This is a genomic window from Janthinobacterium sp. PSPC3-1 (assembly GCF_049896105.1).
Classification (GTDB): Bacteria; Pseudomonadota; Gammaproteobacteria; order Burkholderiales; family Burkholderiaceae_D; genus Janthinobacterium.
The window spans coordinates 1-44,788 of record NZ_JAFCTQ010000041.1 but is presented as its reverse complement, the minus strand read 5'-3'; the positions used below and the strand labels follow the sequence as shown (position 1 = coordinate 44,788).

General features: G+C 60.6%; 47 protein-coding genes and 2 pseudogenes. 22 read left to right on the top strand and 27 right to left on the bottom strand.

The annotated features are described in order from the left end of the window. The first annotated feature begins 99 nt into the window (after window positions 1-99). Window positions 100-1,593, top strand: a complete 1,494-nt coding sequence (locus ACP7B7_RS27140; RefSeq protein ID WP_426078786.1) for an ABC transporter ATP-binding protein/permease — start codon at window positions 100-102, stop codon at window positions 1,591-1,593. A gap of 475 nt (window positions 1,594-2,068) precedes the next feature. Here ACP7B7_RS27140 and ACP7B7_RS27135 read toward each other — a convergent pair whose 3' ends face one another. The 10 genes from ACP7B7_RS27135 to ACP7B7_RS27090 all read right to left on the bottom strand — a co-directional run bounded on the left by ACP7B7_RS27135 (window position 2,069) and on the right by ACP7B7_RS27090 (window position 7,720). Continuing rightward, window positions 2,069-2,437: a hypothetical protein gene (locus tag ACP7B7_RS27135; RefSeq protein ID WP_426078785.1), complete on the bottom strand. Its 369-nt coding sequence runs from the start codon at window positions 2,435-2,437 to the stop codon at window positions 2,069-2,071. Window positions 2,438-2,446: 9 nt separating this feature from the next. Then, entirely contained in the window at window positions 2,447-2,644 is a 198-nt protein-coding gene (locus ACP7B7_RS27130) for a hypothetical protein (RefSeq protein ID WP_426078784.1), read from the bottom strand. Window positions 2,645-2,659: 15 nt separating this feature from the next. Beyond that, window positions 2,660-2,986 carry a hypothetical protein gene (locus tag ACP7B7_RS27125; RefSeq protein WP_426078783.1) on the bottom strand — a complete coding sequence of 109 codons (327 nt, stop codon included), beginning with the start codon at window positions 2,984-2,986 and terminating at the stop codon, window positions 2,660-2,662. Between the two features lie 248 nt (window positions 2,987-3,234). Further along, window positions 3,235-3,507, bottom strand: a complete 273-nt coding sequence (locus tag ACP7B7_RS27120; RefSeq protein ID WP_426078782.1) for a hypothetical protein — start codon at window positions 3,505-3,507, stop codon at window positions 3,235-3,237. A gap of 125 nt (window positions 3,508-3,632) precedes the next feature. After that, window positions 3,633-4,187 carry a hypothetical protein gene (locus ACP7B7_RS27115; protein WP_426078781.1) on the bottom strand — a complete coding sequence of 185 codons (555 nt, stop codon included), beginning with the start codon at window positions 4,185-4,187 and terminating at the stop codon, window positions 3,633-3,635. An 11-nt stretch (window positions 4,188-4,198) separates the two neighbouring features. After that, the gene (locus tag ACP7B7_RS27110; protein ID WP_426078780.1) at window positions 4,199-4,804 is read right to left on the bottom strand and encodes a hypothetical protein; all 606 of its coding nucleotides are present in this window, start codon (window positions 4,802-4,804) and stop codon (window positions 4,199-4,201) included. A gap of 153 nt (window positions 4,805-4,957) precedes the next feature. After that, the gene (locus ACP7B7_RS27105) at window positions 4,958-5,593 is read right to left on the bottom strand and encodes an NYN domain-containing protein (RefSeq protein WP_426078779.1); all 636 of its coding nucleotides are present in this window, start codon (window positions 5,591-5,593) and stop codon (window positions 4,958-4,960) included. Between the two features lie 88 nt (window positions 5,594-5,681). After that, window positions 5,682-5,984, bottom strand: a complete 303-nt coding sequence (locus ACP7B7_RS27100) for a hypothetical protein (protein WP_426078778.1) — start codon at window positions 5,982-5,984, stop codon at window positions 5,682-5,684. A gap of 495 nt (window positions 5,985-6,479) precedes the next feature. Beyond that, on the bottom strand, window positions 6,480-6,701 hold the full coding sequence (locus tag ACP7B7_RS27095; RefSeq protein WP_426078777.1) for a hypothetical protein: 222 nt from the start codon (window positions 6,699-6,701) through the stop codon (window positions 6,480-6,482). Window positions 6,702-7,048: 347 nt separating this feature from the next. After that, window positions 7,049-7,720, bottom strand: coding sequence for a tyrosine-type recombinase/integrase (locus ACP7B7_RS27090; RefSeq protein ID WP_426078776.1), 672 nt, complete (start codon window positions 7,718-7,720; stop codon window positions 7,049-7,051). Between the two features lie 491 nt (window positions 7,721-8,211). On the opposite strand from ACP7B7_RS27090, the pseudogene ACP7B7_RS27085 reads away from it, so the two are divergent. The 14 genes and pseudogenes from ACP7B7_RS27085 to ACP7B7_RS27020 all read left to right on the top strand — a co-directional run. Continuing rightward, a pseudogene (locus ACP7B7_RS27085) lies at window positions 8,212-8,776 on the top strand (IS5 family transposase); the annotation flags it as partial. 236 nt (window positions 8,777-9,012) lie between these two features. Then, window positions 9,013-9,390 (top strand): transcriptional regulator, encoded by a 378-nt coding sequence (locus ACP7B7_RS27080; protein ID WP_426078775.1) that lies wholly within the window; start codon window positions 9,013-9,015, stop codon window positions 9,388-9,390. Between the two features lie 203 nt (window positions 9,391-9,593). Next, window positions 9,594-10,553: a P-type conjugative transfer ATPase TrbB gene (gene trbB, locus ACP7B7_RS27075; RefSeq protein ID WP_426078774.1), complete on the top strand. Its 960-nt coding sequence runs from the start codon at window positions 9,594-9,596 to the stop codon at window positions 10,551-10,553. Window positions 10,554-10,563: 10 nt separating this feature from the next. Then, window positions 10,564-10,992, top strand: a complete 429-nt coding sequence (gene trbC, locus ACP7B7_RS27070) for a conjugal transfer system pilin TrbC (protein ID WP_426078773.1) — start codon at window positions 10,564-10,566, stop codon at window positions 10,990-10,992. Window positions 10,993-10,994: 2 nt separating this feature from the next. After that, window positions 10,995-11,306 carry a conjugal transfer protein TrbD gene (locus tag ACP7B7_RS27065; protein ID WP_426078772.1) on the top strand — a complete coding sequence of 104 codons (312 nt, stop codon included), beginning with the start codon at window positions 10,995-10,997 and terminating at the stop codon, window positions 11,304-11,306. After that, a complete protein-coding gene (locus ACP7B7_RS27060) occupies window positions 11,303-13,840 on the top strand; it encodes a VirB4 family type IV secretion/conjugal transfer ATPase (RefSeq protein WP_426078771.1) in 2,538 nt (845 codons plus the stop codon). Before ACP7B7_RS27065 ends, ACP7B7_RS27060 begins: the two co-directional genes overlap by 4 nt. After that, window positions 13,837-14,601: a VirB8/TrbF family protein gene (locus ACP7B7_RS27055; RefSeq protein WP_426078770.1), complete on the top strand. Its 765-nt coding sequence runs from the start codon at window positions 13,837-13,839 to the stop codon at window positions 14,599-14,601. The genes ACP7B7_RS27060 and ACP7B7_RS27055 overlap by 4 nt, the downstream gene beginning before the upstream one ends. Window positions 14,602-14,612: 11 nt before the next feature. Further along, complete coding sequence (gene trbG, locus ACP7B7_RS27050; RefSeq protein ID WP_426078769.1) at window positions 14,613-15,512, top strand: P-type conjugative transfer protein TrbG; 900 nt, start codon at window positions 14,613-14,615, stop codon at window positions 15,510-15,512. A gap of 28 nt (window positions 15,513-15,540) precedes the next feature. After that, complete coding sequence (locus tag ACP7B7_RS27045; protein ID WP_426078768.1) at window positions 15,541-16,005, top strand: conjugal transfer protein TrbH; 465 nt, start codon at window positions 15,541-15,543, stop codon at window positions 16,003-16,005. Further along, complete coding sequence (locus tag ACP7B7_RS27040) at window positions 16,002-17,360, top strand: TrbI/VirB10 family protein (RefSeq protein WP_426078767.1); 1,359 nt, start codon at window positions 16,002-16,004, stop codon at window positions 17,358-17,360. Before ACP7B7_RS27045 ends, ACP7B7_RS27040 begins: the two co-directional genes overlap by 4 nt. Before the next feature lie 18 nt (window positions 17,361-17,378). Then, complete coding sequence (gene trbJ, locus ACP7B7_RS27035) at window positions 17,379-18,140, top strand: P-type conjugative transfer protein TrbJ (RefSeq protein WP_426078766.1); 762 nt, start codon at window positions 17,379-17,381, stop codon at window positions 18,138-18,140. 10 nt (window positions 18,141-18,150) lie between these two features. Continuing rightward, window positions 18,151-18,360, top strand: a complete 210-nt coding sequence (gene trbK / locus ACP7B7_RS27030) for an entry exclusion lipoprotein TrbK (protein ID WP_426078765.1) — start codon at window positions 18,151-18,153, stop codon at window positions 18,358-18,360. Window positions 18,361-18,368: 8 nt separating this feature from the next. Further along, a complete protein-coding gene (gene trbL / locus ACP7B7_RS27025; RefSeq protein WP_426078764.1) occupies window positions 18,369-20,018 on the top strand; it encodes a P-type conjugative transfer protein TrbL in 1,650 nt (549 codons plus the stop codon). Between the two features lie 35 nt (window positions 20,019-20,053). Then, a complete protein-coding gene (locus ACP7B7_RS27020; protein WP_426078763.1) occupies window positions 20,054-20,449 on the top strand; it encodes a conjugal transfer protein TrbN in 396 nt (131 codons plus the stop codon). A 21-nt stretch (window positions 20,450-20,470) separates the two neighbouring features. Here ACP7B7_RS27020 and ACP7B7_RS27015 read toward each other — a convergent pair whose 3' ends face one another. Next, on the bottom strand, window positions 20,471-20,893 hold the full coding sequence (locus ACP7B7_RS27015) for a hypothetical protein (protein WP_426078762.1): 423 nt from the start codon (window positions 20,891-20,893) through the stop codon (window positions 20,471-20,473). 9 nt (window positions 20,894-20,902) lie between these two features. Between ACP7B7_RS27015 and tnpC the strand changes: the two are divergent. The 3 genes and pseudogenes from tnpC to ACP7B7_RS27000 all read left to right on the top strand — a co-directional run bounded on the left by tnpC (window position 20,903) and on the right by ACP7B7_RS27000 (window position 22,811). Next, a pseudogene (gene tnpC, locus ACP7B7_RS27010) lies at window positions 20,903-21,800 on the top strand (IS66 family transposase). Window positions 21,801-21,948: 148 nt separating this feature from the next. Then, window positions 21,949-22,503: a hypothetical protein gene (locus ACP7B7_RS27005; RefSeq protein ID WP_426078761.1), complete on the top strand. Its 555-nt coding sequence runs from the start codon at window positions 21,949-21,951 to the stop codon at window positions 22,501-22,503. A 74-nt stretch (window positions 22,504-22,577) separates the two neighbouring features. After that, the gene (locus tag ACP7B7_RS27000; RefSeq protein WP_426078760.1) at window positions 22,578-22,811 is read left to right on the top strand and encodes a hypothetical protein; all 234 of its coding nucleotides are present in this window, start codon (window positions 22,578-22,580) and stop codon (window positions 22,809-22,811) included. An 88-nt stretch (window positions 22,812-22,899) separates the two neighbouring features. On the opposite strand, the gene ACP7B7_RS26995 is transcribed toward ACP7B7_RS27000, so the two are convergent. From ACP7B7_RS26995 to ACP7B7_RS26985, 3 genes are read right to left on the bottom strand one after another with little or no spacing between them, the layout of a single operon-like run. Next, window positions 22,900-23,883: an IS5 family transposase gene (locus ACP7B7_RS26995; protein WP_426078759.1), complete on the bottom strand. Its 984-nt coding sequence runs from the start codon at window positions 23,881-23,883 to the stop codon at window positions 22,900-22,902. Between the two features lie 27 nt (window positions 23,884-23,910). Continuing rightward, the gene (locus ACP7B7_RS26990) at window positions 23,911-24,426 is read right to left on the bottom strand and encodes an AAA family ATPase (protein WP_426078758.1); all 516 of its coding nucleotides are present in this window, start codon (window positions 24,424-24,426) and stop codon (window positions 23,911-23,913) included. 34 nt (window positions 24,427-24,460) lie between these two features. Further along, window positions 24,461-24,913 carry a Fis family transcriptional regulator gene (locus tag ACP7B7_RS26985; protein WP_426078757.1) on the bottom strand — a complete coding sequence of 151 codons (453 nt, stop codon included), beginning with the start codon at window positions 24,911-24,913 and terminating at the stop codon, window positions 24,461-24,463. 35 nt (window positions 24,914-24,948) lie between these two features. Between ACP7B7_RS26985 and ACP7B7_RS26980 the strand changes: the two genes are divergently transcribed. The 3 genes from ACP7B7_RS26980 to ACP7B7_RS26970 all read left to right on the top strand — a co-directional run bounded on the left by ACP7B7_RS26980 (window position 24,949) and on the right by ACP7B7_RS26970 (window position 28,387). Then, a complete protein-coding gene (locus ACP7B7_RS26980; RefSeq protein ID WP_426078756.1) occupies window positions 24,949-25,173 on the top strand; it encodes a hypothetical protein in 225 nt (74 codons plus the stop codon). A gap of 143 nt (window positions 25,174-25,316) precedes the next feature. Beyond that, window positions 25,317-27,008, top strand: a complete 1,692-nt coding sequence (locus ACP7B7_RS26975) for an aminotransferase class V-fold PLP-dependent enzyme (RefSeq protein ID WP_426078755.1) — start codon at window positions 25,317-25,319, stop codon at window positions 27,006-27,008. After that, window positions 27,005-28,387: an L-serine ammonia-lyase gene (locus tag ACP7B7_RS26970; protein ID WP_426078754.1), complete on the top strand. Its 1,383-nt coding sequence runs from the start codon at window positions 27,005-27,007 to the stop codon at window positions 28,385-28,387. The genes ACP7B7_RS26975 and ACP7B7_RS26970 overlap by 4 nt, the downstream gene beginning before the upstream one ends. An 88-nt stretch (window positions 28,388-28,475) precedes the next feature. On the opposite strand, the gene ACP7B7_RS26965 is transcribed toward ACP7B7_RS26970, so the two are convergent. The 8 genes from ACP7B7_RS26965 to ACP7B7_RS26930 form a co-directional block, all read right to left on the bottom strand. After that, window positions 28,476-29,039, bottom strand: a complete 564-nt coding sequence (locus ACP7B7_RS26965) for an FAD-dependent oxidoreductase (protein ID WP_426078753.1) — start codon at window positions 29,037-29,039, stop codon at window positions 28,476-28,478. A 143-nt stretch (window positions 29,040-29,182) separates the two neighbouring features. Beyond that, on the bottom strand, window positions 29,183-30,784 hold the full coding sequence (locus ACP7B7_RS26960; RefSeq protein ID WP_426078752.1) for a methyl-accepting chemotaxis protein: 1,602 nt from the start codon (window positions 30,782-30,784) through the stop codon (window positions 29,183-29,185). A gap of 48 nt (window positions 30,785-30,832) precedes the next feature. After that, window positions 30,833-31,819: a xylose isomerase gene (locus ACP7B7_RS26955; RefSeq protein ID WP_426078751.1), complete on the bottom strand. Its 987-nt coding sequence runs from the start codon at window positions 31,817-31,819 to the stop codon at window positions 30,833-30,835. Then, a complete protein-coding gene (locus tag ACP7B7_RS26950; RefSeq protein WP_426078750.1) occupies window positions 31,816-33,090 on the bottom strand; it encodes an NAD(P)/FAD-dependent oxidoreductase in 1,275 nt (424 codons plus the stop codon). The genes ACP7B7_RS26955 and ACP7B7_RS26950 overlap by 4 nt, the downstream gene beginning before the upstream one ends. Before the next feature lie 2 nt (window positions 33,091-33,092). After that, window positions 33,093-34,115: an ABC transporter permease gene (locus tag ACP7B7_RS26945; RefSeq protein WP_426078749.1), complete on the bottom strand. Its 1,023-nt coding sequence runs from the start codon at window positions 34,113-34,115 to the stop codon at window positions 33,093-33,095. Between the two features lie 30 nt (window positions 34,116-34,145). Then, complete coding sequence (locus tag ACP7B7_RS26940) at window positions 34,146-35,711, bottom strand: sugar ABC transporter ATP-binding protein (RefSeq protein WP_426078748.1); 1,566 nt, start codon at window positions 35,709-35,711, stop codon at window positions 34,146-34,148. 77 nt (window positions 35,712-35,788) lie between these two features. Further along, window positions 35,789-36,715, bottom strand: coding sequence for a sugar ABC transporter substrate-binding protein (locus tag ACP7B7_RS26935; protein ID WP_426078747.1), 927 nt, complete (start codon window positions 36,713-36,715; stop codon window positions 35,789-35,791). A 223-nt stretch (window positions 36,716-36,938) separates the two neighbouring features. Continuing rightward, complete coding sequence (locus tag ACP7B7_RS26930) at window positions 36,939-37,970, bottom strand: LacI family DNA-binding transcriptional regulator (RefSeq protein ID WP_426078746.1); 1,032 nt, start codon at window positions 37,968-37,970, stop codon at window positions 36,939-36,941. A 168-nt stretch (window positions 37,971-38,138) separates the two neighbouring features. Between ACP7B7_RS26930 and ACP7B7_RS26925 the strand changes: the two genes are divergently transcribed. Then, the gene (locus tag ACP7B7_RS26925) at window positions 38,139-39,005 is read left to right on the top strand and encodes a MurR/RpiR family transcriptional regulator (protein ID WP_426078745.1); all 867 of its coding nucleotides are present in this window, start codon (window positions 38,139-38,141) and stop codon (window positions 39,003-39,005) included. Window positions 39,006-39,025: 20 nt separating this feature from the next. On the opposite strand, the gene ACP7B7_RS26920 is transcribed toward ACP7B7_RS26925, so the two are convergent. From ACP7B7_RS26920 to iolE, 5 genes are all read right to left on the bottom strand, one after another. Continuing rightward, window positions 39,026-39,949 carry an SHOCT domain-containing protein gene (locus ACP7B7_RS26920; RefSeq protein ID WP_426078744.1) on the bottom strand — a complete coding sequence of 308 codons (924 nt, stop codon included), beginning with the start codon at window positions 39,947-39,949 and terminating at the stop codon, window positions 39,026-39,028. Between the two features lie 21 nt (window positions 39,950-39,970). Continuing rightward, complete coding sequence (locus ACP7B7_RS26915) at window positions 39,971-41,284, bottom strand: maltoporin (protein ID WP_426078743.1); 1,314 nt, start codon at window positions 41,282-41,284, stop codon at window positions 39,971-39,973. A 222-nt stretch (window positions 41,285-41,506) separates the two neighbouring features. Then, window positions 41,507-43,006 carry a CoA-acylating methylmalonate-semialdehyde dehydrogenase gene (locus ACP7B7_RS26910; protein WP_426078742.1) on the bottom strand — a complete coding sequence of 500 codons (1,500 nt, stop codon included), beginning with the start codon at window positions 43,004-43,006 and terminating at the stop codon, window positions 41,507-41,509. A gap of 13 nt (window positions 43,007-43,019) precedes the next feature. After that, a complete protein-coding gene (gene iolB, locus ACP7B7_RS26905) occupies window positions 43,020-43,814 on the bottom strand; it encodes a 5-deoxy-glucuronate isomerase (protein ID WP_426078741.1) in 795 nt (264 codons plus the stop codon). Continuing rightward, window positions 43,811-44,725, bottom strand: a complete 915-nt coding sequence (gene iolE, locus ACP7B7_RS26900) for a myo-inosose-2 dehydratase (protein WP_426078740.1) — start codon at window positions 44,723-44,725, stop codon at window positions 43,811-43,813. Before iolE ends, iolB begins: the two co-directional genes overlap by 4 nt. Between the last annotated feature and the right edge of the window lie 63 nt (window positions 44,726-44,788).

Sequence of the window (44,788 nt, the reverse complement as noted above, 5' to 3'; positions counted from 1 at the left end):
GTGAAGGATTTGCATACCCCCGATTTAACCAGCGATCTGCCTAGCTGAACAGGCTGGGGTTCGTGGAGCGCTTACGATGTGCTGAAAAAGGTGGTCTGGATGACGATCGGCGTCGGCTTGCTGGTGGGCGCGCTGGGCGTGGTGCGGACCGCCATCATCGACCTGATCGACCTGGACTGGCGCACATGGCTGAGCAATCACTACCTGGAACAGTGGTTCAGCTCGCACGCTTACTACGCCATGGATCCCGATGGCGCGCTTTCCAATGCGGACCAGCACATCGCCGAAGACGTCAGGATGTTTGCCAACAGCAGCGTGGTCAACATTTCCAACATGATCAACGTAGTGGTCAACATCGTGGCCTTCACGGCGGTCTTGTGGGCGCTGTCCGGCACCCTGACCATTCCCATCGGCGACCTGCGCCTGCAGATTCCCGGCTATATGGTCTACGTCGCGCTGGTCTACAACCTGGCGTATCTGCTGCTGGTCCACTGGGTCGGCAAGCGCCTGATCGTGCTGGGCATGAAAAGGCAGACCGTCGAGGCGGACTACCGTTACGGCGCCATGCAGGTGCGCGAAAACGCCGTGCAGATCGCCTTTTATGGCGGCGCCGCGAACGAGCTGCGGCGCTTGCGCCGCCGCTTCGAGAAAATCCGCGACAACGTCCTGGCCACGGTGGTGCGCAACGCCAAGCTCGAGATGACCAGGACGGTCTACGGCCACCTGTTCGCCGTGCTGCCGACGCTGACCGCCCTGCCGCGCTATTTCGCCGGCGAGATCACGATGGGAGGCGTGACGCAGGCTGTCGGCGCCTTCGGCCAGCTTAGCGCGTCGCTGGGCTACTTCCAGGAGTCGTACAAGAGTTTCGCGATGTGGCTGGCACTGGCAAACCGGCTGCGCGATTTTTCCTGGGCCATCAACAAGGCGCATGCGCGGCCGAACGGTTTTACCGTGGCGCGCGCCAGCCAGGACGGCATCCGCAGCAGCGTGCTGGCCCTGCGCACCCCAGAAGGCGACCCGCTGGCTGATGTGGCGCCACTGCAATTGGCGGCAGGCAGCCGCACGCTGGTGCGCGGCCCGTCAGGCACCGGCAAGAGCACGCTGCTGCGCACCCTGGCCGGTTTATGGCTGCATGGCGCGGGCACCGTCACGCTGCCGGCCAAGGCCCGCATCATGTTTCTGCCGCAGCGCAGCTACCTGCCGACCGGCACTTTCAAGGCCGCCATGTGCTACCCATTGATGCCCGATCAGTTCGACGACGCCACCTGCCGGCGCGTGCTGGACGCCTGTGGCCTGGGCAACCGGATCACGTCGCTGAAAACCCGCGATAACTGGCAGCAATTGCTGTCCGGCGGCGAACAGCAGCGCGTCGCCTTCGCCAGGGTGCTGTTGCAACGGCCCGACTTCGTGTTTCTCGACGAAGCGACCAGCGCGCTCGACCCGGCCACCGAGGCCAGCCTGTACCAGGCCCTGATCAGAGAACTGCCCGGCAGCGCCATCATCAGCGTGGCGCACCGCACCGCCGTGGCCGACTACCACGATGACATCATCGAACTGGTGCCGAGCACCGTGCCGGCGGCGCAACCTGGCTGACCCGGCAAAATGAACCAAGCCCGCGATAAGCGGGCCTGGCATGGTTCAATTCACTTCAGTTCCGGTCACGCCGGATGGGAAATCACTCCCACTCGATTATCAATGAGAAGGCCAAGTGACTGATTTTTCAAGGATTTTCTTAACTATATATGTTCGATACCATCGAAAATACCATCATAAAAAAACACGTCTTGACCATCTTCGCACCATCTTCATTATCTTACACTCTTGCAGTACCGATTACAAATTTCGGGCCTGCGCGCCCTGCAGTGTGAATGACGGGAACCTAAACCTGCATGGATGTCACTGGACTATCCCATCATAGGCGCGCGCATCATTTTCGTCTTCCAGCATCCGCCGAAATGTGCTACTGTTTTTCGGTTGCGCTTCGATGACATTAACGTTTTCCTCGATTAGACCAACTTATTTCGAATGGGCGTGCTGTTGGGTGTTTCGCTTTAAAAGTGTAGCTCAATTACTTTTTGGCATCTCGCCAAGTAAATTTTCGGTACGTGTCCACCGTGCAGAGCACAATTGCAACTTGTTTGGTTTGAGTAACTATATGCACAACAGAATCGTTCGGTTCGTTGTATTTGGTTGTAATAAAAAACTGGACGGTATCCTTGAATTCTCCAGCGTCTTCGTCACGATTTATTTTGATGTCGCCTGGGTCTGTCCCCCCACTCGTAAAATATGGCGGAAGAAAACTTGTATGGATATATAAAGTATCGCCGACCCTTGGCACTGTTTGCAAATCCAATTCAAATTGGCTTCCTTCTGGAGGAGGAACAAGCTCCATGCTACCGTGGGCGGTTTGCTTCAATACAACTCTTACCTTGACCATCGTATTTTCCTATTTGTTGATTGCGTCACATTCTGCCATCGTTTTCCAACCAAATTTGCCCCGATCACCGCACTCGTATTCGGTCTTGCCGGTCCAGCGATCACTACGAATTCCAGCGTGTGCTGAGAATTCGTACCGAAACGTCGTTGCGATAACAACAGCCGCAATCACGATGGCGCCAGCCAGATACCTCATGTCTCTATCCATGGATTTTCCTTGGTCTCAGGGGATATTTGGGTATGCACCGTATTGGTAGAAGAAATCTACGACGTTCTGATATGCCGAGTGAGCATGGCTCGGATCGGCAACCGTTGCCGCAGTGATTTCTACAACGGTGACGCGGTGCGCTTCGGCTTTTGGGCGAAAGCCTTTAGTGCACAGTTCCTTAACGCCCGCAGCATCTCTGACAGAGCTAAGGGCGCACAAGACCGAAATACCGGCGTGATCCGTAGCAATAGCGCCGATGTCTGTCACGTTGGCAAAGAAGCGGCTTTTGTTCATTTTGCTCGCAGCGCCGTCGAGTCGAACCTCGTAAAGATATCGATTCATTGATGTTTTCCTCGGATGCTACAAGTTGTTATTTTGAATGCGTTGCACCGCGACCTTCATTGCCTGTTCGTTGGCAAGGCTTTCGTCAAGACCGCATGCCGGTGGAAGTGCCACATTTGTTAGGGCGGTCAGGTGTCCACCCGAAACTACCACTAGGGGGAACCAGTGGCCCGGCATATCGGAGTCCTGGTAACTAGACGGCGTAAGTGTGTACCCGTTGTACGAAACTGGCTTCATATTTTCAGCTCTCAGCAGCCGTAGATCCAGCCGGGCATTGTTTTGCTATCATCCCGCAGGTTCTCCAGCATCCAGCCACAGAATTCCAGCGCTGCTTCAAAAGGAGTGAGGCTTTCGGGAATCTTCTCACTGGCTGCGAGTGCGGCGCGTACAGCGTTGGAAACGCCCGTGAACGAGACGATGTGACGTTTCGATTCATCGAAGCTGGGGTGGCTCGTGACGTTGATCGAATTCGTCAGCACCAGCGTTTGAACTGCCCACAAAAATTGTTCTTGCTTCGTCATCGTATGCTTTCCATTTTGGGCCACGGCACCGTGCCAGCCCTTTCAACACCAAGCCCCGCTCTAGGCGGGGCAATGGGTGTAGCTGAGGCGTTTTCCCTATTCGCCCGTGATGGACGACACTTTGCTCATTCCTTTGTCAACATCCTTGGCTTGCCGTCCCCAACGGTAACATCCATACCGCTGGCCATTCGCTCCACGAAGCCCGGCAAGCTTGCTGCTGCAGCCTTGAGCAACACTGCCGGGCGCGTGGGCGTGGTGAGGTCAACCAGCGGTTGTCCTGTTGCTGCCCGTACCGCTTCGTGGCCGATCGCAATTTGCTCCTTTTGCTGGAAGGACGTTATCAACTCAAGCGTGCGTTGCAATTCATCGAAGGCTTTTTGAGCCGACTGCGCATAGGTGTCTTGCTTGCCCTGGTAGACAGCATGTAGGTACCGTGCTTCATCGAAGACCAGGTCTCCTGCGTCTGTCTGCATCACGCCTCGTGCCCAGTGTGCCTTAGGATCGCGCTGCGCTGCTTGAGTGACGACATTCACCACCCGCGTCCTGATCTCGCTTCCTATCGGTGCCAAGTTGTGGATTTCGAGCAGAAAGTTCACTGAGACCTCGGTTTTGGCCTGGGCGAGCGGCGTATTGCCATTCGACGACCTCGCTAGGGCGAGATTCAAATCACCGATCGACATCTTTTCTCCTATTAATTACCCTTGCGCGCGACTCTCGTGAACGGCGCAGCATTCGAGGCCAACTTCAAAATCCTTTGATCTGATTCGTCAAGAGGCTCCCCGTGTAAAATCTTTTCGCAAACATCAAATAATTCCGACACAAGGCCGAATTGTCCCCCGGCGTCTCGCAGGGTCATGACGTGAGAAACATCCTCATCGGATAGCTTCATTGCATGCCGATCGACCGGTACCGCCTGGAGAGATTGTCCGATGCCACGCTGAAGGTCAGGAAGGAAGGCAGCGGTATCCGAATCCAACCCTGTGTTGGGGACTGCCAGCTCCATCAAAACGTCAAGCGATGTCTTGAACCAGTCGGCGCCTCGCCATGGGCCATCATGGATTACGGCAAGGTACTCGATGGCGCGGCTAACAATTTCCCAGTCACCGTACATCTCGTCCGCGAACCCTGCATAGTCTTCGGCGATACTTGCAAGTTGCTCCGTCAGCGTTTCAACCCAGTCGCTAGAGACGCCTGGCTGATGCCATAGTACGTTCCGAATAAAACGGCGACAGGCGAACCTCAGTCCGCGCTTCCACTGCTCTTCAACGGCTGTTGCTTTATCTTGCGGCTCATTCACTTTACTTCTTCCTTTTGCCAGCGACCGGCTGGTTATCGGGCGCCACCAACGCGCTGGTTTCCTCGTTGGCCAGGCAAAGCGCGTGACCCTCTCATCAGCAAAGCCACCTCGTGGGTGGCTTTGCTAAGACCTGGTGCGTTTTCCTATGCGAAATTACTTTTTCAATGCTGACTTCAGCTTCGTTGCCAAATCGGCACCGATGACCGCATTGGCCGCCTTAGGAACTGACCGGCCGACATTCCTGCCGCCTGCGATAAAAGTAACATCTTCATAATGTTTTTCCAACGCTATGAATCGGCCCTTGTGCTCCGCAAATGATTTCAGGCTTCGGCCACAAGCATGTGTCCAGCTCACTACACGTACTTGCCACCCTTCATTGACGAAACCTTCAAGGTCATATAAAAAACCCTCTTCATCATCGTACCCCTTGCCGTCCCCTGTGCAGACAACCATCGTGCCCGGCGAGGCTCTGTACTTTTTTGCATGCCGATACATCTGCAACTGAATTTTGTGATCGACCGTTTCGTTCTCGCCAGAGGAGGCACGAGGGATTAGCGTCGGCTTTATGCCATGCGACTCGATGCGAGACCAAACTTCATCGGTTGAGGGAGGTGTACTGCCGCCCCAAACAAATTCTGAAGTCGATTCTTTTTTCGTTATGAGGTCAATGAATCGTGGAAAGTGAATTCGAAAAGCAAATCGGTCCTCACCTTTGTGCTCGTCCGCATACCGCTGGCCCTCGTGAAAGATGTTGGAGTTATCAACGTACACGCAGATTGGGTTCTTCATTTTTCTCCTCATTAGCCAGCACCCCGCTGGGCTTTTCAATGCATCAAGCCGCGTCATGCGCGGCCGACGTGTCGGTATGGCTATTTCCCTATGCGATTTTCTCGGGCGTATACAACTCATCAAATACATGGTCCGGCATCCACGTCTCATATTCGTCTCGCGTTCCAAGCTTGCGTACAACCAGATAGCCAGGAAAGATTCGATGGTGGCTCGGCGGCGGTTTCATTTTCGAAGTACCCGAAATTTTTTTGTAGCGCACATCGTACTCGGCATTGCTCATTTCCATGGCCCGAACTTTCAAGCCAAAGTCGGACGCTACGTATGCGTCTATTGCGACAAACAAGGGCAGACTCGAAGAGTCTGTGAGTGCCCTGTTGAAATCGTAGGTCATGCCTCTTTCCTCTTTCAAAATTCGCCCTAGTCGGGGTTCTACGCTTTGACAACCTGCCGATCGTCTAGAAAGAAGCGGCGAGGGGTTGATCCTGTCTTGCTCGCACTCACGGCCGCGTCCCGCTTGCTCGTATCGGGTTCCTGTCGCAGAACCCCGATCAGGGCGTTTTTACTGGTTATTAAATTTTTGCCACGTACCACTCGCCGACGAAAAAATAGGCTACGAGTTCTTCCGCCTTTAATGCCTCACGTACGGTATCGCTTACATCCCCGGAGAGCACAGCTATCGTCCCATCCACATCGTCACAGAGCAAGAATAGCTCAGCCTTGGATATCTGAACCGAGCCGGTCGTACTAATGCGGTGCTTTAGTTCCCTTAAACCCCATAGCATTTCGATTTCCTCGTGGCCGGTACCGCACTGACCTTCTCATGGCCACTGCCCGGTCAGGCCGGGCGCGGGGGCTGTAGTAAGTAAGCCGCTAGGGCGAGTTTTCCTTAGTCCGGCTCAAATGCGACGTAGCTGCGGCCCGCGCGATCCAACTCGGCTTTCCAGCGAAGATAAAGATCTTTGTGAAAAGTCCCAAAGGTCACCTGGTCGTCGTCGGCCCCGCTAACTCCGCTTACCATGTAGCCGGTAGTTCTGGTGATCGGCACAGTGAGCAGGTCTCGGTCGCCAAAGCGAATCGCAACGCCGTATGCAATGATTTTTTCTGCCATGATTTTTTCCCTTTGTCAAAGTTCGCCCATTGGCTTAGGATGGTAAATAGATTCGCCAAACGCGTTTGGAGACTCAGAAACCTCACTTCCGATACTCGCCACCATGCTAGAGAAGTAAGTTCCCTTTAACATCGCATAACTGCTGGGGTTTAATCCCGTCGCACCGATTTGGTCCAAAATTTTGTCGATCTGTACGATGCTCAACCCGCCAAGCACCCCGGCGTAAATAATTGATCGCTCAGCAGTAGTGCGTCTTCTTCGTGACATAATTTTCCTTCGCTCCACCAACTGTTTCCAAATTGTAAAATATTGTAGTCTACTTGCAACGGATGAAACCTCTCCAATTATCACAACACCTCGGCGAATGCTTGACGAAGCCGAGCACGAGAAATCTCTAAAAATGGATCGACGTGGTCTAGTTCGGCGTGCCCGAGCATCAATTGCACCGTACTAAGTTCGACGCCGTTCGCCAAGAGCCGGCTTGCCATAGTTCTCCGACCGCTGTGAGAACTGCCGCCCTTGATTCCGGCATCCCGGTACAACTTCGTAACGTGTGCTTGCAGCGCGTCACAGGCTACGTAATCGACCTGCTGGCCAGCCTCGTTGATACGCCGCTTGGTGTTCATGGAGTAGCGATAACCCTTAAATGTCAGCACAAGCATGCTGTCCGGACGAAGCCCACGGTATCGCTTTGGGTCCTCGCTCATACGCCAGCGTCTCTCGACCCGCAGTGTGAGGTAGTCATCAATCGCGGCGATCAGATCACGGTTAGCCGGGTAGATGCAGGGCTGTCGCAGGCCTTTCGTGATCGCGGCCCGCAGCGATACCTCCGGCCGGATCGCGCCGGAAGGGAACAACACATCGCGGACCTCGATCTGCGCGATTTCTGACACCCGCATCCCTGTGTGGATACCGAGCAGCAGGACAAGAACATCGCGCTCTGGATCGCGGCTGGTGGCTCTGGTGACGCGGAGAAGGTGACGGTACTGGCCCGGCTTTAAGACAGCAGCTTGTGGCATGGTGATCCTCTGAATGGGATTGGAAACAGGCGTTATTCAGAGTGAGAACCTTCCAGGCTCTTTTTCTAGTCTATCACCGCATGAACCATCATGTCCTCGGAAAAGCCCGTCGCAGTTATTCCAAACCATCGCAGTAATTTCAGAAAGTCACACGTGGTACCACCATGGCGCGGTCGATGCAGTGGACGGGCGATCGCCGGCACTGACCTGGGCGCGCTCTCGCGCGACTGGCCGACACCGACAGCGTGGTGCTGCAGCAGCTGGCCACCGGCGAGGGTCTGGTTTATCAAAGCGCACCAGCTGGCGGCCTTCGTGCTGGACCTGTTGATCGCCGGCGCTCCCCTAGGCGCCATCCGCAGGTCCGCTCAGACGTACGGATTTGGCAGCCGCAAACCGACAAATACGAGATGCGTGGCATGGCTTTGGAAAATGTTTGAAACTAGGGAACTACTAATTTATTCATCAAACGCCGCCCCCCCTGCGGCGGACCTACCATCATCGACGCCACGCTGAGCGCCGCGCCGCCGTCGACCAAGAACAAGGACGACAAGCGTTCTCCAGAGATGCAGCAGTCGAAGAAAGGCAATGACTGGCTTCGGCCTGAAGGCCCACGTCGGCGTCGATGCCGCTTCGGGCCTGGTGCATACGATCATCAGCACGGCCGTCAATGTCGCCGACGTGACCAGGCGCACGCGCCGCTGCACGGTGACGAGACTGCCGCGCTCGGCGACGCCAGCTACCGCAGAGTGGAAAAGCAGTCCGAAAACATCGGCAAATCGGTGACGTGGTAATGTGACCATGAAGCGCTCCAAACGCAAGGCACTGCCCAAGAATAAATTGGGATGCTTGACGGAACAGCTGGTGCATTTGAATGCTAGCGTTCGGGCGAAAGTCGAGCATCCGTTCCATGTCGTCAAGAACCTGTTTCGTCATCGAAAAACGCGTTATCGCGGTCTAGCCAAGAGCACCGCAGAGCTCTTACGCTGTTCACCTTTGCCAATCTGCTACTGGCCGGCAGGCGCTTTACGATAACCGAATCCCCGTAGTCCATCCTGATGACAGAAAGACGCGAAACATCCCGTCGAATGGAGTGAAAAACGGGCTTGAACGACTAGCCAGTCGACTATTTGGCGCGCCAATGTCGCTAAGGAATCAGGATGGGCGACATTAGTCCGACGTTTGCAAGGAAATACATGAAATCTGAGCGAGCTGGATACGCTTGCGCAGGTGATCTAAAATATATAGACCGGTTTAAGTTAATATGACAGCACCGATTTAAGGCGGACTCCACCTTGTACAACCAAATCTTCTTCACCAATGTCCTGCGCGTGCTCGACGAACTGGGCATCTCCAAGAACGAACTGTCCGACCGTGCGGGCATGTCGGTGTCGTTCCTGTCCGACCTGACCAACGGCAAGGCCAACCCCTCGCTCAAGATCATGGAGTCGATCGCCAAGGCCCTCGACGTCGCGCTACCTGCCCTGCTGGAAATTACCGATCTCGACCAGGAGTCGCTGGACATGCTCGCCGGCGGCAAGGCGCCAAATAGCCTGCCGCCGGGCTACGTGCGCGTGGCATCGGTACTGACCGAATACCAGGCTTTCCAAGTGCGCCAGTGGAACGAGGCGAATCGCAAGCAGATCGCGGCCGGCAAGCCTGAGGACAGCTGACGGGTGGAAACACTAGCAGCGCCGGCAACATATTTTCCATAACGCCATATCCTTCGTGAAATAGTCAAGCGGATTCGTCACTAAACAACGAACTCATCAACAGCCTTACGGCTGACCTTTGCGCTAGGTCTAAACCCGTCGTTTTCACCGGTATATCCTTTGTATATCTGACATTGCTTTGATGCAGCAGAAGGATACCGATCATGGCCGATACGGAAGATTTCTCGACGCTGAAGGACCGTGCGCGGCGCAAGCTGGAGCGCGACATGGGTCCTCTGCTGGTGGAGGCGCTGAACGATCCGCGCACCGTAGAAGTGATGCTCAACGCCGACGGCAGGCTGTGGCAGGAGCGGCTCGGGGAACGGATGCGCTGCATCGGCACCTTGCGCGCGGCGCAGGCTGAAGCCATCGTCAAGACCGTCGCGGGCTACCACGGCAAGGAGGTTACGCGCGGCAAGCCGCTGCTGGAAGGCGAGCTGCCGCTCGATGGCTCGCGCTTCGCGGGCCAGCTGCCGCCGGTCGTCCCCTCCCCCACTTTTTCCATCCGCAAGAAAGCCATCGCGATCTACACGCTGGACGAGTACGTCGCTGCTGGATCCATGACGGCGCGCCAGTGCAGCATCCTGCGGCAGGCGGTGGCTGGCCACCGCAATATCCTCGTTACTGGCGGCACCGGCTCCGGCAAGACCACCCTGGTCAACGCCATCATCAACGACATGGTGGCCTGCGATCCCGGCGAGCGCGTCTTCATTATCGAGGACACCGGAGAAATCCAGTGCGCCGCCGAGAACTTCGTGCAGTACCACACTTCCTTCGACGTCTCCATGACGGCGCTGCTGAAAGCCGCGCTGCGCATGCGGCCTGACCGCATCCTGGTTGGCGAGGTGCGCGGCCCCGAGGCGCTGGACCTGCTTGATGCCTGGAACACGGGCCACGAAGGCGGCGCGGCCACGCTGCACGCGAACAATCCGGCGGCAGGCCTGGTGCGCCTCAGGTCGCTTATCAGCCGCAACCCTTCGGCGCCTGCCGATATCGAGACGCTGATCGGCGAGGTAGTGCATATCGTCGTGCACATTGCCCGTACGGCAGCTGGCCGCCGCGTGCAGGAAATCCTCGAAGTGGCCGGCTATGCGGACGGCCGCTATCTCACCCACGTACTGTAAGGAGCTGACCATGAACATTTTCCTGCCTGGCCCGCCGGGCCATGACCACCGCAAGGCGCAGTTCTGGCTGTGCGCGGCCATCGTCCTGCTGTTGTTTCTGTCGCTGCCGCACCAAGCGCATGCGGCCGCCGGCACCGGCGGTTCGCTGCCCTATGAAAGCTGGCTGGAAAACCTGCGCAATTCCGTCACCGGCCCGGTGGCCTTCGCCCTGTCCATCATCGGCATCGTCATCGCCGGGGGCGTGCTTATTTTCGGCGGCGACCTGAATGGGTTCTTCCGCACCCTGATCTTCATCGTGCTGGTGATGGCGCTGCTGGTGGGCGCGCAGAACGTGATGAGCACTTTCTTCGGTCGCGGCGCGGAAATCGCGGCATCTAGCGATACGCTGTACGGCGCCATCCGCCATATCGCTGCGTGCAGCGGCGCACGGATGGCATAGCCATGGCAATGCGTGCCATCCCCATCCGCCGCGCGGGCAACCGCCACAACCTGTTCATGGGTGGCGACCGCGAGCTGGTCATGTTTGCCGGCCTGCTGGCCTTCGCGCTCATTTTCAGCGCGCAGGAACTGCGCGCGACGGTGGTGGGGCTGCTGCTGTGGACAGGCGCGCTGTTTGCCTGCCGCCTGATGGCGGCGCATGATCCGATGCTGCGCCAGGTGTACCTGCGCCACCGCCGCTACCGGCGCTACTACGCCGCGCGCAGCACGCCCTTCCGCGTCAACCCGGACAGCCAGGGGAGGCAATACAAATGACCGAAGCGATCTCTATCTCCATGGCGGCATGCGGCGCCCTGATGCTGGCCATGCTGTACGCGCGCATCCGCACGGCCAGCGCCGGCATGCGGCTGGACAAACACCGCTCGCGCGACGCCGGCCTGGCCGATCTGCTGAACTATGCCGCCATGGTCGACGACGGCATCATCGTCGGCAAGAACGGCGCCTTCATGGCGGCCTGGCTCTATCGGGGCGGCGACAATGCCAGCAGCACCGAAGAACAGCGCGAACTGGTCTCGTTCCGCATCAACCAGGCCCTGTCAGGGCTGGGCAGCGGCTGGATGATCCATGTCGATGCGGTGCGGCGGCCCGCGCCAGGCTACGCGCCGGCGGGCCTGTCGCACTTCCCCGATCCGATATCCGCCGCCATCGACGAGGAGCGCCGCCGCCTGTTCGAAGGCATGGGCACCATGTATGAGGGTTACTTCGTCCTGAGCGCCACCTACCTTCCGCCGCTGCTGGCGCAAAGCCGGTTCGTCGAACTGATGTTCGACGATGAAGCGGCCGCACCCGGCCAGCGTGCGCGCACGCAGGGCCTGATCGACTACTTCAGCCGCGAATGCGCCACCATCGAGTCGCGCCTGTCGTCTGCCGTGGCGCTGGAGCGCCTGCGCGGCACGCAGGTGGTTGGCGAGGATGGCGCCACCTCCACGCACGACGCGCTGCTGCGCTGGCTGCAGTTCTGCGTCACCGGCATCAACCATCCTGTCATCCTGCCGCGCAATCCGATGTACCTGGACGCCGTCATTGGCGGCCAGGAGCTGTTTGGCGGCGTGGTTCCCCGGATCGGCCGCAAGTTCGTCCAGGTGGTCGCCATCGAGGGTTTTCCGCTCGAATCCACGCCCGGCATCCTGACCGCGCTGGGCGAACTGGCATGCGAATACCGCTGGTCCTCGCGTTTCATCTTCATGGATGCGCACGAGGCAACCCGGCACCTCGACAAGTTCCGCAAGAAGTGGCGTCAAAAGATACGCGGCTTCTTCGACCAAGTCTTCAATACCAGCACCGGCCCCGTGGACCAGGATGCGCTGTCGATGGTGGCCGACGCCGAGGCGGCCATCGCGGAGGTGCACAGCGGCCTGGTAGCACAGGGCTACTACACCAGCGTCGTGATCCTGATGGACGAGGACCGCGACAGGCTGGACGCCGCCGCGCGCCAGGTCGAAAAAGCCATCAACCGCACCGGTTTTGCGGCGCGCGTGGAGTCGGTCAATACCATGGACGCCTACCTGGGCAGCCTGCCTGGCCACGGCGTGGAGAATGTGCGGCGCCCCTTGATCAACACCATGAACCTGGCCGACCTGCTCCCGACGAGCACCATCTGGACAGGGCTGGACAAGGCACCCTGCCCTTTGTATGCGCCGCTGGCACCGGCCCTGATGCACTGCGTGACGCACGGCGACACGCCGTTCCGCTTGAACCTGCATGTGCGTGACCTGGGCCACACGCTGATGTTCGGTCCGACGCGCAGCGGAAAATCAGCGCACCTGGGCCTGATCGCCGCGCAGCTGCGCCGCTACCAGGGCATGTCGGTGTATGTGTTCGACAAGGGCATGTCCATGTATCCGCTGGCCAAGGGCATGGGCGGCAGACACTACACGGTGGCCGGCGACGGCGACGGCCTTGCCTTCTGCCCGCTGCAGTTCCTTGCCACGCGCAGCGACCGCGCCTGGGCCATGGAATGGATCGACACCATCCTGGCACTGAACAACGTGGACACCACACCGGCCCAGCGCAACGAGATCGGCAACGCCGTCATGAGCATGCACGCCAGCGGCGCGAGGACCATGTCGGAATTCGCGCTGACGATCCAGGATGAAGCTGTGCGCGAGGCGATACGGCCCTACACGGTCGACGGCAGCATGGGGCACCTGCTGGACGCCGAGGAGGACGGCCTGTCGCTGTCCGACTTTACCGTGTTCGAGATCGAGGAGCTGATGGCAATGGGCGAAAAATATGCGCTGCCCACCCTGCTGTACCTGTTCCGCCGCATCGAGCGCAGCCTGCAGGGCCAGCCCGCCGCCATCCTCGTCGACGAAGCCTGGCTGGCGCTCGGCCATCCGGCATTCCGCTCCCGCATACGGGTCTGGCTGAAGGTGCTGGCCAAGGCCAACTGCCTGGTGCTGATGTCCACACAGAGCCTGTCCGACGCGGCCAGCTCGGGCATCCTCGACGTGATGGTGGAGTCGACGGCCACCAAGATTTTCCTGCCCAACGTCTATGCGCGCGACGAGGACACGGCGGCGCTGTACCGTCGCATGGGCCTGAACGCGCGCCAGATCGAGATCCTTGCCACCGCCATCCCCAAGCGCCAGTACTACTACGTGTCGGAGAGCGGACGGCGCCTGTATGACCTGGCACTGGGGCCCTTGGCCATGGCCTTTGTCGGCGCCACGGACAAGGAATCGGTGGCCGCCGTCAAGGCGCTGGAAGCCAGGCACGGCGGCGCATGGACCGGCCCATGGCTGGCCAGCCGGGGACTCAACCTGGACGACTACGGAGGCCCAGCATGAACCTTGCCCGCTTATTCAGCCCCCGCCGCGCCGCCGCGAGCGGCGAGGCGCCAGCACAGGACGACTACATTGATGGCGGACGCCGCAAGGGAGAAAGCGACAATCCCTACCTGTCCGCGCGGCGCACTTGGAACGACCACACAGCGCAGGCCGCGTCGTCGCGCCAGTCCTGGCAGTTGCTGGCCGTACTGTCGCTGCTGGTGGCGCTGGCGGCCGTCGGCGGTATGGTGCATGTCGCCGGGCAATCCCGGTTCGTGCCCTATGTGGTCGAAGTCGACAAGCTGGGCCAGCCGGTGGCCGTGGCGCCGGCGCAGCAGGCGCTCGCGGCGGACCCGCGCGTGGTGCGCGCCGCCGTCGCCGCGTTTGTCAGCGACGCGCGCCTGGTCACGCCGGACATCGCGCTGCAGCGCAAGGCCATCTACCGCCTGTACTCGATGCTGGCGGCAAACGACCCTGCCACGGCCAAGGCGAATGAATGGCTCAATGGCACCGATCAAAGCAGTCCGCTCAAGCGCGCCGCCATGGAAACCGTCAGCACCGAAATCATTTCCGCGCTGCCGCAGACGGTCGACACCTGGCAGGTGGACTGGACGGAAACGGTGCGCGACCGCCAGGGCGTGCTGAAGGCGGCGCCCTTCCGCATGCGCGCATTGCTGACCGTCTATACCGTGCCTGCCACGCCGCAGACCACGGAAGAACAGCTGCGCAACAATCCGCTGGGCATCTATGTCCGCGATTTTTCCTGGGCTAAACAGCTCTAAGGAGGCACAACGTGAAATCCATCTCCCTTCTTTTGATACTGTGCCTTGCCGCCACAGCGGCAGCAGCCCAGAACGCGCCGGACAACAAAAGTGTCGCCGACAGCTATTTCTCGGGCAAGGACCTGCCGCTCACCAAGCAGGAAAAGGACGCGATCGCCATTGCGCAGCGCTGGCGCAGCGGCGGCGGCACCGGCGTGCAGCCCGTGCCTGGCGAGGACGGCACGGTGCGCTTCCTGTTCGGCGCGCAGCAGCCCGGCATCGTGTGCGCCGTGCTGCAGGTCTGCGATATGGAATTGCAGGCGGGCGAACAGGTCAACTCCATCCACCTGGGCGACACGGCGCGCTGGACAGTGGAGCCGGCGATCACCGGCAGCGGTGCGGCCGAAGTCCAGCACCTGATCATCAAGCCACTCGATGTGGGGCTGGAGACCTCGCTGATCGTCACAACAAGCCGCCGCACTTACCATGTCCGCCTGCGCTCGCACCGCAGCCAGTTCATGCCGCGCATCGCCTTCACCTACGTCGAGGATGCGGCAGCCAAGTGGGACGCCCTGAAAGTCCGCGACAACAAGGAAAAGCAGGAGCGCACCATTGTGCAGACCGGCGAGTACCTGGGCGACCTCAGTTTCGGCTACGCCGTGACGGGCTCCGCCCCCTGGAAGCCCGTGCGCGTGTACAACAATGGAAGCAAGACCATTATCCAGATGCCGCTGGCGATGGCGCAGACTGAAGCGCCCGCGCTGCTGGTGGTGCGCAAGGACGGCGGCCTGTTCCGCGACGACGAAACGGCGATGGTGAACTACCGCGTGCAAGGCGACCGCTACATCGTCGACACGGTGTTCGACAAGGCCATCCTGATTGCCGGCGCGGGCCGCACGCAGGACAAGGTCACCATCACGCGGGAGAAATAGCATGCGCGCCCTGATGCTTGCACCACTGATGCTGACACCCCTCCTGCTGGCAAGCCTTGCGGGCTGCGCCGCAAACCGCGTGGCCAACACGCCCGCTTACGGCAACCTGCTCGCGGCGCCGGTCCCGGCGCAGGAAAGCGGCATCGCCGACGATGCGGCCGTGCGGCTTGCCGCCAGCTATCCACCAGCACAAACGCGCTTCGCGCTACAGCATGCGGCGCAGGACGGATTCGGCACGGGCCTGCTGGCGCGCCTGCGCGCGCAGGGCTACGCCGTCGCGGAATTCAGCGCTCAAACGCCTGCCGCCGTACCTTCCCAGCCGCCGGTGGCTGAAGCCATCGCGCTGCGCTATGTGCTCGATATGGCCGCCCCGCCAGGCCTGGCGCGTCTTACCCTGTATGCGGGCGGCGAATCGCTGAGCCGTGCCTATCTCCTCGAAGGCGGTGGGGCGCGGCCGGCCAGCGCCTGGATACGCAGGGAGGCAGCGCCATGAACGGCGATGACGACATGTCGCCGGACGCCTCGCCGGGCAGCATGCGCAGGAAATCGGGCGTCAAGCGCGTTAACAACCTGCCCGTCTACCTGGTGGGTGGCGCCATGGGCATCTTCCTGCTGGTAATGGCGCTGGTGGCCTGGGACCGCTCGGTCCAGCAAAACCGCCCGCCAGATCCACTGGAAGCAAAGGCAGGCAGCACCAGCATGTTCGCCAGCGAGATCGCGGGCAAGGAAAAGGACGGCTTCGTCGCCCCAGCGAAGCCCGCAGCCCCGACTTTGCCGGACACGCAGCCGCCGCCAGGCGCCATCATCGTGGCCCGTCCCGATGACCTGGAAGCGCCGCCCCGCCCGCCCGGCGGCCCGCTGCCTATGGAGGAGCAGCGTGGCATGGACGAGCGCGAGCGCCTGCGCATGGACAAGCTGCGCCAACTGGACGAGGCGGTCCGTGCGCGCACGACGGTGCAAGCCACCGCATCGCGTAGCGCCGGTTCCGCGCCCGCTGGAGGCGCGCCGCTCAGCCGCGAGGAGGCGCTCACGCAGATTGCCGCCCTGCAGCAGCAGGCCGATGCACAGGGACGCGACAACCCCGCCAGCGCCTATATGGCGCGGTTGCAGCAGCTGCAGGCTGCGGGCCTGGGCGAGGCTGGGGCGCGGCCGGTGGCGGCAGAGCCACTCATGGTGGGCGGCAAGGACTACCGCCAGTTCGATGCCCAGGGCCAGGGCGACCGCTGGCGGCTCGATTCGCGCGTGGAAGCGCCCCGCTCCCCCTATGAACTGCGCGCCGGCTTTATCGTCCCGGCCATGCTCATTTCGGGCATCAACTCCGACCTGCCGGGCCAGATCGTGGCGCAGGTCAGCCAGGATGTGTTCGATACCGCGACCGGCAAATGGCGGCTGATCCCGCAAGGGTCGCGGCTGGTGGGCCAGTACTCCAGCGACCTGGTCTACGGCCAGTCGCGCGTGCTGGTGGCCTGGCAGCGCATCGTCTTCCCGGATGGCAAGGCCATGGACATCGGCAGCATGCCCGGCGCCGACAGCGCCGGCTACGCGGGCCTGCGCGACCAGGTCAACAACCATTACTTGCGCCTGTTCTCCTCCGCGTTCCTGATGTCGGGCATCACGGCGGGCATCGCGATCAGCCAGCCGCAGACGGTGAACCAGGGCACGCGCCAGAGCGCCAGCAGCGCCATGAGCGAGGCCCTGGGCCAGCAGCTTGGCCAAGTGACGGCCCAGCTGATCGCCAGGAACATGAACATCGCGCCGACGCTGGAAATCCGGCCCGGCTACCGCTTCAACGTGATCGTCACCAAGGACCTGACCTTTTCCCGCCCCTACAAGGCGTTTGACTACTGACGGCAAGGAGCAGCAATCATGGACAAAACTTTAGCAGCTAAAATTCTGGCAGGCATGGCGCTGTGCATTCCCGCCGCCATGCAACCAGTGCGGGCCGGGCTGCCGGTGATCGATGCCAGCAACCTGTCGCAAAACAGCGTAAGCGCCCTGGAAAACGTGGCGCACACCCTCAAGCAGATCCAGCAGTACCGCACCCAGCTGCAGCAATACCAGAACATGCTGCAAAATACCGCCGCGCCACCATCCTTCATTTGGGATCAGGCCACCCAGACCATGAACCTGCTGCGCCGCGAGATCGACACGCTCAGCTACTACAAGAGCAGCCTGGGCAGCATTGACGCCTATCTGCGCAAATACCGCAGCACCAGCGACTACCGTGGCTCGCCCTGCTTCTCGGTGCGCGGCTGCACGCAAGCCGAATGGAACGCAATGAGCGACGCCCAGCGCCTCGGCTCGGACGCGCAGAAGCGCTCGACCGACGCCCTCTTCCGGGGCCTGGACCGCCAGCAGGATGCCATGGAGGCCGACGCGCGCAAGCTGACGCAGCTGCAGGCGGCGGCCCAGGGCGCCAGCGGCCAGATGCAGGCGATCGGCTACGCCAACCAGCTCGCCAGCCAGCAGGCCACGCAACTGCTGCAGATACGGGGCCTCCTGATCTCCCAGCAAAACGTCATCGCCACGCGCTACCAGAGCCTGGCCGACCGCGAGGCGATGCAGCGCGCCTCGGACGAAGTAGTACTGAGCAACACCTATAAACCCAGCCCCGCGCGCGGCTGGTAAGGAGATTGCCATGCGCCAGCCGATCATATTGCTCGCTGCCCTGCTCCAATTTGCCGCGTGCACGCCGAGCGACCCTGCGGACTCGTTGCCGCCAGTGACGGCAGAAAACTGCGAGCCGGAAGCGATTGCGAAGATCAGGGACCGGAAGGCCAGGAGCCAGTTCACAGATCTGTGCGTGCGGCGTAATACCTTCCGCCCGAGTCCGAAACGTGAATGGTGAGGTACCTGATGAAAACCAATACGCCAAGACACATGCCACTATCGAAGACCGTGCTTTGTGCGCTACTTCTGCTGGGCCTGGCGTCGCTGTCGTTCTCTGCCAGAGCAGAAATCGACAACACGGGCGTACTCGACAACGTCCTTGCTCGCTATTCCGCCGTCGCCACCACCTGGGCGACGACGATCACCGCGCACGCCACACGCCTTTTCTGGACCCTGGCAACCATTAGCATGGTATGGACGTTTGGCATGATGGCAATGCGCAAAGCCGATATCGGCGAGTTCTTCGCGGAGTTCGTACGCTTCACCATCTTTACCGGCTTCTTCTGGTGGCTGCTGCGCAACGGGCCAAATTTTGCAACCTCAATCATTGATTCAATGCGCACGATAGGTGCTGGCGCCGCCGGTACAGGGACAGGCTTATCCCCCTCAGGGATCGTTGACATAGGATTCGGTCTCTTCGCCAACGTGCTCGAAAAATCGTCGCTCTGGTCGCCTTTGAGCAGCGCAGTTGGCGTCGCGATCAGCCTGATCACCCTCATTTCTCTTGCACTGATTGGCGTCAACATGCTGCTTCTCTTGATCAGCGGCTGGATATTGGCCTATGCGGGCATCTTCTTTCTCGGTTTCGGAGGCTCGCGCTGGACCTCGGACATGGCGATCAATTACTACAAGACCGTGCTAAGCATTGGCGCCCAGCTCTTTACGATGGTGCTGCTCGTCGGCATAGGAAAATCGTTCATTGACCAGTTTTACACCAACATGAGCTCTGCCTACAAAATGAATGAACTGGCAGTGATCATGGTCGTCGCCATCATCCTGCTCGCCTTGGTCAACAAGGTTCCGTCGCTGGTGGGTGGGCTGGCCATGGGCGGCGGAACCGGCGCGCTGGGGAGCGGCTTCGGTGCAGGGACGGCCCTGGGTGTCGCCGCAATGGCTGCGACAGCCGCCGCGACGGCAGGTGCGGCGGTCGCGGCGGGTGCCGCAAATGCCGCTGGCGGTGTGCAGGCACTGATGGCAGCGGTATCCAAGGCGAATGCAGCAGAAAGCACTGGCGGCGGCGCGCGCGACTTCGCAGCATCGGCCGCAGGTGGAAGCAGTGAACAAGCAGCCAGTACTCGCACCGGCAGCGGGGCACTGGCAGCAGCCATGGGCGATACGACACAGGCGGCAGGCAGCGATATCGATGCTGGAAGCCGAACTGCAGAAACGCGGTCAACAGAAAGCACTCCACAGCCAACCCAACCTCCAGCTTCGCCGTCTAAGCAGCAAAGTGAGAGCGCACCTTCCAGTGCAAGCGGCGGAGAAAAAACAGGACAACGTCCAACGAAAGCGGCACCCGGCATAGGCAGCCCAGCCGCAGCGGCGGCACTAGTGGCAAAGACGGGCCGGATTGCAGCAGGTGCAGCGGCCAGCCTGGCGCAGGGAACTTGGGAGGTTGGCAAGGCAAAGGTTGGACAGAGACTTTCGGCGGCAAGCGACCGCGTCAGCAAAACCATCGGTAGTCAGATCGCCGCCGCCATCAGGTCTCAAGATCATGCTGGAGCGCCAGATGGCGGAGCATCAGGGCTGGATGATGACAGTATCTCTAAAGGAGCCCACTCCCCCGGTGATGCGGCGGATGAAGTCGCAGCATTCCGCGACCACAAGCCTGAATAGCACCGGAAACCTCATCGTAATAAAGGAGAAACGTCATGCTCGACCTGCCCCCCATTCAGCAGGAGCGCATCGTGTGTTCGATCGCGGCCGCAATCAAGTACCAGGTGCCCGCCAATATTCTGCTGGCGATCGCGGAAAAGGAAGGTGGCAAGCCTGGAATGGTTGTCACCAATAAAAACGGGACCTATGACGTTGGTCCGATGCAGTTCAACACCGTCTATTTGCATGAGCTACGGAAATATGGAATCACTTTAGCCCATGTCGCGGTGAAAGGCTGCTATCCATATGATCTCGCCGCTTGGCGGCTAAGGCAGCACTTGCTGCACGATAAAGGAAATATTTGGGTAAGGTCGGCCAATTACCATTCGCGAACACCGAATCGCAATCTGCAATACAAGGAGGATCTAGTCAGAAAGGCAGAAAAATGGTAACATTGTCTGAATTGCAATTTTTCAACCTACAAACAACAAAACCATTCTTGGTAAAGTCTTATAAACCGTGCACCCGCCTTCGGTCACCTTGATCTTGGCCGAAGGGATGTCCAGCAGCGGGTCGTTTCCATCAACCGTATGCTCGCCGGGCGCCAGCGTGAGGGTGAGGGTGATGGCACCAACGCCACCGCAGACGTCCTGCGCATCGTAGTTCAGCTTGCCCGACCAGATGCCATCTACGAACACGTTCTGCACGCCCCAGGATGCGCGGGTATAAATCGCCAGCTTGCCCGAGTGCGCCAGCTTGCCGGTCCCGGTAAGCCGAACCGGAATAATTCTTGGATAGTTGCTGGTTAGGCTCAAGGTGCCCGCTTTCGTGCCAGTGCGCTTTACCGGCGTGAACATGACACTGACGGTGCAGCCCGCGCCGGGAACAAGTTGCACCGGGCAATTGTGCGTCAAAGTGTATTCAGCGGAACTCTGGAGGCCGGCCGTGGGGTCCAGGGTCAGCGGACCGGTCGTAAACACGTACTGGCTGGCACTAAATTGCATGCCGATGACACGCCGGTGCCAGTGCTCGCGCCTGGCAACGGCAAAATCAAAACCGGGCGCCTGTGGACCTATGTGCGTGATGATCGGCCAGCTGGCGACAACACGCCGCCGGCGGTGTGGTTCGCCTACTCGCCGGATCGCATGGGCATCCACCCGCAAAGCCACTTGGCCCAGTTCAAGGGCGTGCTGCAAGCCGATGTCTACGCCGGCTTCAACGCTTTGTACGAAAACGGCGATATCCACGAGGCAGCCTGCTGGGCGCAAGTTCCACGACCTGCATGCAGCACGGCCATCGCCGTTGACAACCGAAGCGCTGCGGCGCATTGCCGAGATGTGTCGGATTGAAGCAGAAATTCGTGGCAAACCGCCGGACCAGCGTAAATCAGTGCGGCAGACAGAAGCATGCCCCTTGCTCAATGACTTGGAACGCTGGCTGTGCACGTCTCTGGAAAAGCTGTCCCGCAAGTCGGACACGACAGCGGCCATCCTGTATGCCCTGAACCTGTGGCCGGCCCTGACGCGCTACTGCGACAACGGCGCCATCGAGATCGAGAACTCGGCCGCCGAACGGGAGCTGCGCGGTATCGCCATCGGCCGGCGCAACTTACCTGTTCGCCGGCGCCGACAGCGGTGGCGAGCGCGCTGCTGCCATCTACTCACTGATCGGCACCGCCAAGCTCAACGGTGTTACCCCGAGGCTTGGCTGCGCCATGTACTGGCCACTATCGCGGAGCATCCGGTCAACCGGGTTGGCGACTTCCTGCCGTGGAACTGTGCCGCACAGCTCCCCTCAGCCTAAACAACACGCCGCTTCCCAGCTGTGTGATGCCATCATCTAGCAAATCAACATCCGGCTCAAGACGGCGTTGGTTTTACACTTACGAAGAAGGCGCAGTACCGTTGAATAAAATTTTTTTGATTGGTTCAAACTTGTTTATGGAGGTGATATGTCGACAAAAATAGGTAATTCCGCTAGCCCAACTGCACCACGCATTGTATTTCATGGAATTGTTAGCGCCACCGTCTTTGCGGTAGGAATGGCTGCTGCCGGGGTTTCTGGCGCAGCGCCAGCCTTGAAGGATACCGCTGGTGCTAACGATGAAATCGTCCTCAGCAAGCTTGTCTATGTTTCCGATTCAATATTGTTCAGAGTGCGGCTGACTGAGCCGACCTTGCTTCAAGTGGGTTGCACACACGTCACTGAAAACAAGGAAAAAAACAAAAAGTTGCGCGATATTCTTGACAAATTTGCTCTGCATGGCGAGGCAACTAACGACGCCATGGTGGAACCAAGGTATGCACTATACCTTACGAGGAAGGGTGGCACCCATGAAACCAGGCTGCTGGACCGCCTATATACCGGAGCAGACAGCATTCATGGACTGCTCAACGGAAACCCGATTTCGGCCGCGCCTGGCCTGTTAAAGGAAGTAGTGCAATGGGCTCTGGACGAAGAACTTCCTCAAATCAACGATCAATGTATTAACAGCAAATCGCCATAAATGGTCGATTGTTTAACTTAAAGGTGGCTTTTTCGACAAGATGGCGCATTTTTGATGGCATTTTGGAGGAATTTATGACGAAAACAAGTGCGGATTTTAAGGTGGCAAATGCAACAGCAGACGATCTTGCTCAACTAAATGATGCTTTGGCTTATGGCTCATTGTCACCGGCCGCAGAAAGTTTAATTGAACGTGTAGGCGACTTGGGGAAGACGATTGCCATCATCCATTACGGCAATGACAGGAACCAGGGAGACACTATTTATTGGGATCCCACTTGGGAGGCGCTGATCAATTCGGTTTTCTGACGAGGCTGGCGCGCCAAATGCCCGACCGGCGAGCCGTTCAAGCCCGTTTTTCGTTCAAGTTGACGTGATGCTGCGCGTCTTTCTGCAATCAAGACGGACTACGGGATTCGGTAATCGTAAAGCGCCGTCCAGCCAGCACCAGATTGGCAAAGGCGAACAAGGTAAAACGCTGTGCAGTGTTCTTGGCCAACCCGCGATAACGCGTATTGCGATGACGGAACAGGTTCTTGATGACATGAAACGGATGCTCGACTTTTGCCCGCACGCTGGCCTTCAGATGCCCCAACTTTTCCGGCAGGCGCCCCAGTTTGTTATTGGGCAGCGCCTTGCGTTTGGAGCGCTTCATAGCCACCTGCCATGTCACCGATTTGCCGATGTTTTCGGGCCGTTTTTCCACGCCCTGATAGCCGGCGTCGCCAAGTGCGGCGGTCTCGTCGCCGTGCAGCAACGCGTGCGCCTGGGTCACATCGGCGACATTGCCGGCCATGCCGATGACCGTATGCACCAGGCCAGAAGCGACATGGACGCCAACGTGAGCCTTCATGCCAAAGTGCCAGTCGTTGCCTTTCTTCGACTGGTACCTTTCCGGATCACGTTTGCCGTCCTTGTTCTTGGTCGACGTTGACGCCGCGATCAGCGTGGCGTCGACGATGGCGCCTTCGCGCATCATCAAGCCTTTCTCGGCCAAGTGCCCGTTGATCGTGTCGAAGATCTGGCGCGTCAGCCCGTTGGCCTCAAGCAGGTGGCGGAACTTCAACAAGGTCGTCGCGTCCGGCGCTGATTCACGGCCCAAGTCGATGCCGAGGAAAGCACGAATGGACTGGCTGTAGTAGATCGCGTCTTCGATACCTCCGTCCGACAAACCAAAGCATTGCTGGGCCACGTACATGCGCAGCATGGGCGCCAGTCCGATTGGTGGACGGCCGGCACCCTCGACCTTCGGATAGAACGGTTCCACGGTTTTATACAACTTTCCCCAAGGCGTTACGCTATCGATCTCAGCAAGGAACCGGTCGCGCCGCGTCAGTTTCTTCTTGGCAGCATATTCAAGGTCGGAAAAGCTCTTTTGCATGGTCGATGGCGGATAGTGGCGATACCGTTAGTGTGCATGGCTCGTCAGGCGGTGCACGACCGCAAAGCCTTCTTCGGTGGATGGCTCTTCAAAAATTGTGTGCACGTTGGCGATGGCCGCCTCGGACACGCGTTCGTCTTCAACTCGGCCGGCGTTGCGTGTCAGCGCAACCTCCAGCGGCGTATCCATCCAGACGGCCTCGGCGCGTAACTGGTGCGCCGCCGCAAAAGCCATGGCGCGCGCCCGGTGGCGGGCGGCGGGAAGGGCCGCGTCAATGACGAACGCGGGCTCTGTGAAAAAATCGGGATTATTCCCGATCCACGTCGATTTGCCCGCACCCTGTATCCCGCAGACGATGTACAGAGTGGCCGCCTGGCCGAACTGATGAAAATTCGCTTCCAGCAAGCGGTAGATTTCCTCCCACGCGGCCAGGTTGCGTTCCGGCGTCCAGATGCGCGGCGATCCGAGGAATGCGTCCGGATTGAGTACGGTTGACATGGACATGGGTGGGCGAGGCATCGTTGTTGAAAAAAGCTTCATCATATATATCCTTAATGTAGTGACTGAGGCGCGCGCCTCAAGCTGGACGGCCATACCTTTCAAGCTTCTCCGCCGCGTAGGCAAATGCCTTCAACGGAACCGTGCCCAATTGCCGGTCGTGGTAGATCAACAGGCCGGCAAAGGCAGCATACGCTTCGACAGATAACCGGTAGCTGCCTTCGCTGCCGCTATGCAAAGCCTGCGTCGCCAATGCCTCGTACTCTTCGATTGCACGTGGCAGGGCATGACCGTAGCCAAGTTCCTGCAAAATCGCGCTGGCTAGCGCGACGCGCATGATCAACTGCAGGGAAAGCAATGATCCGGCGCCGACATACAAGCACGCTAGCTGCGCATGATGTTGCAGCGATATTCGGCTACATGTGGCTTGCGGCAAGGGCTGGAATTCAAGCCACTCCTTCTGTGCTGCCGAAACCGCGCCACGCAGCAGGAAGGTGAGGCGTTTGCGTCCAGGCGCTTGGTCAGAATGCATGAGGCGAACCAGTGCTCCCGCAGGCAGTCACGGTGATGTCGATCAGCGCAGGGCGCGACGCCGATAATGCACTGCCGCTCAAAAGATCGACGGTGGTAGCGACGAAGAGAGGATGGATCGAGCCAAAAACTTTCGGAGTGTCGGACGACATTGGTTGGCTGGTCATCGATGCGCCTGGTGCCGATAAAAGCGGAATCGCACTTCATTTTTGGCCAGGTCGGCAGTACGGAAAACAGTTAATCAAGCGACTGTACTGGTGAACGGTTCAGGACAAAAGCAGTACTCCGATTAAAGTACATTTATGCTATTTTATGATTATTTAAAGCATATATATACTTTAATTTTTAATTTTTATAGGTAATTTAGAACATAAATTTCCAATGTCTGGCGTACCATATCCAGCATGAAAACCGACATCTACCTCGACAGCAACGCCACCACCGACACCTTGCCCGCCGCCCGCGAAGCGGCGAATCGCGCGATGGGGGACACATATGGCAATCCCAGCAGTACTCACTCAGCCGGCTTGCGGGCGCGAGCAATTTTGAATGACACGAGAGCGCGCGCCTGTCGCCTGCTCGGCACCGGCAGCGGCGCAATGATGTTTAACAGTGGCGCCACAGAAGGCATTCAAACTGCCGTTTTGTCCGCACTGTGCTCGCTGCGCGAGCGGCGAGCTCGCGGCGAGCGCACCGGCTCGATTCTTGTGTATGGCGCGACTGAGCACAAGGCCGTTCCCGAGAGTCTGAAGCATTGGAATCGCGTGCTTGGATTAGATCTGGAAATACGCGCCCTGCCCGTCAATGGCTGCGGCATGCACAACCTCGTCGAACTGAGAGCGCTTGCGGCTGATGCGGCGCTGGTGTGCACGATGGCCGCCAATAACGAGACAGGCGCCGTGTCCGACCTTGAAGGCATCGCCGCCGCGCTATCTGGCAGCGATGCCCTTTGGCTAGTGGACTGCGTCCAGGCCCTGGGCAAGATATCGCTGCATCTATCATCGACGCGCATTGATTACGCCCCGTTTTCAGGACACAAACTGTATGCCCCAAAAGGCGTGGGAATGTTATATGTACGTGCAGGTGCACCGTTCACACCCTTGATGATCGGCGGCGGCCAGGAAAACGGCATGCGCTCCGGAACTGAAAATATGTCAGGTATCGCGGCAATGGGAGCGGTGCTTGCCGAGCTGGAAGAAGGCAGTTCATTTCGCAGTTGCGCCCAGTTGGAGCAGGCACGCAAGAAATTGATCGCCAGCCTGTTGCGCGCATTTCCTGACGTGATGATCAACACGCCGCTCAATCAATCACTGCCGACCACGCTGAATTTCACGGTGCCAAGCATTGACAGCGGCACCCTGCTTGGTGTCTTTGACGCTGCCGGCATACGTGTTTCAGCGGGCAGCGCCTGCTCTGCTGCAAAAGCATTGCCATCCTATGTGCTGCAGGCGATGGGATTGCCCGATTGGCGCAGCAGCAATGCAGTGCGCATCTCGATCGGCGCGGCGACCGACGACGCCACTATCGACGCCGCCTGTTCGCGTATCGAGCAATGCGCCGCTGCGCTGCGCATTGCATTCGACAACGGCGCGCAAGCAGACGGCATCGTTCGAAACGGAGCCATCTGCCTTGATGATAACCTGCCGCATGCAAATGCCGTTACGGCACCGGGTGGCGATGCCAATAACGTCGAGCCGGCAGGGGATACGACGAAGGAACAGGAGCAGCATGTAAAGGTGGACCCGTCCTTGCAGATCGGTGCCGCTGCTTTGCCAGATTTCCTTGAGCAGCGTGTAGAAACCATCATTGTCGATGTGCGCGACCCGGTCGAGCACGCAGTAAGCAGATTGCCGGCGAGCCTGGTGAGCGCCTTGAATATTCCACTGTCACGCTTGGCCGATGCGGTGCCAGGCTGGCTGGCGTTGCCAGAACGGCCTCCGATCTTGTTCTTTTGCCGTAGTGGAAACCGCAGTACATCCGCCGCAGGCTTGCTGCGCCAACTTGGTTACGCCCCGGCGTTCTCGCTCGATGGCGGCCTGGCACTGGCGGCCCCATTACTCGACGCCACCGATAAGACATATGGGGAGCCGGCATGAACATGAGCATATTTGACTTGTTCAAGATTGGCGTGGGGCCATCAAGTTCGCACACGGTGGGTCCCATGATTGCGGCACGACGCTTTTTACTCGAATGCGATGTGCTTGATCAAGCGGTTGCAGTTGAGGTTCATTTGTATGGTTCGCTTGCCTTGACAGGTGTCGGCCACGGGACCGATCAGGCAGTCGTTCTCGGGCTGATGGGCGAAGCGCCCGAGACTCTCGATCCGGCGACAGTCAGCACAAAGCTGTCGCAAGCCGCAGCGTCGGGCAGCATCACGCTATTGGGCCTCAAACGTGTGCCATTTAGCGCCGAAAGCGGATTGCTTTGGCACAAGACGACCTCTTTGCCCGAACACCCCAACGGCATGCGTTTCGTTCTTCACTTGGCTGATGGCGAGGTGATCGTGCGCACTTATTACTCAGTGGGTGGCGGGTTCGTCACGACGGCAGGCGAACAGCAGAGCGCGGCGGAAAAAGCCAGTCTCTTACCTTTCCCATTTGCCAAGATGTCCGACCTGCTCAAGCTCGGCAAAACGCATGGCATGTCGATCGCCTCTATGCTGCGCGCCAACGAACTGGTGCGTTTCGGCAATGCTGAACTTGACGCTGGCCTCGACCGGATCTGGCACACGATGCGTGATTGCATCGCACGCGGCCTGGAAAGCGAAGGAGAATTGCCAGGCGGATTGCGAGTCAAGCGCCGCGCCGCGCGCTTGTTCAAGGACGCGCACAGCGGCGCTGGCGTGCGCCGCAACGAGTTGCCCCACGACGCCACTTATCATGTGACGCTTTACGCAATGGCAGTCAACGAAGAAAACGCCGCGGGTGGCCGGGTGGTGACGGCGCCAACAAACGGGGCTGCCGGCATTATTCCGGCAGTGTTACGCTATTACGCCGAAGACTGCCGTCCTTGCGATGCGGACACAGGCATCCGCGTTTTCCTGCTGACTGCTTCTGCAGTAGGCATGCTCTGCAAGAAAAATGCCTCGATTTCAGGCGCCGAAGTGGGCTGTCAGGGTGAGGTCGGGGTTGCCTGTGCCATGGCGGCCGCTGGCCTGGTCGCAGCGCTTGGCGGCACCAATGAGCAGGTCGAAAACGCTGCCGAAATCGGTATAGAACACCACCTTGGCATGACTTGCGATCCTATCGGCGGTCTCGTGCAGATACCCTGTATCGAGCGAAACGGCATGGGCGCAATCAAGGCCATTACTGCCGCCTCCCTGGCCTTGCGTGGCGATGGTAGTCACTTTGTCAGCCTTGACCAGGTCATCGAAACGATGCGCCAGACCGGCGCGGACATGCAGGCAAAGTACAAGGAAACGTCCCTCGGCGGCCTGGCGGTACATGTCATTACCGTCAACCATACGGCCTGCTGAGGCGTGAACCTTGTATTAAAAAACGTTCATTGGTCGACAAAATTTTTAATCATGTGGTCTCAGCGATTCAGGCAGGCCAGAAATTAGTTCAGTTCGGCGGCATCGGAATACACCGCCGGCCTGACCCGATGGGCCATGGTCGATCCGGTAGCTTTTCGAAATAGCGCAGCAAGTCGAGCGCTGCCATGCAGCCGGTGTCGGCGCTGGTAATGGCCTGGCGATACACGTGGTCCTGCACGTCGCCGGCCGTGAACACGCCCGGTACACTGGTCGCGGTGGCCATGCCGTCGCGTCCTCCGAGCGTGACAATGTAGCCGTCGTACATCTCCAGCTGTCCGGCAAACAGACCCGTATTCGGCTCGTGCCCAATCGCCACGAACACGTCGGCGACGTCGATCCGGCTGATTTGCCCATCCGCAGCCGACGCCAGCACGGCGCCGGTAACTTTGCTGCCGTCACCGACCACCTCGTGCAAGGTCTGATTGAGCTTCAGGTCTACTCTGCCTTCCTCCACCCACGCCGTCAACCGATCGAAGAGAGCAGGCTCGGCACGCAAGCGGTCGCGCCGGTGCACCAGTGTGCCCTTGGAAAGGGCCTGACGCAATGCAGCGACTTCCAGCGTCAGATCTTGGATCAGAACCAGTTTTACCACATCTCCCCCGACGCTCGGGTATGTAGGTTTTTGAACCTGTCACAAGCTCTCTAGTTGGTGAAGTTTACCAATTTGGAGGGGCGAAAAAATCCAGGGTAGCTCAGTCGCGCAAGTTCCGGCACGATTTCACTCTTGTTATGGCCCTACAAAAGCCGCATCATGGCCGCTCCACCGACCAGGGGGCGCACCATCGCGGCCTGATCGTCTTCGCGCTCCAGCCTGAAAGTACCGACCACCCGGCGCAGTTCGCCGGCCTGGTCGCGCATGGCCTGCGCGGTGGCGGCCGCCTGCTCCACCAGCGCGGCGTTCTGCTGCGTGGTTTCATCCATCTGCGAGATCGCCAGGTTGACCTGCTCAATGCCCAGGCTCTGCTCCTGGCTGGCGCTGGTGATTTCGGCCATGATGCGCGTCATCTGCGCCACACTGTCGAGCACTTCGCGCATGCTGCTGCCAGCCTGGCTGACCAGCACATTGCCGACTCCCACCTTTTCCACCGAATCGCCGATCAGCGCCTTGATCGAGCGCGCCGCCGTGGTAGAACGCTGGGCCAGCGCGCGCACCTCGTTGGCCACCACCGCAAAGCCACGGCCGTCCTCGCCCGCGCGGGCCGCCTCGACGGCCGCGTTCAGCGCCAGCAGGTTGGTCTGGAAGGCGATGCTGTCGATCTCCACGATGATGTCGGCGATCTTGCGCGACGAGGCGTCGATCGCCGCCATGGTGCCGACCACCTGCGACACCACGGCGCCGCTTTTCTCCGCCACCGCCGAGGCGGTCGCCGCCAGCGTATTGGCCTCGCGCGCGCTGGCCGCATTCTTGCGCACGGCGCCCGTCAATTCTTCCATCGCGGCGGCCGTCTGCTGCAGGCTGCTGGCCTGGGCTTCGGTGCGTCCAGACAGGTCCAAGTTGCCGGCGGCGATTTCACCGGAGGCGTGACCGATGGCCTCGGTGCCGCGCCGCACTTCACCCACGATCACGGCTAGGCCCGCGCTCATCTCGTCGATGGCGCGCAGCAGTTGGCCGATTTCATCGCGGCCATGGCGGTCGGCGCCGGCGCTCAGGTCGCCGCCAGCCACGCGGCGGGCGCTGGCCACGGCCGCGTTCAACGGCCGCACGATGCCGCGCACCAGGAAAAACGCCACTACCGCCGCCAGCAGCAGGCCAATCACGATGCTGGCCGCCATCCCCAGCAAGATGCCGTCGTGGCGCTGCAGGCTGCGCTCGTATTCGGTGCGCGCCAACGTCACCTCCAAGTTGCGCAAGGCCGCCACGTTCTGCGCCACCGTCTGCGACAGCGCTTCGGTTTCCTTGCCTATCATGGTCGCCGCATACGGTCGGCCATCGACCAGCGCGGCAATCGCCGGCAGCAGCGATTCTTTCTCCAGCCGGCTGCGGCTGGCGTCGAACTTGTCGGCCAATACTTTTTCTTCCGGGCTCAAGCCGCCGTCCAGGTAGGCTTGCCAGTTGCGCTTCATCTCGGTGATGCGCCGGCCGACCTGGGCGCTACCTTCCTGCACCTTGTCGGCGCGCGGATCCTGCAGCATCGACGCCAGCGCCAGCTGGTTCAGGTACAGCGCGCTTTCGATGCCGGTGACTTTTTCCAGCGCCAGTGTACGGTTTTCATACACGGTTTTCAGGCCTTCATTGCTGCGGCCCATGCCGTACAAACCCAGCACGCCGATGGCCACGACCAGCAGCGACAGGAAAGCGATGACGCCGAGCAGGCGCGATTTGATCGAGAGACCCATGGTATGTCCTTGTGGTGGCGAAGTGGCGAGGCGGAAAAATGAAATGGATCAGGCGTGCTGCAACTGCGCCAGCCAGCGGGCGCAGGCGACGTTTTGCTCAAGGATGGAATAGCGGCTGGCGCCGCCGTAATCGGCAAACGGAATGAATTCGCAGCTGATCTGCGCCAGCGGGCTGCCGCGATGGGCCTTTTTCCAGTCCAGCAATTGCGTTACCGCCAGCTTCCACGGCGCCAGTTCGGACTCGTCCCATGGGCCGTGATAGCTGCCCGGCGCCGGTGCGGTGAACGGATACTGGATGCCGCGCCCGGCCAGTTCGCCACGCCGCATCCAGGGATTCGGCACGCCAGGCGACTGCACGCTGCGCGCATGCGCGTGGACGACCCAGCCGCGTGCCAGCCATTGCGCGTACAGGCTGGTGGCGCTATCGGGATGCAGCAGCGCGTGGCCACCATCATCAAGTCCCGCCAGGCCGCACAGCGCCAGTTCTTCCTGGTCGCCCAGCTTGAACAGCAGATGGGAATGGTCGAGCGTCAGGCGCAGCGGCACGCCGCGCCGTTCCAGCCAGTCGCCCAGTTCGGCGACCCGGCCGAACTGCTCGGTCCACATGTCGACGTGCACTTCCAGCGATGGCAGGCAACCGCTGCGCACGCCAATCTCCATCAGGCGCAGGTAAAACTCGCCCATGCGCTGCAGGGTCAAGGCAACGCCGGTCTGGTCGCGCGCAAACACCTGGCAGTTGAACACGCGGCAGCCCAGTGCGGCCGCTGCGCCGTTGCGCGCCGCATATTCCGGCAGCGTGTCGTCGCCGAGGCAAAAAATGCCGCCCATCACGCCGATCGGCACGCCATGGCCTTCGCTGGCGCGGATCACGGGGAGCACATCGTCGCCCGGCCAAAGGTTCACTTCGGCGTAATCGAAGACGCCTGCGTTGGCCACGCGCGCAAAACGCTCGTCGAACGACAGCGCCGGCAAGCCATCATGCTCCAGCACGCCATCGATATTGATGCCGATGGCCATCAGCCGCTTGCCGGTCATGCCGCCTCCTTCATCATCGACAGCAGTTTCTTGAGCGGCTGGGCCGCATCGGCCAGCACTGCGGGATCCAGCCGGACGCGCCCTTCGACCAGCTTGCGCATGATCTTCAGGTCGCGCGTGACAACGCTGGCGGGGCCGAAGCCGCTGGCGCCGACCAGCACGCTGTCCTGGTCCAGGAAAAACAGCAGCAGCGCGCCTTCGCCCGGCACGCGGCTCACGCAGCTGGCCGCCAGCGACGGCTCGCCCGACACCTGCAAGGTATGGTCATACTGGTCGGACCAGAACCACGGCGACTCGCCATAGGAGCTGGCCGCGCCCAACATATTGGCCGCCGCCACGCAGGCCTGGGTTTCGGCGTTATGCCAGGTTTCCTGGCGCATGGCCAAGCCGGACAAGCTTGAAGGGAACTGGCACACATCGCCGGCCGCAAAAATGGCAGCGTCGCTGGTTTGCAAGCGGCTGTCGACCACGATGCCCTGCTCGACATCGAGCCCGCAGGCGCGCGCCAGCTCCAGCCGCGGCGCCATGCCGATACCGGCCACGATCACGTCGGCCACCAGCGTGCTGCCGTCGGCCAGCAGCAGCGCCAGCCTGCCGTCGTCGCGCTGCATGATCTCGACCGGCTGCGCGCCGCAGCGGATGCGCGTGCCGCGCGCCGCGTGCAGGGCCTGCACCAGGCTGGCCACCGATTCGGGCACGGCGCGGCCCAGCAGGCGCGGCGCGCCTTCGACCAGTTCCACGTCGCACCTTGCCTCGCGTGCGCTGGCCGCCACTTCCAGGCCGATAAAGCCGCCGCCGACCAGCACCACGCGCGCGCCGGGACGCAGCTGGTCGCGCAGGGCCATCGCATCGGCGTGGGTACGCAGTGACAACACGCGCGGATGCTGCGCGCCCGGTATCGACAAGGTGCGCGCCGCGCCGCCGGTGGCCAGCAACAGGCTGCGGTAGGCGATGGTGCCGCCGTCGTCCAGGGTGATCAAGCGCGCAGCACGGTCGATGGAGTTCACGCGGCAGCCCAGACGCAGGGTTATGCCGGCCTCGTGCCAGGCGTCAACCGCGGCCAACTGCATGGCGTCCATGCCAGTCTCGCCGGACAGCACCGATTTCGACAGTGGCGGGCGTTCGTAGGGCGCCAGCGGCTCGTCGCCGATGACGGTGATGGCGCCGGTCCAGCCCAGGTTGCGCAAGGCCAGCGCGGCGCGCCCGCCGCAGTGGCCCGCGCCGATGATGACCATGCCGGCCTGCGCCGATGAGGTAGCGAGGGCGTCCATGATCAGCGTTTCTTCTGTTTGCGGATCTGGTCGGCGACCACCGCGATGACGATAATGGCGCCCTTGATCACTTCCTGAAAATAGGAATCGACCCCCAGGAAGGTAAAGCCGCTGGCGATCACGCCCAGTATCAGCGCGCCGATGACGGTGCCCGTGATGCGGCCCACGCCGCCCGACAGGCTGGTGCCGCCAATGACGGCGGCGGCGATCGCGTCGAGTTCATACGACACGCCCATACCGGACTGGCCGGTCTGGGCACGCGCCGAGCCGATCACGGCAGCCACCCCGGCCAGCACGCCGGCGATGGTATAGACGATCACCAGATGGCGCTGGATATTGATGCCCGACACGCGCGCCGCCACCGGATTGCCGCCGATCGCATAAGTGCGCTTGCCAAAACGCGTATAGCGCAGCAGGATATGGAAGAACAGCGCCGTGACCAGGAAAATGATCACCGGATTGGCGCCCGAGCCGATCCAGGTATAGCTGTCGGTCAGGGTGCTCACTGGCTGGCCGTGCGTGTAGAGCTTGGCCAGGCCGCGCGCCGACACCATCATGCCGAGCGTGACGATAAAGGCCGGCACGCCCGTCTTGACGATCAGGCTGCCATTGATCAGGCCCACCATGGCGCCTACGCAAAGGCCGGCCAGCACCGGCAGCAGCACCGGCAGGTCCAGCAAACCGGGGTAGATGGCGCGCGAGGCCTCGGACGATTGCGCAAGGCTGGCCGCCACCATGGCCGCCAGCGCCACTACCGAGCCGGACGACAGGTCGATGCCGCCGGTGATGATGATGATGGTAACGCCGATGGCGATCAGGCCGATCTCGGACACCTGCAAAATCATAATCAGCAAACCGGTGGGGTTGCCGAGAAAGCTCTGGCCGCGGAAATACCAGCCCAGCAGTTCGAAGGCCAGCGCGATGCCCAGCAGCACGCACAGGATGCCCAGTTCGGGCGGCCATTTGAAGGCGCGCTGGAGGGGCGGCTTGACCGCGTCGGTAAGAATGGCTTGTTGCGATTGCATGATGGATGTCTCCTGCTTGACGGATGATTTTTATTGGAATGTGGGCGCCGGGGTCGGCGCCGGCACGACGCCGGAAGCGAGCGACAGAATGCCTTCCTGGCTGAAGTCGGCGCGCATTACCTCGCCGCTGACCCGGCCTTCGTGCATCACGATGACGCGGTCGCTCATGCCCATCACTTCGGGCAGTTCGGACGAAATCAGAATGATGGCTGCGCCCGATTGCGCCAGTTCCGTGACCAGCTTGTGGATCTCGGCCTTGGCGCCGACATCGACGCCGCGCGTCGGCTCGTCGAGGATCAGGATGCGCGGGCGGTTGAGCAGCCAGCGCGCGATCAGCGCCTTTTGCTGGTTGCCGCCACTGAGGTTGCCGATAATTTCCTGCAAGTTCGGTGTCTTGATCTTCAGGCGGCGGCTCATGTCGTGGCAGGCCGCATCGAGTTTTTTCTGCTGCACGAAGCCGCACCAGGTGTAGTCGGACAGCACGGTGATATCCATATTGCTGGCCACGTCAAGGCCCAGGAACAGGCCCGATTTCTTGCGGTCTTCGGTCAGCAGCGCCAGGCCGGCTTGGATCGCCTGCTTGGGCGTACGGAAACGCTCGGGTTTGCCGTCGATAAAAATCTGACCGGAATCGGGCGGGTCGATGCCGAACAGCGACTCCATCACTTCGGTGCGGCCCGCGCCCATCAAGCCGGCCAGACCGACGATCTCGCCATAACGCACGTCGAAACTGACATCGTTGAACCAGCCTTTGCGGGACAGGCCGCGCAGCGACAGCGCTACCGCGCCGATCTCGGCGTGGCCTTTGGGAAAGACCTGGTCCATCTCGCGCCCGACCATCGCCGCGATCAGCGAATTGGCGTTCATGCTGGCGGCCGGCTCGGTCAGGATATGGCAGCCGTCGCGCAAAATCGTGATGTCGTCGGCGATACGAAACACCTCGTTCATCTTGTGGGTAATATAGATGATGGCCTTGCCGGCGCGCTTCAGGCTGGCGATGATCTCGAACAGGTGCTCGACTTCTTTTTCCGTGATGGCCGAGGTAGGCTCGTCCATGATCAGCACCTGCGACTCGTAGGAAACGGCCTTGGCGATTTCGATCATCTGCCGGTTGGCGATGCTCAGCTCGCCCAGCATGCATTCGGGATCGACCGCAATATTCAGGCGACCCAGCAGGTCGCGCGTGTCCTGGTTCAGCCTGGCGTGGTTGACGATGCCGAAGGCATTGACCGGTTCGCGGCCGATCCAGATATTCTCCGCCACCGTCATGTCCGGCAACAGGTTCAACTCCTGGTGGATCATGGCAATGCCGTGATCGAGCGCCTCGCGCGGCGAGCGCAGCTTCAGGCGCTTGCCGCGGAAAGTCAGGGTGCCCTCGTCCGGAATATAACTGCCGGCCAGGATCTTCATCATGGTCGACTTGCCGGCGCCGTTCTCGCCCATCAGCGCGTGCACCTCGCCAGCGCGCACTCGCAAACTGACCTTGTTCAAGGCCACCACGCCGGGAAAGCGCTTGCAGATATCGCATGCCTGCAGCAAATACTCGCGCGCATCCGCCGCCGGCATGGCTGGCGCCATGGCATCGTGAAATGTCATCTCTAACCCCTCTGAAACATGAATGTCTGACTGCCGCGCCCGGCGCCTGGTGGCGGCGGGCGCTTGTTACGCGGAGTTCAGTTCTTGCTGATGTACTTGGCGATGTTGTCCTGCACTACCAGCTCGTACGGGATCATGTTCATGTCGGGCAGCTTTTCTTTCTTGACCATTTTCATGGCCGCCTGCACGGCGCCCGTGCCCTGGCCCTTCGCATCCTGGAACACGGTCAGCGCCAGTTCGTTCGATTTCATCGACGACAGTGCATCGGGTGTAGCGTCGACGCCGGCCACCAGCAGGGTTTTCGGCGAGACCTTGGCTTGCTTCATGGCGATCAGCGCACCGAGCGCCATCTCGTCGTTATTGGCGGCAATCGCATCGATCTTCACGCCGGCGCTAAGCCACTTGGCCATCAGGTCGATGCCCTTCTTGCGGTCGAAATCGGCGACCTGTTCCTCGACGATCTTAATGCCAGGGAATTTCTTCGCCACTTCCTTGACGCCCTTGGTACGATCGATCGCCGCATCGCTCGACAGCGCGCCGACCATGATGGCGACATTGCCCTTGCCGTTCAGGCGGCGCGCCAGCTCTTCCATCTGCAAGCGGCCGGCCACCAGCGAATCGGAACCGACAAACACGGTGCCGTTACCCATTTTTTCGTCCGGCTTGCGGTTTACGTAGACCAGCGGAATGCCGGCCTTGCGGGCCGCTGCGGAAATGCGCTTGGTGGCGGCCGTGTCGACCGGATTGACGACGATTGCGGAGACGCGCTGGGCGATGAAGTTTTCAACCTGGCTGACTTGACGGCCGACATCGTTGTTGGCGTCTTCGAACTGGATCTTGACCTTCTGGTTTTCCGCTTCCTTGGCCATGCCGCCGCGCACGATGGTCAGAAAAGTGTCGAAGGCGGACAGCGACACGCCAATCGACGGCGTCTGGGCGAAGGCGCTGGCAGGCAGGATGGCAGCGGTGGCGAAGGCCAGGAAGATACGGCGGCTCAGTTTCATTTTGTCTCCATTATTGTTTATCGTTATGGTCATTCATCACTCAGATACGTCTCTTTGCGAGGACTGTTCATGAGCTGATACCCATCGTAGATCATGGAAAATCAAAATGCAATAAATATTTCAGTTTTATTTGAATACAGAAAAAATATTTCATATTTTGGAAGGCTGCTTTCCCAGGAAGTGCCATGACATGCCAGCAAGCACTGCCAGCACGAGGCAAAAGTCAGACGCTTTCGGCCGTATGCAAATCAAAGGATAGCGGCTCTGGCACCGCCAGGGAGGACCCGTGCTCGTCGCACGACAGGGCCATGGCGCGCACGGCGGCCTGCGCCAGGCGCTGCTGCGGCGTGGCGATGACGAGGTCGACAATGCCATCGATCAGTGCCGAGCGCGTCACCGGCACCAGCTCATTGACCACCACCACCAGGCCCTGCGCCGGCATCTCTTCACGCAGCGCGCGCACCACGCCGGCCGAGCCACCGCCGGCAACGCACAGACCGACCATCTGGGGATGCGCAGCGAGCAGGTCGAGCACGGTTTCCTGCGACAGGTCCTGGTCTTCCAGGTTGGTGTGTGCCTCGAGCACGCGAAAGTCGGGCGCATGTTCGCGGAAGTACGAGCGAAAGCCGCTCTCGCGGCTTTCCTGGCCCAAGTATCGCTGGCTGCCGATCAGGATGCCAACTTCGCCCGCGCGCGGCGCCATACGTGCAATAGCCCAGGCGGCCGTGCGCCCGGCCTTGCGGTTGTCGATGCCCAGATAGGCGCTGCGAAGGGGCGAGCTGACGTCTGACAGCAGGGTGAACACAGGTTTGCCCAGCGCGCGCAACGCATTGATGGCTTCGTTGACGTAAGGATGGTCGAGCGCCACCACGGCCAATGCGTCGACATCCATGCCGACGGCGTGGATGCGCTCGGCGATCAGGCGTGGCACCAGCTGGTCCATGAATTCCACGCGCGCCTCGCAGCGCAAGCCGGCATGCTGTTCGGCCGCTTCGCGCAACGCCGCAGCCAGGTCCTGGTAAAACGGATCGTCCTGTTTTTGCAGGCAAAAGCCCAGGGTCAGCAGTGGTGCGCGTTCGAGCAGGCGTCGGCGCATCAATTCCGTGGCGTGATAGCCGATCTTCTGCGCCGCCAGGACCACTCGGTCGGCGGTGCCGTCCTTGACGGGCAGGCGGCTGTTGAGCACCCGGTCCACAGTGGCGACGGATACCCCGGCGGCCTGGGCCACCGATGTCATGGTTGGGCGCTTGTTCAACGGTTCTCCTGCGGGACGCATGCATGATGCTGAATCATCGTGCAGGCAGGATAATGGAGTCGCGCGTGCAATGCAATATTTTTTGCCGATTCGGCATAATTCGAAATTTCCTTCTATACGCTAGAATCGCGCCTATAATTTATATTAATGGAAACAGAAGGAGCAAGCATGGCTGAAGTCGCCGCGATCGACCAACTGATACAGCAAATCGCCAACGAATACGAAAGCTTGTCGCGCCAGCTCAAGCTGATCGCCAAGTACGTCGAACAGCACCGCTCCAGCCTGATGTTGGAGCGCATCAGCGACATCGCCGCCGCCTGCGATGTGCAGCCGTCGGCCATCGTGCGCTTTGCGCAGCGCTTCGGCTATTCGGGCTTCAGTGAAATGCAGGAAGTGTTTCGCCAGGCGTATACCGAGCAGACGAGCGCGCCGCCGAACTACCAGCAGCGCATCCGCAAGCTGATCGTCGACGGCGACCGGCAATTGAGCGCCGGCGACATGACGCGCGCCTTTATCGGCGCCAGTTATGCCGGTCTCAACGACCTGGCGGCCGGCCTCGACGACGTCCAGCTGGAAGCGGCCGTCACCTTGCTGCAGCAAGCCGACAATATTTACGTGGTCGGCGTACGCCGCTCGTTTCCCATCGCCTCGTATATCGCTTATGCACTGGAACATACGGCCAAGCGGGTCCACCTGGTTTCAGGCCTGGGAGGCATGCACCGCGACCAGATGCGCAGCATCCGCAAGGGCGACGTGGCGATTGCCATCAGCTTCGCGCCCTACGGCAAGGAAACCCTGCAATGCGCGCGGCTGGCGCAGGACAATGGCGCCAAGGTGCTGGTGATTACCGACAGCAAGCTGGCGCCCCTGGCGCGCGCGGCCGATGCCTTGCTGACGGTCACCGAAGGCAGCGCTTTTGCATTCCGCTCGCTGACCAGCACCATCTGTTTGTGCCAGGCGCTGTTCATCGCCCTGGCCTACCGGCTGGAATCCGATATCAAGGAAATTACCCCGCCAGGCGAAGAAACCGACTGAGGCGGGGTGATGTGGCATGCTTACAAGGCGTTCAGGATCAGGCGGCGCTTTTCCTGGTATTCGTCTTCGCTGATCAAGTCCTGCTGGCGCAGTCGCGCAAGGGTTGCCATTCGACGCTCGATACCGTCCATCACGCGCGCCGGTGCCTGCTGCGCGGAAGGCAAGCTGGCTGGCAGCGGCGGCGCCGTGCGCCCCCGCAGGCTTTCCAGCGACACCTCCAGCCAGTCGCCACGTGCGGGCTGGACGCGGCGCCAGCCATCACCTTTTAACGCCGGCACATCCGGCGATGGGCGCAGGCGGCTACCGGTGAAAAATACCTTGGTCGGCTGGCGGCTCACACGTTCCAGGTCGAATGGCGACTGCACCAGGCCTAACAGCAGTTGCAATGCGCCGTCGCGGACAAAAGCGCGGCCGCTGCTGACGCGATAGGTCGACATCAGCCGCAAACCGTCAGGCTCCGCCGCCACCGCAAACGTCACATCCTCTCCCGCTGTGGACGCTGCGAGCGCCGCGCTGAGCGGAAGCGACAGCTGATCGAGCTGTTGCGGCGAAAACACCGCGCTTCCCGCACTGGTCTGCAACGCCGCCAGCGCCAGGCGCAAAGCTTCTTGATCGAGTGCGCGCCCCTGATTGGCCGCTGCGCCAGTTTCACTGGGCACGCGCTGCACGAAGCTGTACGGCCCCAAAGGCATATTTTGCGCCGGCGCAGCCATGGCTGCAGGCATGGCGGTCTTGCCGCCATCGCTACCATTGACCAGCGCTCCCACGCTTGCACAGCCCGACAGGCAGGCGCCCATCACCAGTAACAGGCAAGCAAGCGGCATCTTGCATGCCTTGTTCGATGTAGCAATCATCATGTCTCCATTGCAGGAAAAAAAACCCTTCCGCGCAAACGGAAGGGCAAAAGGACGGTCATGCATAACACCGTCCACTAGGACCATCATGCCTCTGACAGCAATGCTTCCTTAAAACCAGGTTTCGACTTGCATGCCCAGCATCGAACCCGAAGTGGCGCGACCGAACGCGCCGGTAGTCGACAATGCGCTGCCTGCATTGGAGACGTCGGCAGCAAGGCGGGCGGCATCATTCCATTTGGCGTAGGTGTAGAACAGGCGCAAATCAGGACGGGCATTGACTCCCGGGCCGGACGAAATGGTCGGTGCGATGGTGAACTTGGTCATGCGGCGAGTCTGGCCGTTTTCAGGCTTGACCACGTCGAATCCCAGATCGGCACCGACCTTGATGTGGCGCGTCAGGCCATACACGGCATGGGTGCCCAAGCTGCTCCAGGTTTTGTTTTCGGTCACGCCGATAATGGTCTGGCCTGGCGCAAGGCCGCTATCTTTCTGATAGATGGCCACCAGTTCGACGCCGAATTTTGGCGTGATCTGGGTGTAAAGACCATCGAGCACGCGCACACGCTTCACATCCTTGCTGTGGGTCAGGTTGCCGATCGCGCCGATTGCCGAATCGGTGCCGCCGGTACCAGGCCCGGTGCCGTACTGCAGCGCGAGTTTGTTCCATCCATCGCCATTGATGCCGGTCTGGCGATGTTGCACGGTCAGGCCGTAACCCGATTGGGCTTGTGGCGCGGACGAGTCCTTGCCGATCCAGCTCAGGCCCATTTCGAGCGAGCCGTTCGGGTTGATGCCGATGCCGCGCAACTGGAAGTCGTGACGGCTGGCCGAATTGCTGCCATTACTGGCCAGTGCGCCGGTAGCCGGCAAGCCGCCGCCGGTGGTGGTGGCGATCAAATTATCCTTGCGCAACCAGGCATAGCTGAATTTCAGCGTGCCGCCGAGACTGATGTCTTCCACACCGCCGCCGAAGCCCTGGCCGCTCCAATAGAAAAAATCATTCGGACTCAGGGCTTCACGCTTGTAGTATTTGCGCCCCATCCATGCGCTGCCGCCGTTCAATTCCGGCAGCTTGTCACCCTGAACGAAGATTTGTGGCAGTCCGACCGGGTCGGTATCCGAGGAAGAGTTACTGTTATTAAAGGAAAACATGATATTGGCGCTGAAGACGGCCCCTTCATCGGTTTTCGCCACTTCCTGCCCCAGGCCAAATTCACCATACACCTGGCACTCATTGCCAAGGCGATACTTGCTCATGGCACCGGCCAGCTGAAAACAGGTCGGGCCACCCTTGGACGAGTTCGTGCCGGTCAGGCCGCGAAAGTAGCCGTTATACTCAAAAGCGAACAACGGCTGGCTGCACACCATCAAACCGGTGACGAGCAGGGCTTTTTTCAAGATTGCTGATTGTTGCGTTTTCATGGACTGCTATCCCCTTTTGTTATACGAGCATCTGCTGATGCTCTGTTATCGAACCCCGTTATGACAACAGGGCTCCTTTCATGCCACGGATGTGGCAATTCTTATTGGCGCAACGGTAAGTTGCAGGCAGCCGCAAGGCTGCGGGCAAAGCTCCGCCCTGGCACAGTCGCGGCCGTTTATATCCAGGGAGAAATGAAAACCGGGCTGATCAGCCCGGCTGCGTTATTTCAGGGTCGGCATGGCAAATTCGGCGCCAGCCGCTGTCGAGGCGGGCCAGCGCTGGGTGACGGCTTTCTGCTTGGTATAGAAGCGCACCGATTCCGGGCCGTGCGCATGGTGGTCGCCAAACAGGCTGCGTTTCCAGCCGCCAAAACTGTGGAAGGCCATCGGCACGGGAATCGGTACATTCACGCCGACCATCCCGACCTGCACCCGGTGCGTGTATTCGCGCGCCGTATTGCCGTCGCGCGTATAAATCGCCGTGCCGTTGCCGTATTCATGGGCGTTGACCAGGTCCAGCGCGGTGGCAAAATCGGGCACGCGCACGATGCACAAGACCGGGCCGAAGATCTCTTCCTTGTAGATGGTCATGTCCGGCGTCACATGGTCGAACAGGCTGCCACCGAGGAAAAAGCCGTTTTCATGGCCGGGCAGCACAAAGCCCCGCCCGTCCGCCACCAGTTTTGCGCCTTCCTGCACACCGGTGGCGATATAGCCGGTAATTTTATCCTTGTGCACTTGCGTGACCACCGGGCCCATTTCGGCCGCAAGGTCCATGCCCTGCGTGATTTTGAGTTCGGCGATGCGCGGCAGCAAGGCTTCCACCAGCTGGTCGCCCACATTGCCGACCGCCACCACCACCGAAATCGCCATGCAGCGCTCGCCAGCCGAACCGAAGGCCGCGCCCATCAAGGCGTCCACCGTTTGTGGAAGATCGGCGTCAGGCATCACCACCATATGGTTTTTCGCGCCGCCCAGCGCCTGCACCCGCTTGCCCTGCGCGCAGCCGGTGGCGTAGATATATTCGGCGATCGGGGTCGAACCGACGAAACTGACGGCGCGCACGTCCGGGTGGTGCAGCAGGCCGTCGACGGCTTCCTTGTCGCCTTGCACCACATTGAAGACGCCATCGGGCAGGCCGGCTTGCGTGAGCAGTTTTGCCAGCAGCAGGCTGGCCGACGGATCGCGCTCCGACGGTTTCAGCACAAATGTGTTGCCGCAGGCAATCGCCATCGGGAACATCCACATCGGCACCATCACCGGGAAGTTGAACGGCGTGATGCCGACGCAGACGCCCAGCGCTTGGCGGATCGACCAGGCGTCGATGCCGCCGGCCACCTGCTCCGAATATTCGCCCTTCATCATTTGCGGGATGCCACAGGCGAACTCCACCACTTCGATACCGCGCGTGACCTCGCCTTTCGCGTCCGTAAACACCTTGCCATGTTCGGCAGTGATCAGCGCGGCCAGTTCGTCCGAATGGGTTTCCAGCAATTCCTTGAACTTGAACATGACCCGGGCGCGGCGCAGCGGCGAGGTCTGCGACCAGGCGGGAAAGGCGGCGTGGGCGGCCGCCACGGCGGCGTTCAGCTCGCTGGAGTTTGCCAGCGCAACCTTGGCGGTGATTTCTCCGGTGGCGGGATTGAAGACGTCGCTGTTGCGCTCGGAACGCGAGGCCATGGCGCTGCCACCGATAAAGTGGCCAATTGTCGGGGTTGTCATTGTTTTTCCTTGGTTATTTCGTCATCAGCCATTCATGGGCCGGATCGTTTTTAAAATGCCAGACCCGTTTCGGGCCGGCCATTACATTCAGGTAGTAGCCGTCGTAGCCATACGGCACGGTGACCGGGTGGTAGCCGCGCGGCACCATCACCACATCGTGGTTTTCCACCGCCAGCGCCTGGTCGATGCTGCGATCGTCCGTGTACACGCGCTGGTAGGCAAAACCCTGCTCGGGATTGAGGCGGTGGTAATAGGTTTCCTCCAGCGAACTCTCTGTGGGGATATTGTCGTTATCGTGCTTGTGCGGCGGATAGCTCGACGAATGGCCCGATGGCGTCACCACCTCGACCACCAGCAGGCCATCGGCTTCTTCCGTCTGCGGCAGGATATCGCACACATAGCGGGTGTTGGCGCCCCTGCCGCGCACCGAGCGCGTCATGGTATGCGGATCAATCAGGCGGGCCGGACGGTCGGACGTGCCCGGCGCGCTGCACAAGCCGATTTCCGCGTTGCCGGTGGCGATGATATTGACCCGCATGCGGCGCGGCACATACACGGCCGCCGGCGCGCGGTCTTCGAACACGCTCAGCCGTTCGCCGATGTTTTCCCAGCGCTGCTCGCCCGCCTTGACCGTCACCGTGCCGGTCAAGACCACGATGCACAGCTCGCGGCCATCGGTTTCCAGGCTGAGTTGTTCGCCCGCCGCCAGCCGGTGCGCGGCAAAGCCGACATGGGTCCAGCCGGCCGATTCGGGCGTCACCTCGACAATGGTGGAACCGGGCTGCGCCTTGACGAGCAAGCTGTTCATGCGGCCTCCTGTCCCAGGCGTGGGATTTCATCGACCAGTTTTGCCAGGTAGTCGTGGCCCATCTTGGCGTACTGGTAGCTGGGGGCCACGGCCGGGTCCTGCTCGGCTTCCACCACCAGCCAGCCCTGATAGCCATGGCGGTACAAGGCGGTGAGAATGCCCGGAAAATCGATGCTGCCGTCGCCGGGCACGCTGAAAGCGCCATTGATCACGGCCTGCAGGAAACTCCAGTGGCCATTCCTCGCCAGCTTGATCACGTTTGGCCGCACATCCTTGCAGTGCACATGGCAGATGCGGGCTATGTGCTTGTTCAATACCGTCAGCGCGTCGCCGCCGCCGAAGGTGATATGGCCGGTATCGAACAACAAACCTACCTCGTCACCCGTGAGCGCCATCAACTGGTCGACATCGGCCGGCGACTCCACATAGGCACCCATATGGTGGTGGTAAGCCAGGCGCACGCCGTGGTCGAGCAAGTGTTTCGCAAATACCGTCAATTTGTCGGCGTACGCCTGCCATGCTTGCTGCGACTGGAAGCGCGGACGTTTATACAGCGGGCGCGCTTCGCCCTGGATCGCGTCGGCCACTTCGCCATACACCATCACGGTGGCGCCGCTGTCGGCCAGCAGCCGCAAATGGGGACCGACGGCGACGATTTCCTCTTCCGCCGAACGGCTGGCCAGGCGGCCCGAATACCAGCCCGACACGCAGGCCAGGTCATATTTGCCGAGCACGGCGCGCAAGGCCGACGATTCTTTCGGAAACTTGTTGCCCAGCTCAAAGCCGGCATAGCCGATTTCGGCGCCCTCTTTCAAGGCGGTTTCCAGCGGCGTCTCGCCGCCCAGGCTCGGCAAATCGTCGTTCATCCAGGAGATCGGGTTGATGCCGATTTTTACATTCCATGTGTTCATTTTGCTTGTCCTTGGCGATCAAGTTCATAACGGGCGCGTGCCGCTTGCACGCCGGGCTGGGTC

Excerpts from the sequence above, each read along its gene's own strand:
- ACP7B7_RS27140 (WP_426078786.1), top strand. The coding sequence starts at position 100 with ATGACGATCGGCGTCGGCTTGCTGGTGGGCGCGCTGGGCGTGGTGCGG.
- ACP7B7_RS27135 (WP_426078785.1), bottom strand. The coding sequence starts at position 2,437 with ATGGTCAAGGTAAGAGTTGTATTGAAGCAAACCGCCCACGGTAGCATG.
- ACP7B7_RS27130 (WP_426078784.1), bottom strand. The coding sequence starts at position 2,644 with ATGGATAGAGACATGAGGTATCTGGCTGGCGCCATCGTGATTGCGGCT.
- ACP7B7_RS27125 (WP_426078783.1), bottom strand. The coding sequence starts at position 2,986 with ATGAATCGATATCTTTACGAGGTTCGACTCGACGGCGCTGCGAGCAAA.
- ACP7B7_RS27120 (WP_426078782.1), bottom strand. The coding sequence starts at position 3,507 with ATGACGAAGCAAGAACAATTTTTGTGGGCAGTTCAAACGCTGGTGCTG.
- ACP7B7_RS27115 (WP_426078781.1), bottom strand. The coding sequence starts at position 4,187 with ATGTCGATCGGTGATTTGAATCTCGCCCTAGCGAGGTCGTCGAATGGC.
- ACP7B7_RS27105 (WP_426078779.1), bottom strand. The coding sequence starts at position 5,593 with ATGAAGAACCCAATCTGCGTGTACGTTGATAACTCCAACATCTTTCAC.
- ACP7B7_RS27100 (WP_426078778.1), bottom strand. The coding sequence starts at position 5,984 with ATGACCTACGATTTCAACAGGGCACTCACAGACTCTTCGAGTCTGCCC.
- ACP7B7_RS27095 (WP_426078777.1), bottom strand. The coding sequence starts at position 6,701 with ATGGCAGAAAAAATCATTGCATACGGCGTTGCGATTCGCTTTGGCGAC.
- ACP7B7_RS27090 (WP_426078776.1), bottom strand. The coding sequence starts at position 7,720 with ATGCCACAAGCTGCTGTCTTAAAGCCGGGCCAGTACCGTCACCTTCTC.
- trbB (WP_426078774.1), top strand. The coding sequence starts at position 9,594 with ATGGCCGATACGGAAGATTTCTCGACGCTGAAGGACCGTGCGCGGCGC.
- trbC (WP_426078773.1), top strand. The coding sequence starts at position 10,564 with ATGAACATTTTCCTGCCTGGCCCGCCGGGCCATGACCACCGCAAGGCG.
- ACP7B7_RS27065 (WP_426078772.1), top strand. The coding sequence starts at position 10,995 with ATGGCAATGCGTGCCATCCCCATCCGCCGCGCGGGCAACCGCCACAAC.
- ACP7B7_RS27060 (WP_426078771.1), top strand. The coding sequence starts at position 11,303 with ATGACCGAAGCGATCTCTATCTCCATGGCGGCATGCGGCGCCCTGATG.
- ACP7B7_RS27055 (WP_426078770.1), top strand. The coding sequence starts at position 13,837 with ATGAACCTTGCCCGCTTATTCAGCCCCCGCCGCGCCGCCGCGAGCGGC.
- ACP7B7_RS27045 (WP_426078768.1), top strand. The coding sequence starts at position 15,541 with ATGCTGACACCCCTCCTGCTGGCAAGCCTTGCGGGCTGCGCCGCAAAC.
- ACP7B7_RS27040 (WP_426078767.1), top strand. The coding sequence starts at position 16,002 with ATGAACGGCGATGACGACATGTCGCCGGACGCCTCGCCGGGCAGCATG.
- trbJ (WP_426078766.1), top strand. The coding sequence starts at position 17,379 with ATGGACAAAACTTTAGCAGCTAAAATTCTGGCAGGCATGGCGCTGTGC.
- trbK (WP_426078765.1), top strand. The coding sequence starts at position 18,151 with ATGCGCCAGCCGATCATATTGCTCGCTGCCCTGCTCCAATTTGCCGCG.
- trbL (WP_426078764.1), top strand. The coding sequence starts at position 18,369 with ATGAAAACCAATACGCCAAGACACATGCCACTATCGAAGACCGTGCTT.
- ACP7B7_RS27020 (WP_426078763.1), top strand. The coding sequence starts at position 20,054 with ATGCTCGACCTGCCCCCCATTCAGCAGGAGCGCATCGTGTGTTCGATC.
- ACP7B7_RS27005 (WP_426078761.1), top strand. The coding sequence starts at position 21,949 with ATGTCGACAAAAATAGGTAATTCCGCTAGCCCAACTGCACCACGCATT.
- ACP7B7_RS27000 (WP_426078760.1), top strand. The coding sequence starts at position 22,578 with ATGACGAAAACAAGTGCGGATTTTAAGGTGGCAAATGCAACAGCAGAC.
- ACP7B7_RS26995 (WP_426078759.1), bottom strand. The coding sequence starts at position 23,883 with ATGCAAAAGAGCTTTTCCGACCTTGAATATGCTGCCAAGAAGAAACTG.
- ACP7B7_RS26990 (WP_426078758.1), bottom strand. The coding sequence starts at position 24,426 with ATGATGAAGCTTTTTTCAACAACGATGCCTCGCCCACCCATGTCCATG.
- ACP7B7_RS26985 (WP_426078757.1), bottom strand. The coding sequence starts at position 24,913 with ATGCATTCTGACCAAGCGCCTGGACGCAAACGCCTCACCTTCCTGCTG.
- ACP7B7_RS26980 (WP_426078756.1), top strand. The coding sequence starts at position 24,949 with ATGTCGATCAGCGCAGGGCGCGACGCCGATAATGCACTGCCGCTCAAA.
- ACP7B7_RS26975 (WP_426078755.1), top strand. The coding sequence starts at position 25,317 with ATGAAAACCGACATCTACCTCGACAGCAACGCCACCACCGACACCTTG.
- ACP7B7_RS26970 (WP_426078754.1), top strand. The coding sequence starts at position 27,005 with ATGAACATGAGCATATTTGACTTGTTCAAGATTGGCGTGGGGCCATCA.
- ACP7B7_RS26960 (WP_426078752.1), bottom strand. The coding sequence starts at position 30,784 with ATGGGTCTCTCGATCAAATCGCGCCTGCTCGGCGTCATCGCTTTCCTG.
- ACP7B7_RS26955 (WP_426078751.1), bottom strand. The coding sequence starts at position 31,819 with ATGACCGGCAAGCGGCTGATGGCCATCGGCATCAATATCGATGGCGTG.
- ACP7B7_RS26950 (WP_426078750.1), bottom strand. The coding sequence starts at position 33,090 with ATGGACGCCCTCGCTACCTCATCGGCGCAGGCCGGCATGGTCATCATC.
- ACP7B7_RS26945 (WP_426078749.1), bottom strand. The coding sequence starts at position 34,115 with ATGCAATCGCAACAAGCCATTCTTACCGACGCGGTCAAGCCGCCCCTC.
- ACP7B7_RS26940 (WP_426078748.1), bottom strand. The coding sequence starts at position 35,711 with ATGACATTTCACGATGCCATGGCGCCAGCCATGCCGGCGGCGGATGCG.
- ACP7B7_RS26935 (WP_426078747.1), bottom strand. The coding sequence starts at position 36,715 with ATGAAACTGAGCCGCCGTATCTTCCTGGCCTTCGCCACCGCTGCCATC.
- ACP7B7_RS26925 (WP_426078745.1), top strand. The coding sequence starts at position 38,139 with ATGGCTGAAGTCGCCGCGATCGACCAACTGATACAGCAAATCGCCAAC.
- ACP7B7_RS26920 (WP_426078744.1), bottom strand. The coding sequence starts at position 39,949 with ATGATGGTCCTAGTGGACGGTGTTATGCATGACCGTCCTTTTGCCCTT.
- ACP7B7_RS26915 (WP_426078743.1), bottom strand. The coding sequence starts at position 41,284 with ATGAAAACGCAACAATCAGCAATCTTGAAAAAAGCCCTGCTCGTCACC.
- ACP7B7_RS26910 (WP_426078742.1), bottom strand. The coding sequence starts at position 43,006 with ATGACAACCCCGACAATTGGCCACTTTATCGGTGGCAGCGCCATGGCC.
- iolB (WP_426078741.1), bottom strand. The coding sequence starts at position 43,814 with ATGAACAGCTTGCTCGTCAAGGCGCAGCCCGGTTCCACCATTGTCGAG.
- iolE (WP_426078740.1), bottom strand. The coding sequence starts at position 44,725 with ATGAACACATGGAATGTAAAAATCGGCATCAACCCGATCTCCTGGATG.